At 72.6% G+C, this 57,671-nt stretch carries 49 protein-coding genes and 1 riboswitch (2 of these 50 only partly in view); of the genes, 36 read left to right on the top strand and 13 right to left on the bottom strand.

All coding sequences use genetic code 11. From position 1 onward, the window contains the following. The 7 genes from ACIRGB_RS28945 to ACIRGB_RS28915 form a co-directional block, all read left to right on the top strand. Positions 1-1,240, top strand: the 3' portion of a protein-coding gene (locus ACIRGB_RS28945; protein ID WP_403871200.1) for a DEAD/DEAH box helicase. The gene continues 920 nt to the left of window position 1, outside the view; the window shows 1,240 of its 2,160 coding nt (coding positions 921-2,160); its start codon lies beyond the left edge, outside the window; the stop codon is at positions 1,238-1,240. 107 nt (positions 1,241-1,347) lie between these two features. Next, entirely contained in the window at positions 1,348-2,901 is a 1,554-nt protein-coding gene (locus ACIRGB_RS28940; protein WP_403871198.1) for a DUF4192 domain-containing protein, read from the top strand. Positions 2,902-3,106: 205 nt separating this feature from the next. Further along, the gene (locus ACIRGB_RS28935; RefSeq protein WP_403871195.1) at positions 3,107-3,865 is read left to right on the top strand and encodes an NUDIX domain-containing protein; all 759 of its coding nucleotides are present in this window, start codon (positions 3,107-3,109) and stop codon (positions 3,863-3,865) included. A 55-nt stretch (positions 3,866-3,920) separates the two neighbouring features. After that, on the top strand, positions 3,921-5,933 hold the full coding sequence (locus ACIRGB_RS28930; RefSeq protein ID WP_403871192.1) for an ATP-binding cassette domain-containing protein: 2,013 nt from the start codon (positions 3,921-3,923) through the stop codon (positions 5,931-5,933). Positions 5,934-6,096: 163 nt separating this feature from the next. After that, a complete protein-coding gene (whiH, locus tag ACIRGB_RS28925; RefSeq protein WP_403871189.1) occupies positions 6,097-6,984 on the top strand; it encodes a sporulation transcriptional regulator WhiH in 888 nt (295 codons plus the stop codon). 424 nt (positions 6,985-7,408) lie between these two features. After that, complete coding sequence (locus ACIRGB_RS28920; protein ID WP_403871186.1) at positions 7,409-8,941, top strand: RNA polymerase sigma factor; 1,533 nt, start codon at positions 7,409-7,411, stop codon at positions 8,939-8,941. A 165-nt stretch (positions 8,942-9,106) separates the two neighbouring features. Then, positions 9,107-9,964, top strand: coding sequence for a S1 family peptidase (locus ACIRGB_RS28915; protein WP_403871183.1), 858 nt, complete (start codon positions 9,107-9,109; stop codon positions 9,962-9,964). A 112-nt stretch (positions 9,965-10,076) separates the two neighbouring features. Here the strand turns inward: ACIRGB_RS28915 and ACIRGB_RS28910 are convergent, their stop codons facing one another. After that, positions 10,077-10,307: a hypothetical protein gene (locus ACIRGB_RS28910; protein ID WP_403871181.1), complete on the bottom strand. Its 231-nt coding sequence runs from the start codon at positions 10,305-10,307 to the stop codon at positions 10,077-10,079. Positions 10,308-10,747: 440 nt separating this feature from the next. Between ACIRGB_RS28910 and ACIRGB_RS28905 the strand changes: the two genes are divergently transcribed. From ACIRGB_RS28905 to ACIRGB_RS28880, 6 genes are all read left to right on the top strand, one after another. Beyond that, positions 10,748-12,871, top strand: a complete 2,124-nt coding sequence (locus tag ACIRGB_RS28905) for a type IIA DNA topoisomerase subunit B (protein ID WP_403871178.1) — start codon at positions 10,748-10,750, stop codon at positions 12,869-12,871. A 246-nt stretch (positions 12,872-13,117) separates the two neighbouring features. After that, positions 13,118-13,642, top strand: a complete 525-nt coding sequence (locus tag ACIRGB_RS28900) for a DUF1453 domain-containing protein (protein ID WP_403871395.1) — start codon at positions 13,118-13,120, stop codon at positions 13,640-13,642. Next, positions 13,639-14,793, top strand: coding sequence for a sensor histidine kinase (locus tag ACIRGB_RS28895; protein ID WP_403871175.1), 1,155 nt, complete (start codon positions 13,639-13,641; stop codon positions 14,791-14,793). The genes ACIRGB_RS28900 and ACIRGB_RS28895 overlap by 4 nt, the downstream gene beginning before the upstream one ends. Next, positions 14,790-15,485: a response regulator gene (locus tag ACIRGB_RS28890; protein ID WP_403871173.1), complete on the top strand. Its 696-nt coding sequence runs from the start codon at positions 14,790-14,792 to the stop codon at positions 15,483-15,485. The genes ACIRGB_RS28895 and ACIRGB_RS28890 overlap by 4 nt, the downstream gene beginning before the upstream one ends. A 69-nt stretch (positions 15,486-15,554) precedes the next feature. Then, a complete protein-coding gene (locus tag ACIRGB_RS28885; protein WP_403871170.1) occupies positions 15,555-16,133 on the top strand; it encodes a DUF485 domain-containing protein in 579 nt (192 codons plus the stop codon). After that, a complete protein-coding gene (locus ACIRGB_RS28880; RefSeq protein ID WP_403871167.1) occupies positions 16,130-17,722 on the top strand; it encodes a cation acetate symporter in 1,593 nt (530 codons plus the stop codon). Before ACIRGB_RS28885 ends, ACIRGB_RS28880 begins: the two co-directional genes overlap by 4 nt. A gap of 53 nt (positions 17,723-17,775) precedes the next feature. Here ACIRGB_RS28880 and ACIRGB_RS28875 read toward each other — a convergent pair whose 3' ends face one another. From ACIRGB_RS28875 to ACIRGB_RS28860, 4 genes are all read right to left on the bottom strand, one after another. Then, positions 17,776-18,456, bottom strand: coding sequence for a response regulator (locus ACIRGB_RS28875; protein ID WP_403871165.1), 681 nt, complete (start codon positions 18,454-18,456; stop codon positions 17,776-17,778). Then, entirely contained in the window at positions 18,453-20,123 is a 1,671-nt protein-coding gene (locus ACIRGB_RS28870; protein ID WP_403871162.1) for an ATP-binding protein, read from the bottom strand. The genes ACIRGB_RS28875 and ACIRGB_RS28870 overlap by 4 nt, the downstream gene beginning before the upstream one ends. Positions 20,124-20,211: 88 nt before the next feature. Further along, positions 20,212-21,156, bottom strand: coding sequence for a sucrase ferredoxin (locus ACIRGB_RS28865; RefSeq protein WP_403871159.1), 945 nt, complete (start codon positions 21,154-21,156; stop codon positions 20,212-20,214). Positions 21,157-21,210: 54 nt separating this feature from the next. Next, positions 21,211-22,476, bottom strand: a complete 1,266-nt coding sequence (locus ACIRGB_RS28860) for a citrate synthase (RefSeq protein ID WP_403871156.1) — start codon at positions 22,474-22,476, stop codon at positions 21,211-21,213. Positions 22,477-22,600: 124 nt separating this feature from the next. Between ACIRGB_RS28860 and ACIRGB_RS28855 the strand changes: the two genes are divergently transcribed. Then, on the top strand, positions 22,601-23,773 hold the full coding sequence (locus ACIRGB_RS28855; RefSeq protein ID WP_403871153.1) for a citrate synthase/methylcitrate synthase: 1,173 nt from the start codon (positions 22,601-22,603) through the stop codon (positions 23,771-23,773). Positions 23,774-24,009: 236 nt separating this feature from the next. Then, entirely contained in the window at positions 24,010-25,131 is a 1,122-nt protein-coding gene (locus ACIRGB_RS28850) for a CobW family GTP-binding protein (protein ID WP_403871150.1), read from the top strand. On the opposite strand, the gene ACIRGB_RS28845 is transcribed toward ACIRGB_RS28850, so the two are convergent. Continuing rightward, positions 25,128-27,584: a DNA topoisomerase (ATP-hydrolyzing) subunit A gene (locus tag ACIRGB_RS28845; RefSeq protein ID WP_403871147.1), complete on the bottom strand. Its 2,457-nt coding sequence runs from the start codon at positions 27,582-27,584 to the stop codon at positions 25,128-25,130. The genes ACIRGB_RS28850 and ACIRGB_RS28845 overlap by 4 nt on opposite strands. A 335-nt stretch (positions 27,585-27,919) precedes the next feature. Between ACIRGB_RS28845 and ACIRGB_RS28840 the strand changes: the two genes are divergently transcribed. The 4 genes from ACIRGB_RS28840 to ACIRGB_RS28825 all read left to right on the top strand — a co-directional run bounded on the left by ACIRGB_RS28840 (position 27,920) and on the right by ACIRGB_RS28825 (position 32,630). Further along, the gene (locus ACIRGB_RS28840; RefSeq protein ID WP_403871144.1) at positions 27,920-29,287 is read left to right on the top strand and encodes a M16 family metallopeptidase; all 1,368 of its coding nucleotides are present in this window, start codon (positions 27,920-27,922) and stop codon (positions 29,285-29,287) included. Beyond that, on the top strand, positions 29,284-30,672 hold the full coding sequence (locus tag ACIRGB_RS28835; protein WP_403871141.1) for a M16 family metallopeptidase: 1,389 nt from the start codon (positions 29,284-29,286) through the stop codon (positions 30,670-30,672). Before ACIRGB_RS28840 ends, ACIRGB_RS28835 begins: the two co-directional genes overlap by 4 nt. Before the next feature lie 191 nt (positions 30,673-30,863). Continuing rightward, a riboswitch (cyclic di-AMP (ydaO/yuaA leader) is annotated at positions 30,864-31,028 on the top strand. Between the two features lie 12 nt (positions 31,029-31,040). Next, positions 31,041-31,805 (top strand): M23 family metallopeptidase, encoded by a 765-nt coding sequence (locus tag ACIRGB_RS28830; RefSeq protein ID WP_403871138.1) that lies wholly within the window; start codon positions 31,041-31,043, stop codon positions 31,803-31,805. 129 nt (positions 31,806-31,934) lie between these two features. Next, complete coding sequence (locus ACIRGB_RS28825; protein ID WP_403871136.1) at positions 31,935-32,630, top strand: GntR family transcriptional regulator; 696 nt, start codon at positions 31,935-31,937, stop codon at positions 32,628-32,630. 183 nt (positions 32,631-32,813) lie between these two features. On the opposite strand, the gene ACIRGB_RS28820 is transcribed toward ACIRGB_RS28825, so the two are convergent. After that, positions 32,814-33,095 carry an HPr family phosphocarrier protein gene (locus ACIRGB_RS28820; protein ID WP_007445064.1) on the bottom strand — a complete coding sequence of 94 codons (282 nt, stop codon included), beginning with the start codon at positions 33,093-33,095 and terminating at the stop codon, positions 32,814-32,816. Positions 33,096-33,294: 199 nt separating this feature from the next. Here ACIRGB_RS28820 and ACIRGB_RS28815 point away from each other — a divergent pair, with 199 nt between their 5' ends. From ACIRGB_RS28815 to ACIRGB_RS28775, 9 genes are all read left to right on the top strand, one after another. Next, positions 33,295-36,189, top strand: a complete 2,895-nt coding sequence (locus tag ACIRGB_RS28815) for a GNAT family N-acetyltransferase (RefSeq protein ID WP_403871133.1) — start codon at positions 33,295-33,297, stop codon at positions 36,187-36,189. 104 nt (positions 36,190-36,293) lie between these two features. Then, complete coding sequence (locus ACIRGB_RS28810) at positions 36,294-36,890, top strand: DUF5998 family protein (protein ID WP_403871392.1); 597 nt, start codon at positions 36,294-36,296, stop codon at positions 36,888-36,890. Beyond that, entirely contained in the window at positions 36,890-38,083 is a 1,194-nt protein-coding gene (locus ACIRGB_RS28805; protein WP_403871130.1) for an alkaline phosphatase family protein, read from the top strand. The genes ACIRGB_RS28810 and ACIRGB_RS28805 overlap by 1 nt, the downstream gene beginning before the upstream one ends. A gap of 43 nt (positions 38,084-38,126) precedes the next feature. Further along, a complete protein-coding gene (locus ACIRGB_RS28800) occupies positions 38,127-38,777 on the top strand; it encodes a thymidine kinase (RefSeq protein ID WP_403871127.1) in 651 nt (216 codons plus the stop codon). Between the two features lie 71 nt (positions 38,778-38,848). Continuing rightward, positions 38,849-39,637 (top strand): GntR family transcriptional regulator, encoded by a 789-nt coding sequence (locus ACIRGB_RS28795; protein WP_403871124.1) that lies wholly within the window; start codon positions 38,849-38,851, stop codon positions 39,635-39,637. Between the two features lie 189 nt (positions 39,638-39,826). Then, the gene (locus ACIRGB_RS28790) at positions 39,827-41,182 is read left to right on the top strand and encodes a D-tagatose-bisphosphate aldolase, class II, non-catalytic subunit (RefSeq protein WP_403871122.1); all 1,356 of its coding nucleotides are present in this window, start codon (positions 39,827-39,829) and stop codon (positions 41,180-41,182) included. Next, a complete protein-coding gene (locus ACIRGB_RS28785) occupies positions 41,179-42,336 on the top strand; it encodes an SIS domain-containing protein (protein ID WP_403871119.1) in 1,158 nt (385 codons plus the stop codon). The genes ACIRGB_RS28790 and ACIRGB_RS28785 overlap by 4 nt, the downstream gene beginning before the upstream one ends. Before the next feature lie 49 nt (positions 42,337-42,385). After that, positions 42,386-43,378: a BadF/BadG/BcrA/BcrD ATPase family protein gene (locus ACIRGB_RS28780; RefSeq protein ID WP_403871116.1), complete on the top strand. Its 993-nt coding sequence runs from the start codon at positions 42,386-42,388 to the stop codon at positions 43,376-43,378. 105 nt (positions 43,379-43,483) lie between these two features. Next, a complete protein-coding gene (locus tag ACIRGB_RS28775) occupies positions 43,484-44,332 on the top strand; it encodes a ketose-bisphosphate aldolase (protein WP_403871113.1) in 849 nt (282 codons plus the stop codon). A gap of 15 nt (positions 44,333-44,347) precedes the next feature. On the opposite strand, the gene ACIRGB_RS28770 is transcribed toward ACIRGB_RS28775, so the two are convergent. Continuing rightward, positions 44,348-45,151: a VOC family protein gene (locus ACIRGB_RS28770; RefSeq protein WP_403871110.1), complete on the bottom strand. Its 804-nt coding sequence runs from the start codon at positions 45,149-45,151 to the stop codon at positions 44,348-44,350. 242 nt (positions 45,152-45,393) lie between these two features. On the opposite strand from ACIRGB_RS28770, the gene ACIRGB_RS28765 reads away from it, so the two are divergent. Next, complete coding sequence (locus tag ACIRGB_RS28765; RefSeq protein WP_403871107.1) at positions 45,394-46,245, top strand: sulfurtransferase; 852 nt, start codon at positions 45,394-45,396, stop codon at positions 46,243-46,245. Positions 46,246-46,324: 79 nt separating this feature from the next. Here the strand turns inward: ACIRGB_RS28765 and sepH are convergent, their stop codons facing one another. Beyond that, entirely contained in the window at positions 46,325-47,377 is a 1,053-nt protein-coding gene (sepH, locus tag ACIRGB_RS28760) for a septation protein SepH (RefSeq protein ID WP_403871104.1), read from the bottom strand. 471 nt (positions 47,378-47,848) lie between these two features. On the opposite strand from sepH, the gene ACIRGB_RS28755 reads away from it, so the two are divergent. Further along, on the top strand, positions 47,849-48,724 hold the full coding sequence (locus tag ACIRGB_RS28755; RefSeq protein WP_403871101.1) for a hypothetical protein: 876 nt from the start codon (positions 47,849-47,851) through the stop codon (positions 48,722-48,724). Here ACIRGB_RS28755 and ACIRGB_RS28750 read toward each other — a convergent pair. Both ACIRGB_RS28750 and ACIRGB_RS28745 read right to left on the bottom strand, forming a co-directional pair. Then, positions 48,648-49,985, bottom strand: a complete 1,338-nt coding sequence (locus ACIRGB_RS28750; protein WP_403871099.1) for a D-arabinono-1,4-lactone oxidase — start codon at positions 49,983-49,985, stop codon at positions 48,648-48,650. The genes ACIRGB_RS28755 and ACIRGB_RS28750 overlap by 77 nt on opposite strands. Further along, complete coding sequence (locus tag ACIRGB_RS28745) at positions 49,927-51,183, bottom strand: MFS transporter (protein ID WP_403871390.1); 1,257 nt, start codon at positions 51,181-51,183, stop codon at positions 49,927-49,929. Before ACIRGB_RS28745 ends, ACIRGB_RS28750 begins: the two co-directional genes overlap by 59 nt. 163 nt (positions 51,184-51,346) lie before the next feature. Between ACIRGB_RS28745 and ACIRGB_RS28740 the strand changes: the two genes are divergently transcribed. Together ACIRGB_RS28740 and ACIRGB_RS28735 are read left to right on the top strand one after the other, a co-directional pair. After that, a complete protein-coding gene (locus tag ACIRGB_RS28740; RefSeq protein ID WP_403871096.1) occupies positions 51,347-52,474 on the top strand; it encodes a ferrochelatase in 1,128 nt (375 codons plus the stop codon). Between the two features lie 8 nt (positions 52,475-52,482). Further along, entirely contained in the window at positions 52,483-53,301 is an 819-nt protein-coding gene (locus tag ACIRGB_RS28735; RefSeq protein WP_403871093.1) for an inositol monophosphatase family protein, read from the top strand. A gap of 121 nt (positions 53,302-53,422) precedes the next feature. Here ACIRGB_RS28735 and ACIRGB_RS28730 read toward each other — a convergent pair whose 3' ends face one another. After that, positions 53,423-53,596 (bottom strand): hypothetical protein, encoded by a 174-nt coding sequence (locus ACIRGB_RS28730; RefSeq protein WP_403871090.1) that lies wholly within the window; start codon positions 53,594-53,596, stop codon positions 53,423-53,425. A gap of 427 nt (positions 53,597-54,023) precedes the next feature. Between ACIRGB_RS28730 and ACIRGB_RS28725 the strand changes: the two genes are divergently transcribed. The 4 genes from ACIRGB_RS28725 (at position 54,024) to ACIRGB_RS28710 (ending at position 57,597) form a co-directional block, all read left to right on the top strand. After that, on the top strand, positions 54,024-54,677 hold the full coding sequence (locus ACIRGB_RS28725; protein WP_003993508.1) for a response regulator transcription factor: 654 nt from the start codon (positions 54,024-54,026) through the stop codon (positions 54,675-54,677). A gap of 6 nt (positions 54,678-54,683) precedes the next feature. Then, positions 54,684-55,928 carry a sensor histidine kinase gene (locus ACIRGB_RS28720; RefSeq protein ID WP_403871086.1) on the top strand — a complete coding sequence of 415 codons (1,245 nt, stop codon included), beginning with the start codon at positions 54,684-54,686 and terminating at the stop codon, positions 55,926-55,928. A 405-nt stretch (positions 55,929-56,333) separates the two neighbouring features. After that, the gene (locus tag ACIRGB_RS28715; RefSeq protein ID WP_003993510.1) at positions 56,334-56,630 is read left to right on the top strand and encodes a DUF4193 domain-containing protein; all 297 of its coding nucleotides are present in this window, start codon (positions 56,334-56,336) and stop codon (positions 56,628-56,630) included. Between the two features lie 13 nt (positions 56,631-56,643). Beyond that, entirely contained in the window at positions 56,644-57,597 is a 954-nt protein-coding gene (locus ACIRGB_RS28710) for a hypothetical protein (RefSeq protein WP_403871083.1), read from the top strand. Between the two features lie 36 nt (positions 57,598-57,633). Here ACIRGB_RS28710 and ACIRGB_RS28705 read toward each other — a convergent pair whose 3' ends face one another. Further along, positions 57,634-57,671 carry the final stretch of a DUF3093 domain-containing protein gene (locus ACIRGB_RS28705; RefSeq protein ID WP_403871080.1) on the bottom strand. 427 nt of this gene lie beyond the right edge of the window, so 38 of the gene's 465 nt are visible here — the last part of the coding sequence; its start codon lies off the right edge, out of view — the gene reads right to left on this strand; its stop codon occupies positions 57,634-57,636.

Genomic DNA, 57,671 nt, shown 5'->3' with positions numbered 1-57,671 from the left:
GGCGCTGGGCATGGGCTTCGACAAGCCCGACCTGGGCTTCGTCGTGCACCTGGGGTCGCCCTCGTCCCCCATCGCGTACTACCAGCAGGTGGGGCGTGCGGGGCGCGGGGTGGACCACGCGGACGTCCTGTTGCTGCCGGGGCGGGAGGACGAGGCGATCTGGGCGTACTTCGCCTCGGTGGGCTTCCCGCCGGAGGAGCAGGTCCGGCGCACGCTGGCGGTGCTGGAGGAGGCCGGGCGGCCGATGTCGCTCCCGGCGCTCGAGCCGCTGGTGGACCTCCGCCGTTCGCGGCTGGAGACGATGCTCAAGGTCCTGGACGTGGACGGCGCGGTCAAGCGGGTCAAGGGCGGCTGGACGGCCACGGGACAGGCGTGGACCTACGACGCGGAGCGGTACGCGTGGGTGGCCCGGCAGCGGCAGGCGGAGCAGCAGGCCATGCGGGACTACGTGGCGACCACGGGGTGCCGGATGGAGTTCCTGCAGCGGCAGCTCGACGACGAGAAGGCGGCGCCCTGCGGTCGTTGCGACACCTGCGCCGGACCCTGGCTCGACCCGGCCGTGTCCTCCGCGGCGCTCGCGGCGGCGACGGGCGAGCTGGACCGGCCGGGCGTGGAGGTCGAGCCGCGCAAGATGTGGCCGACCGGCCTCGCCGCGGTGGGGATGGACCTCAAGGGCCGCATTCCCGCGGGCCAGCAGGCCCTCGCCGGCCGGGCGCTGGGGAGACTGTCGGACATCGGCTGGGGCAACCGTCTGCGGCCGCTCCTGTCGGCGCAGGCGGCGGACGCGCCGGTCCCGGACGACGTGCTCCGCGCCGTCGTGACGGTGCTGGCCGACTGGGCCCGCTCACCGGGTGGCTGGGCCACCGGCTCTCCCGACGCGGTGGCACGGCCCGTGGGCGTCGTCGCCATGCCCTCCCGCACCCGCCCCCAGCTGGTCGCCTCGCTGGCCGAGGGAGTGGCACGGGTCGGCAGGCTCCCGCTGCTGGGCAGCCTCGCCCACACCCCGCACGCCGACGAGTACGCCGCCCACCGCAGCAACTCCGCCCAGCGGCTGCGCGCCCTCGCCGAGTCGTTCACCGTGCCCGGCGAACTCGCCACGGCCCTGGCCGGTACTACCGGCCCGGTCCTGCTCGTCGACGACTACAGCGACACCGGCTGGACCCTGGCCGTGGGCGCCCGCCTCCTGCGCCAGGCCGGCGCCGACGAGGTGCTCCCGCTCGTCCTGGCCCTCGCCGGTTAGGGGTTCCGGTTCCCGGAGCCGGGCCGGGTCGCGCAAAGTGACGTGTTCCTGCGGACAGTTATCCACAGGGCAAAGCGGAACCTCCCGATCCGCGAGATCGTCGAGCCATGACGAACCACAGCGAAACGACTGGACCCGCCGAGAACGGTGACATCTCGCAGGCCGCACAGCCGGATCGGCCCCACCGCGACCCGCACGAGAGCCCCGGAGACGAACACCAGGTCACCCTGCGCACCCCCGCCGAACTCGCCGACGCCCTGCCGTACCTGCTCGGATACCGCCCCGAGGACAGCATCGTCCTGGCCGCCCTGCGCGACAGGGAAGGGAGGGGCCGGTTCGGCGGCCGCGCGCGGCTCGGCATCCCGGCCAGCCCGGCCGACTGGGCGGGCGCAGCCGGGCAACTGGTCCACGGCCTGGTGACCGGAAGCGAGCGGCGCGGGGCGCGGCCCGAACAGATGGTCGTCTACCTCTGCCAGGAACCGGCCCGGGGCGAGACCGGCCGGGACGTGATGGAGCGCCTGCGACCGCTGGCCCAGAAGCTGCGCGTCGAGTGCGGCGCCCTGGACATTCCCGTCGTCGAAGCACTGTGCATCTCGGACGGACGCTTCTGGTCGTACTGCTGCGACGAAGAGTCCTGCTGCCCGGCCGAAGGACTCCCCATGGGACCGCCCGGCACGTCGGTGCTGGCCGCGGCGGCCACCTACGCCGGTATCCAGGTGCGCGGCTCGCTCAGCGAGCTGCGGGCCAGGTTGCTGCCCAGGGAGGACGCGGTGGCGGCCGGGCAGGTGGCCGCCCTGGACGCGGCCGCCGCGACGCTGGTCTCCCGGATCCTCGACGCCGACGGCCGTGCGGAGGTGGCCGAAGAGACGCTGGGGGCGGCGGAGCGGATCATGCGACGGCTCGCCGAGGCCCCGCCCGTCTCCGGCGGGCCGGCCGAGGACCGGCGTGACGACCAGCTGCTGGGGCACGACGAGGCGGCGGCGTTGATCCTGGGCCTTCAGGACCGTACGACACGCGACCGCGCGGCCGCCTGGATGGAGGGCGACGAGGCGGCCCCCGCGATGCGCCTCTGGCGGGCCCTGGCCCGGCGCTGCGTCGGGCCGTACGGCGAACACGCGGCCGCGCCCCTCACCCTCGCGGGCTGGGTCGCCTGGTCCACCGGTGACGAACTGGAGGCGCGGGAGGCACTGGCCATGGCTCTCGGCGCGGACCCCGACTACCTCTTCGCCCGGCTCCTGCACCAGGCGTGCAACGAGGGTCTCGACCCCGAGTCGATCCGCCGCTGCCTGCGCGAGGGCAGGGACGGCGGCGAGGACGCGGGAGACGCCACCGCGGACGACGACACTCACGACGCTCCGTCCGCGGGGCGGCAGCCCGCCCGGTCCTCGGCGGCCTCACTGCCCGCGGCCCGGCGTCGCACCCGCTCCCTCTCCTCGTCGCCTCATGCCGTACGCCGCCGCGCGAGGGCACAGGGCCGCGAGCCCGGCACCGCGACCCCGCGTCCCCGTTCTGCCTCAGGGGCCGGGAGCCCCGGGACCGCACGGACGGACCGGACCCGCCCCGACGACTCGGGGGCGCCGGTCACAGGCCGGAAGGCGGCCCGTCCGGACGGGGCGGGCACGGCAGGACGCGGGGGGCGAGGGGACAGCGAGTGCACCTGAGACGAGTGGCCGCGGCCTCGGGGGACGTGCGCCGGTGCCACAGGTCGGCCGGCTCGCCGCCATCGCGTTCCTGACCTGGTGCGACGCGTCCCCGCGCAGCGTGCGGGAACGGGCGGTGAGGCACAGGTCGGAAGGAAGCGGATCAGTACCCGGAGCGGTGGGCGAAGGGAGTGTTTATCGTCAGGCAGACGACTATGATCGCCGCATGCCCTACGACCCGTCAGCCTTTCCGCCCTTCGCCGTCACTGTGGACCTGGTCGTGCTGACCGTGCGTCGTCACTCCCTGTGCGCGCTGGCGGTGCGCAGGGGGGAGCCTCCGTTCCAGGGCCGGTGGGCCCTGCCCGGCGGGTTCGTACGGGCCGACGAGGACCTGGCGCAGGCGGCGGCGCGGGAGCTGGCCGAGGAGACCGGGCTGTGTGTCCACGACCCGGCCGCACCCAACCAGGACCACGGCGCCCATCTGGAGCAGCTCGCGACCTACGGCGACCCCGAGCGCGACCCCCGCATGCGGGTGGTCAGCGTCGCCCACCTCGCACTCGCCCCCGACCTGCCCGCACCGCGAGCGGGCGGTGACGCCAGCAACGCCCGCTGGGCACCGGTCGAGGAAATGCTGGAACAGAGCGGCTACGGCCGGGCCGGTGAGGCGGTGGCGCCGCTCGCCTTCGACCACGCCCGGATCCTGGCGGACGGGGTGGAGCGGGCCCGCTCCAAGATCGAGTACTCGTCCCTTGCCACCGCCTTCTGCCCACCCGAATTCACCGTGGGCGAGCTGCGTCGTGTCTACGAGGCGGTGTGGAGCGTGGCACTCGACCCGCGCAACTTCCACCGCAAGGTGACGGGCACACCGGGCTTCCTCGTCCCCACCGGCGGGACGACCACCCGCCAGGGCGGCCGTCCCGCCCAGCTCTTCCGCGCGGGCGGCGCGACCCTCCTCAACCCCCCGATGCTCCGTCCCGAGGTGTGACGCCGGGCCTGGGTGATGCCCGAAAAACCGGATATCACACGCTATTCTGCTAAAGGTGATCCAGGCCTTCGGACTGACCAGCAACCCCCGCAAAGAGCTTCCGCCCGCCGTCGACGACGTCTCGTTCGAGGCGCGCGCGGGCCGCGTCACCGCACTGCTCGGAGCATCGGGCGCCGGCAAGACGACGGCACTCAGGCTCATGCTCGAGCTCCAACAGGGCCGTGGTCTCACCTACTTCAGAGGCCGCCCCCTGCACCGCATCGCCCACCCCTCACGCGAGGTGGGCGTGCTGCTGGGGGACGTCCCGGGCCATCCCGCCCGTACCGTGCGCGGCCATCTCCGCATGCTGTGCGCTGCGGCCGGCGTGCCCGTAAGCCGGGCGGACGAGGTCCTGGAGTCGGTCGACCTCCAGAACCTGCGCGACGAACGCCTCGGCACCCTCTCCCGCGGCATGGACCGACGCCTCGGACTGGCCTGCGCGCTGGTCCCCGACCCGCACACCCTGGTCTTCGACGACCCCGCCGGCGCACTCTCCGCCCAGGACGCCCGACGGCTGCACGGCGCACTGCGTGCCCACGCCGCCCAGGGCGGCACGGTCCTGTTCAGCACGGCGGACCCCAAGGAGGCGGCGCGCAACGCCGACCACGTCGTCACGCTGGAGCGGGGCAGAGTCGTCGCCGACCAGGAGGCGGCGGAGTTCTCCCGTACCCGGCTGCGCCCCCGCGTCGCCGTACGCAGCCCGCACGCCGCCCGCCTCGCCGCCCTGGTGACGAAGGAGGCACGCGCCGCACGCCGTTCCGTCGAGGTGGTCCGCGAGGGCGGCAACCGGCTCGCGGTCTACGGCAGTACATGCGCCGACATCGGTGAGACAGCCTTCCGGCACGGGATCCTCGTCCATCAACTGGCCGACGAGGTCGGTGACATGGGCCCCGGCGCGGGTGAGATCCCGGCAGCCCGGCAGCAGGAGCGACAGGAGGCGGACGCCGATCGCGCGCAGGAGGCCGAGACCTCCGCGACGGCGCGTCCGTCGCCCGTCACGGAGCAGGACGCAGTCGCGGACACCGCCGGAGACCCTGACGGCTCCGCACCCGGTGCCGTCCTGCACAGAACCCCTGGCCCCCGCCAAGCCCTCGTCCCCGGCCACCTTCCCGGTCCTCCGGGACCTCCCCGACCTCCCGGGCCCTCCGTACCCGACGCCGCCCCGCACCGCGTCCCGCGCCACTCCAGCGGTCTGACCCCCGGCAGAGCGACGGCCCGGGAAGCGGCCGCCACGCTTCCGCCCCCCATCACCGTCCGCTCCGCCCCCAGCCCGCTCCGGCCGCTGCGCTACGAACTCCGTCGGGCGGCGGGTGTCCGTACCGGGTTCGTCACCGGTGCGGTCGTGCTCCTCGTGTCCGCCGCCACCGCCGTGATCCTGGCCCGGGTCGGGCACACCCCGCAGCCGCGGCTCCTGGCCGCGTGGCCGCGCCAGCTCCCGCTGCCGCCCGCCGCACTCGGCGCGGGGCTACTCGGCGCCCTCGCCTTCGGTGACGAGTTCCGCCACCCCGCCCTGGCGGCGGACCGCGGCACCGTGCCCCGCCGCATGGGGCTGCTGACCGCCAAACTCGTCGTCTCCGCGGCGACCGCACTGCTGCTGGCCGCCCTGACGGTGGGGTGCGACGCCGAGCTGCTCCGTCTCTTCTACGGTCCGGAGCTCGCCGAGGTCCCCGCCGACTGGCCCGCGCTGAGCGCCGGTTGGCTCGGACTAGTGGTCGGGTGCGCCTGGTCCGGGGTGCTCGCCGCAGGTGTCTTCCGGTCCACCACCGCCGGGCTGGCGGCGGTGGTCGCCGTTCCGGTCGTCGTCGTCCCGCTCGTACACAAGGTCTGGGCGGGCCCGTCCGTACGGACGGCCGCCGGGTTCCCGATGCGGGTGCGCGAAGTCCTCCTGACCCAGTGGCCGTTCGGCGGTGAGCGGTACGTGGCCGAGGTCCTGCGCCTGATCGCCCAACCGGTGGGCGGCGCAATGACGTTGTCGCTGACCGCGCTGCTCTGCGCCTATCTGCTCATGACCTTGCGCAGAAGGGTTTGACGACCCTGTCCCACGCTTCCGTTCCGACCGTGTGCGCAACTCCCCGGGGAAAGCCCATTTCTTTCCGATAAGGCGTCAATTGCGACGGGGTGAGCGATCACCCTTTCGTGTGCTTTTCACCAAAGACCTCAAGGGAGTTGAGGTCAGCGCCGACAAAGGATGCGTGAGTACCCTTGCGCACACCATGATGACCGCCGCCCGTTCCGCCGACTCCGGCCTCGCGAACCCGGGCGAACTCGACCGCTACCCGTATGCGGAGACGCCCGCCGTCGACCGCGTCGGAGCGCCCTCCTGGGAAGGGGTGGAGCCCGAGCTGGGCCGCGTGGGCCGGCGCTCCGCGGGCAACCGTGGCCGCGGACTGCACGGGCAACTCGTCCAGCAGCTTGGCCAGATGATCGTTTCGGGCGACCTGGGGGCCGACCGCCCGCTGGTGCCCGAGGAGATCGGGCAGCGTTTCGAGGTCTCCCGCACCGTGGTGCGCGAGTCCCTGCGCGTGCTGGAGGCGAAGGGGCTGGTCAGCGCCCGCCCCAACGTCGGCACCCGGGTGCGCCCCGTCAGTGACTGGAACCTTTTGGATCCGGACATCATCGAATGGCGCGCATTCGGCCCGCAGCGCGACGACCAGCGCCGCGAGCTGAGCGAGCTGCGCTGGACGATCGAGCCGCTGGCCGCGCGCCTGGCCGCCGGGCACGGACGCGAGGAGGTCCAGCAGCGGCTCTCCGACATGGTCGGGATCATGGGCCACGCCATGGGGCAGGGCGACGCGCTCACCTTCTCGCGCGCCGACGCCGAGTTCCACAGCCTGCTCATCCAGGTCGCGGGCAACCGGATGCTGGACCACCTCTCCGGGATCGTCTCCGCCGCCCTCCATGTCTCCGGCGGTCCGGTCACGGGCTGTGACCGGCCGAACGACGTGTCGATCGCCCAGCACGGCCGGATCGTCGACGCCCTCGCCACCGGCGACGGCGCGGCGGCCGAGACCGCCATGCGTCAACTTCTGACCGTCCACCCCGAGGTGGAACGTGTGGTGCCCGCCCCTCGCGAGCACTGACCGCTTCCGCCGGAACGGCGCGGTCCGGGCACGCCAAACCCCTCCTGTGGCAGTGGCCGGCCGCCGCCGTCACCGTCGGACCCCGCGGAACCGATCACGGTTCCGCGGGGTCCGACGGTGTGATGAGCGGCTGAGCCTTCCCGATGTGGCCGGAACACACGAGTTGATGACCTTGTTCGTCCATATGTGACCGGTTTTGATCGCTTACGGGGTGTGACTCGGGCCACGCGGATTGGGCGTAACGCTCTTGGGAACAACACGATGACCTAAGAGGTGACAGCCGCGGAGGGAATACGGACGCCGTTCACGGCGCTGTGCATCTCCCCGGCCAGCCCGCACCGTCGGCCCATTCCCAAGCCGGTGGTCGGCCCCTCCGCCGTGGACGGGGCCGGAAGCCGTTTTTCAACGTTCCGAGAGGTTGTTCGTGTCGGCCAGCACATCCCGTACGCTCCCGCCGGAGATCGCCGAGTCCGTCTCTGTCATGGCGCTCATTGAGCGGGGAAAGGCTGAGGGGCAGATCGCCGGCGATGACGTGCGTCGGGCCTTCGAAGCTGACCAGATTCCGGCCACTCAGTGGAAGAACGTACTGCGCAGCCTCAACCAGATCCTCGAGGAAGAGGGTGTGACGCTGATGGTCAGTGCCGCAGAGCCCAAGCGCACCCGAAAGAGCGTCGCAGCGAAGAGTCCCGCCAAGCGCACCGCCACGAAGGCGGTCGCGGCCAAGACGGTGACCAGCAGGAAGGCGACCGCTCCCGCCGCCCCGGCGGCGCCCGCCGCAGAGCCCGCCGTCGAGGAAGAGGCGCCCGCCAAGAAGACGGCGGCCAAGAAGACGACCGCCAAGAAGGCGACGGCGAAGAAGACGACCGCCAAGAAGACGGCGGCCAAGAAGACCACCGCCAAGAAGGAAGACGGCGAGCTTCTCGAGGACGAGGCGACCGAGGAGCCGAAGGCCGCGACGGAGGAGCCCGAGGGCACCGAGAACGCGGGCTTCGTCCTGTCCGACGAGGACGAGGACGACGCTCCGGCCCAGCAGGTCGCCGCGGCCGGCGCCACCGCCGACCCGGTCAAGGACTACCTCAAGCAGATCGGCAAGGTCCCCCTGCTCAACGCCGAGCAGGAGGTCGAACTCGCCAAGCGCATCGAGGCCGGTCTGTTCGCCGAGGACAAGCTGGCGAACTCCGACAAGCTCGCGCCCAAGCTCAAGCGCGAGCTGGAGATCATCGCCGAGGACGGCCGCCGCGCCAAGAACCACTTGCTGGAGGCCAACCTCCGTCTGGTGGTCTCGCTGGCCAAGCGCTACACCGGCCGCGGCATGCTCTTCCTGGACCTCATCCAGGAGGGCAACCTCGGTCTGATCCGCGCCGTGGAGAAGTTCGACTACACCAAGGGCTATAAGTTCTCCACGTACGCCACCTGGTGGATCCGTCAGGCGATCACCCGCGCGATGGCCGACCAGGCCCGCACCATCCGTATCCCGGTGCACATGGTCGAGGTCATCAACAAGCTCGCGCGCGTGCAGCGCCAGATGCTCCAGGACCTGGGCCGCGAGCCCACCCCGGAGGAGCTGGCCAAGGAACTCGACATGACCCCGGAGAAGGTCATCGAGGTCCAGAAGTACGGCCGCGAGCCCATCTCGCTGCACACCCCGCTGGGCGAGGACGGCGACAGCGAGTTCGGCGACCTCATCGAGGACTCCGAGGCGGTCGTCCCGGCCGACGCGGTCAGCTTCACCCTCCTGCAGGAGCAGCTGCACTCCGTGCTTGACACCCTGTCCGAGCGCGAGGCGGGCGTCGTCTCCATGCGCTTCGGTCTCACCGACGGTCAGCCGAAGACCCTCGACGAGATCGGCAAGGTCTACGGCGTCACGCGTGAGCGCATCCGCCAGATCGAGTCGAAGACCATGTCGAAGCTGCGGCACCCGTCGCGCTCCCAGGTGCTGCGCGACTACCTCGACTAGGTCGCCGCAGGCGGTACGAGCGGACGGTCCGAGAAGACGGTCCGAGCGACGAAGGCCCGGTCCCGCCCAGTGCGGACCGGGCCTTCGCGCTGGGCAGCGGGTGCGCGACACGACGCACTGGATCACTCTGGGTGTCTCATGACCACCTAGGAGTGAGGAGCCCGCATGCGTCGTCTCTTTGCCCGGACACTGGCCCGGCCGCTGGTGCTGGCGGCCGCGGCGACCGCGATACCGCTGGGGGCCGCCGTCCCCGCGGCCGCCGACAGCATCGTCGTCGGAGGATTCCCGGTCGAAGTGTCCGACAGCCCGTGGACCGTCGCCCTGTCCAGTCGTGACCGGTTCGGGGGTACGCGGGCGGGACAGTTCTGCGGGGGAGTGGCCGTCGGCCGGACCACCGTGCTCACGGCGGCCCACTGCCTGGGGGAGGATGTGCTCGGGTCGCCGCCGGAGCAGGTGGACGACCTGAAGGTCATCGCCGGCCGGACCGACCTGCTGTCGGACCAGGGGCAGGAGATCCGCGTCCGCTCCGTGTGGGTGAATCCGGAGCACGACGACGGCAGCAACGCCGGCGACTTCGCGGTGCTCACCCTCTCCGCGGCCCTTCCCGCCGACTCGGTCATAGGGATGGCGGCGGAGGGCGACCCCGCGTACACGCCGGACACGGGGGCCCTCGTCTACGGCTGGGGGGACACCTCCGGCGCCGGCGACTACGCGAACGGCCTGCACGCGTCCCGGGTGCGCGTGCTTCCCGACGCGTCCTGCGAGCGGGCGTATCCGGGGAGCGACGACGGGAGGTACCTCCCGAGCACCATGCTCTGCGCCGGGGAGGAGGCCGGTGGCCGCGACGCCTGCCAGGGGGACAGCGGAGGACCGCTGGTCGGCCAGGGGCGGCTCATCGGTCTGGTGTCCTGGGGGAGTGGCTGCGGGCGCCCGGGCAGTCCCGGGGTGTACACGCGGGTCTCCTCTGTACTGCGGACGCTGGGCTGGGACGGCACCGCCCTCCGGCAGCGCGGGGGCGTCTGACGGCCGCTGGGAGCCTTTCGGGTACGAGCACGGGCGGTCGCCTCCGGAATCCGGAGGCGACCGCCCGTTCATCGGCCTGCGCCGATTCGGCTCGTCGTCGGGGCGCGTCGAGTCAGCGCTCTTCCTCGTCGGAAGATGTCGGAACGGCCGTCAGCCGCTCCGTCTCGTCCTGTATCTCAGCGGCGATCTTCTTGAGTTCCGGCTCGAACTTGCGACCGTGGTGGGCGCAGAAGAGCAGTTCTCCGCCGCTCAGCAGGACGACGCGCAGATATGCCTGGGCGCCGCAGCGGTCGCAGCGATCGGCGGCCGTCAGCGGGCTTGCGGAAGTCAGAACAGTAGTCACGTCGCCTCTTCTCTAGCTCGACGAGCTGTCGTACCAGGGTCAACATCCAACCAGCCCCAAAACGTTCCCGCTCGTGGCTTTTCCTCGAAAAAACTTTCCGAGGGGCCGGCTGTTGCCGATTGGCGGCGAATGTGCCGTATTGCGTGTCTCTGTGTCGTACGGGTTCGCGCGGTCGGTCAGTGTCGGTCCCGCCGGCTGGGTTGCCGGTTTGTTCATGAGGACGTGCCCGGAGCCTAAATGGTTCATGCCTCGAAGGGAACGTGATGTGTACTTCACCCCATCGAGGGATCGAACAGACATGCGAGCCTGGACTAGGGTGTGTACGCGACGAGGGTGGCGTTACAGCGGCTCTACCAGGGCTCGGTACCCTCTGACCGGTGAACCGAGCCACGCCCTTACCCAGCGGGGCCCCATCTGAAATTCAGCGAGGAGCGAACCGCGTGACCGCCGAGACATCCGTGCCGTCCACTGCGCTGCTGGCAGGAGCAGACCGGGACGGGTCCAACTACACCGCGCGGCACCTGCTCGTCCTCGAGGGCCTCGAGGCCGTGCGCAAGCGTCCGGGCATGTACATCGGATCCACCGACAGCCGCGGTCTGATGCACTGCCTGTGGGAGATCATCGACAACTCCGTCGACGAGGCCCTGGGTGGTTACTGCGACCACATCGAGGTGATCCTCCACGACGACGCCTCGGTGGAGGTCCGGGACAACGGCCGGGGCATCCCGGTCGACGTCGAGCCCAAGACCGGCCTGTCCGGCGTCGAGGTCGTCATGACCAAGCTGCACGCCGGCGGCAAGTTCGGCGGTGGCGCCTACGCCGCGTCCGGGGGTTTGCACGGTGTCGGCGCCTCCGTGGTGAACGCCCTGTCCGCCCGCCTGGACATCGAGGTCGACCTCGGGGGACACACCCACGCCATCAGTTTCCGCCGCGGGGTCCCGGGCGCGTTCGCGGGAGCGGGCCCGGACGCCAAGTTCGACGCCGGGAGCGGGCTGCGCAAGACCAAGAAGATCCCCAAGAGCCGCCGCGGTACGCGCGTGCGGTACTGGGCGGACCGGCAGATCTTCCTCCGGGACGCGAAGCTCTCCCTGGACACGCTGCACCAGCGGGCCCGCCAGACCGCGTTCCTGGTGCCCGGCCTGACCATCGTGGTGCGGGACGAGTTCGGTCTCGGCGACGGCGGCAGCAAGGGCGAGGAGTCGTTCCGCTTCGACGGCGGCATCAGTGAGTTCTGCGAGTACCTGGCCAGCGACCGGCCCGTCTGCGACACCCTCCGCTTCAGCGGACAGGGCAGCTTCAAGGAGACGGTCCCCGTGCTGGACGAGGACGGGCAGATGACCCCGACGGAGGTCACGCGTGACCTGGGCGTCGACGTCGCGATGCGCTGGGGCACCGGTTACGACACCACGATCAGGTCGTTCGTCAACATCATCGCCACGCCCAAGGGCGGCACCCATGTCGCCGGCTTCGAACAGGCGGTGGCGAAGACGATGAACGAGGTGCTGCGCACCAAGAAGATGCTGCGCGTCGCCGAGGACGACATCGTCAAGGACGACGCCCTGGAGGGCCTGACGGCCGTCGTCACCGTCCGGCTCGCCGAGCCGCAGTTCGAGGGCCAGACCAAGGAGGTCCTCGGCACCTCGGCGGCCCGCCGGATCGTGAACAACGTGATCACCAAGGAACTCAAGGCGTTCCTGACCTCGACCAAGCGTGACGCCGCCCAGCAGGCGCGCGTCGTCATGGAGAAGGCCGTCGCCGCGGCCCGTACCCGTATCGCCGCGCGCCAGCACAAGGACGCCCAGCGCCGCAAGACGGCCCTGGAGTCGTCGTCCCTGCCCGCTAAGCTCGCGGACTGCCGCAGCGACGACGTCGACCGCAGCGAGCTGTTCATCGTCGAGGGCGACTCCGCGCTGGGCACGGCCAAGCTCGCCCGCAACTCCGAGTTCCAGGCGCTGCTGCCGATCCGGGGCAAGATCCTCAACGTCCAGAAGTCGTCCGTCACGGACATGCTGAAGAACGCCGAGTGCGGAGCGATCATCCAGGTCATAGGGGCGGGTTCGGGCCGTACCTTCGACATCGACGCGGCCCGCTACGGCAAGATCATCATGATGACCGACGCCGATGTGGACGGCTCCCACATCCGCACCCTGCTGCTGACCCTCTTCCACCGCTACATGCGGCCCATGGTCGAGGCCGGCCGGGTGTTCGCCGCGGTGCCGCCGCTGCACCGCATCGAGCTGGTCCAGCCGAAGAAGGGCCAGGACAAGTACGTCTACACGTACTCGGACCGGGAGCTGCGCGACAAGCTCATGGAGTTCCAGAGCAAGAACATCCGCTACAAGGACTCCATCCAGCGCTACAAGGGCCTCGGTGAGATGGACGCCGACCAGCTGGCGGAGACCACCATGGACCCGCGCCGCCGCACCCTGCGCCGGATCAACCTGACCGACCTGGACTCCGCCGAGCAGGTCTTCGACCTGCTGATGGGCAACGACGTCGCACCCCGCAAGGAGTTCATCTCCAGCTCGGCTGCCACGCTGGACCGGTCGCGCATCGACGCCTGACCCGCTCAAGACGTCGGACCGGGCCCGGGAGCGAGAACCGGGCCCGGTCCGGCGTATGCGCGGTTCGCCTTCCATGCCGCCGTCCCGGCCCGTCGCCGTCTCCACCCCTGGGTGGAGCGCCGGGGCGGGCGCGGCTCCACCCTTGATCCACCCTGGCTCCGATCCCGTGACCTCGTACTTTCCGTAACGTCGAAGGCGTCGGCGGGACCCCGTCGGCATCACCCTTCTTCCGCCCACGGAGGCATGGTGTCCGGGCTCCTCGACGCATTGGCCGTCACGGCGGTATTCGGCCTGGTGATCACCCGGCAGTTCCGCGCCGGCCGGATCGACACCGGCCGACGCCAGTGGGTGCTGCCCGTGGTGCTGGGCATCCTCGCGCTGCGCGAACCGGGCATGATCGACGCCCATCACCAGACGGCCGCCGTGCTCCTGCTCGCCGCCGAGGTGATCGTCGGCCTGGTCACCGGGGCCGGCTGGGCCTGGACCACCCGGATATGGGTCGAGACCGACGGCGCCGTGTGGAGCCGGGGCACCCGCGCCGGCGTCGCGGTGTGGGGCGTCGGCATCACGCTGCGCGTCGGCCTCTACGGGGTCGGTGCGGCCCTGGGGGTGCACCAGGACGGCTCCGCCCTGCTGCTCGCCCTCGCGGCGACCCTGCTGGTCCGGTCCGGCGTCCTGGCCTGGCGCGTTCAGGTCGCCCGCCCTTCCGGAGCACCCGGTGCCGCGTACCGTGACGCCGTGGCCCGGCCCGCCTGGAAGGAGCCCGCGTGACGGAGAACGTGTGGACGAGGTGGCCTTCCAGGGAGGCGCTGCTGCCCGAGAGCGTCTCGCGGCCCCGCCGGCTGCTCGCCCTGGCCGTGCGGCTGGTGGTCTTCGGGATGCTGCTGTGGGGAGCGTTCACCAGCAGCCGTCTGCACGGGTGGGGCTCACTCGCGGCGGCTGTCGGCCTGGTGGGCGCCGTGTGCGCGGCATGGGGCTTCTTCCGGACCACACTCGCGCACCGGTTGTGGCCGTCGCTGGCACTCGTGGCCGTGCTGCTCGCCATCGCGGTCGCCGCCCGGTCCGTCGGCTTCGGGGTCCCTGCACTGGTCATCTGGTGCGGCTGCGCCGTGGTGGCCCTGGAGCGGCTGCCCATCGCCGCCGCACTGCCCGTGACCTCGGTCGCGCTGGCCTCCTACGCCGTCGTCAGCGACGACGACTGGCTGACCGCGGTGGCGACGGCGGGCGGACTGGCTCTGGCCGGATACGTTCTGCGACTCGACGCCGAGGCGCGGGGGAGCGCGCAGCGGCTGCTGGCCCAGGAGCGGGCCGCCCGGGCGGCCGAGGCGGAGTCCGCGGCACTCGCGGAGCGGGCCCGTATCGCCCGGGAGATCCACGACGTGCTGGCGCACAGCCTCTCGGCGCAGATGGTGCACCTGGAGGCGGCCCGGTTGCTGATCGAGCGGGGCGCGGACCGGCAGCAGATCCTGGACCGGGTGGTGGCGGCACGGGGGATGGCCCGCGACGGACTCGCCGAGACCCGGCAGGCACTGTCCGCGCTGCGGGGTGACCTGACGCCGCTGGAGGACTTCCTGGCTCAGCTCGTCGAGACGGCACAGGGCGCCGCGGAGGTCACCATTACGGGGGAACGCAGACCGCTGCCGGCCGAGGCGTCGCAGGCGGTGCGCAGGGTGGCCCAGGAGGCCCTGACGAACGCCCGCAGACACGCTCCCGGCGCCGGCGTGCGGGTGCGGCTGGACTACGGCGCCGACGAAGTGACGCTGGACGTACGGGACTCGGGAGGCCCGCCCGGCGACGTCACCGGCGGCGGAGGTGGGTACGGTCTGCTGGGCATGCGGGAGCGTGCCGAGTTGCTGGGCGGCTCGTTGCGGGCGGGTCCGGGCGAGGAAGGGTTCGTGGTGACGTTGAAGGTGCCCGTATGACGCAGGAGTCCGAGGAGACGTCCGCGCGGGTGGTGGTCGTCGACGATCAGACCGTTGTGCGGGAGGGGATCGTGATGCTGCTCGGACTCCTGCCCGGCGTCGAGGTCGTGGGCGCCGCCGGTGACGGCGAGGAGGCGGTCCGGCTCGTCGCCGAACTCGCGCCGGACGTGGTGCTGATGGACCTGCGCATGCCCAGATGCGACGGGGTCGAGGCCACCCGCCGGATCCGGTCCGAACACCCCGGGACGCAGGTCGTCGTGCTCACGACGTACGCGGACGACGCGTCGGTGTTCCCCGCGTTGCGGGCGGGGGCGCGCGGCTACCTCACCAAGGACGCGGACGGGGACGAGATCGTCCGGGCGGTGCACGGCGTCCTGTCCGGAGACGCCGGGCTGGCGCCCAGCATCCAGCGGCGGCTGCTGGAGCGCCTGTCCGAGTCCGAGTCCGAGTCCGGGCCGCGGCGCGCGGGACCGCCCGAGCCACCGGACGGGCTCACCGCCCGGGAGACCGAGGTGCTGGTGCTCATCGCCGAGGGGCTCAGCAACCACCAGATCGCGAGCCGGTTGCAGGTCTCCACGGCCACGGTGAAGACCCACATCAACAACCTGTTCGCCAAGACGGGCATCAAGGACCGTGCGCAGGCGGTGCGTTACGCCTATGGGAAGGGGCTGGTGCGGCCACCAGCGGGATGAATCACCTGATGGGGTGAAGTGCCCGGGGAAGAAGAGCCGGGGATCCACCCGTTCTGTCCATCCTTGGGCATGCAGTCAAGCAACGATCGGTCCCGCGGTGCCGGGGGCGGTCCCGAGAGCGCGGCCGACCACCGCGCGGTGCCGGGCAGGGCCTACGTCGAGACGGCCCCCGGCGCGCCGTACGACGATCCGCGGTACGACGACCCGTGGTACGACGCCCTTGCCTCCGGCTGGGGCGAGTCGGCCGGCCCCTCGGCTCCCGAGCCGGTGGTGCCGCCGATGCGTCGGGACGCCCCGGCGGAGCCGCCCCGGGACGCGGCCGACGTGTATCTGGAGGTCCAGCGCAGCGCGGCCTTCCAGGAGGTCCGCAGCCGGTACCGGAGGTTCGTGGTGCCGGCCGTCGCCGGCTTCCTCCTCTGGTACGTGGCCTACGTGGTGACCGCCACGACGGCACCCTCCCTGATGGCCCGGCCGGTGGCCGGCGCGGTGAACGTGGCGATGGTCGCCGGGCTCGGGCAGTTCCTCACCACGTTCCTGCTCACCTGGGCCTATGCCCGGCACGCCCGGCTGCGCAGGGACCGGGCCGCGCTCGAACTGCGCTGGGACACCCAGGAGCTGACCCGCGGGGCGCGGGGCGGTGCGTCGTGACGGGAGACCACCAGACGCTGGCCCTGCTGCTGTTCAGCACGTTCGTCGCCGTCACGCTCGGGATCACCACCTGGGTGGGCCGTCACCGGCAGGGATCCGCCGAGGAGTTCTACGCGGGAGGCCGCCTCTTCTCACCGATGGAGAATGGTTTTGCCATCTCCGGCGACTACATGTCGGCCGCGTCCTTCCTCGGCATCTCGGGGCTCATCGCGCTCTACGGCTACGACGGCATGCTCTACTCGGTGGGCTTCCTGGTGGCGTGGCTCGTGGTCCTGTTCCTCGTCGCCGAACTGGTGCGCAACTGCGGGCGGTTCACCCTAGCCGACGTCGTCGCCGCCCGGATGAGGGAGCGGCCGGTGAGGATCGCGGCGGGGACCTCCTCGGTCACCGTCTCCGTGCTGTACCTGGTGGCGCAGATGGTGGGTGCGGGCAGCCTGGTCGCGCTGCTGCTGGGCGGGACGAGCGAGGCGGCGCGGACGTGGACCGTCATCGGCGTCGGCGCCCTCATGGTGATCTACGTGTCGCTGGGCGGGATGCGCGCCACCACCTGGATCCAGATCGTGAAGGCGGTCCTGCTGCTCGGTGGCACCGTGGCGCTGACCACGCTCGTCCTGGTGCGCTTCCACGGCGACGTCGACCGGCTGCTGCGCACGGCGGCGGAGCGCAGCGGCCACGGTGAGGCGTTCCTCGCGCCGGGCCTGGCGTACGGCGCGGACTGGGTCTCTCGCTTCGACTTCATCAGCCTGGGGCTCGCCCTGGTGCTGGGCACGGCCGGGCTGCCGCACATCCTGTCCCGCTTCTACACCGTGCCCACCGCCCGGGCGGCGAGGCGGTCCGTGGTCTGGTCGATCGGTCTCATCGGCGGCTTCTACCTGATGACGATCGTGCTCGGGTTCGGTGCCGCCGCCCTGGTCGGGCCGGACGCCGTACGCGCGTCCAACGCCGCCGGGAACACGGCGGTGCCGCTGCTCGCCCTCGACCTGGGCGGCGGCGCCCAGTCCACCGGCGGGACGGTCCTGTTCGCGGTCGTCGCCGCCGTCGCGTTCGCCACCATCCTCGCGGTGGTGGCCGGCATCACCCTTGCGTCCTCGGCGTCCGTGGCCCACGACCTGTACGCGTCCTTGCGGCGCCGCCGCTCCGAGCCGCGCAGCGAGGTCGCCGTGGCACGGATTGCCGCCGTCGGCATCGGCGCCGTCGCGATCGGGCTCGGCCTGCTCGCCCGCGACCTCAACGTCGCCTTCCTGGTGGGCCTCGCCTTCGCCGTGGCCGCCTCCGCCAACCTGCCGGTGCTGCTCTACTCGCTGTTCTGGCGCGGCTTCACCACGCGCGGCGCGGTGTGGGCCGTGTACGGCGGTCTGGTGCCGTCCGTGGTGCTGGTGCTGCTGTCCCCGGTGGTCTCCGGCAGCCCGCAGGCGCTCTTCCCGGGCCTCGACTTCCAGTACTTCCCGCTGCAGAATCCGGGGCTCGTGTCGATCCCGCTCGGCTTCGTCGCCGGCTGGCTGGGCACGGTCACCTCGCCGGAGGAGCCCGACGAGGCCAAGCACGCCGAGACCGAGGTGCGGTCGCTGACCGGGGCGGGGGCCGTGTAGGAACGGTCCAGCGGCCACGTGGGCCCGCGCGGCCTCGGTGTCCAGCGGTCGTCTCAGGTGCGGGTCGCCCACGCGTAACGGTGTTCGGGGCGGCCCGCGTCGCCGTACTTGAGGGTCAGGACGGCCCGTCCGGTGCGTTCCAGCAGCTTCAGATAGCGCTGCGCGGTCTGGCGGCTCACGCCGGTCCGTTCGGCGATCTCCTGGGCGGAGAGCGGCCCGTCGGCCGTCAGCAGGCACTGGCGTACCAGCTCGGCGGTGGTGGGGGAGTGGCCCTTGGGCAGCCCGGGTTCGGAGGGTGCCGACAGGGCGCCGAAGATCCGGTCGACCTCGGCCTGTTCCGCCTCGCCGCCCCCGTCGAGGGTGCGGCGGAGTTCGGCGTACGCCTCCAGTTTGGCCCGCAGACCGGCGAAGGCGAACGGTTTCACCAGGTACTGGAGAGCCCCCTGCCGCATCGCCGCCTGCACGGTCGACACGTCCCGGGCGGCCGTCACCATGATCACGTCGGTCTGGCGGCCCCGCCGCCGCATCTCCCGGACGACCTCCAGGCCGGTCCGGTCGGGCAGGTAGTGGTCGAGCAGGATCAGGTCGAGGCGGGGCAGCCGCTCCACCGCGTCCAGCGCCTCCACCGCGCTGTGCGCCTCGCCGGCGACGTGGAAGCCCGGCACCTTCTCGACGTACGCGGCATTGACGCGCGCGACCCGCGTGTCGTCGTCCACGACCAGGACCTCGATCATCGGGACTCCTCCTCGGCGGCGGTGGGCACAGGCGCGGTCAGGGCGGGCTGCGGGGAGGGTTCGGCCAGCGCCTCCGGGAGTACGACGACGAACTTCGCGCCGCCGCCGTACGCCTCCCCGACGGTCGCGCCGCCACCCTGCCGTTCGGCCAGGCGGCGCACCAGCGACAGCCCGATGCCGCGCCCGCGGTGTGCCGGTGACTCCTTGGTGGACCAGCCCGCGGTGAACACCAGCTCCCGGTGGTCCGCCGGAATCCCGGGCCCCGTGTCGCGCACCGTGAGCGTGGCGGCGCGCCCCTCGGCACGGAGTTCGACCTCCACGCGCGCGTGCGGTGTCCCCGCGGCGGCGTCGAGGGCGTTGTCGACCAGGTTGCCGACGATCGTCACGAGCCCTCGGGGATCGACCAGACGGTCCGGCAGCCGCGTCCGGTCCGAGACCCACAGGGCGACTCCGCGTTCGGCCGCGACGGTGGCCTTGCCGACCAGCAGGGCGGCGAGAAGCGGGTCCTGGATCCGCTCCGTGATCTGTTCCGCGGTGACCCGGTGGTCGCCGACCACCTCGCCGACGAACTCCACGGCGTCGTCGTACATCTCCAGTTCGAGCAGCCCCAGCAGGGTGTGCATCCGGTTGGCGTGCTCGTGGTCCTGCGCGCGCAGCGCGTCGATGAGGCCGCGCGTGGAGTCCAGTTCCCGGCCGAGCTGCTCCAGCTCGGTGCGGTCGCGCAGCGTGGCGACGGCCCCGCCGTCGTCGGTGGGCATCCGGTTGGCGACCAGGACCCGCTGGCCGCGCACGGTCAGCAGGTCGGTGCCGGACACCCGGCCGGCCAGGACGTCGGCCGTGCGCCCCGCCCCGAGGGCCTCGTCGGGCAAGCGGCCGACGGCCTCGCCGCCGATGCCCAGCAGGCGCTGCGCCTCGTCGTTGAGCAGCCGCACCCGGCCGCCGCGGTCGAGCGCGACGACGCCCTCCCGGATGCCGTGCAGCATGGCCTCGCGCTCGGCCAGCAGCCCCGCGATGTCCGAGAAGGCGAGGTCCTGGGTCTGCCGCTGCACCCGGCGCGAGATGATCCAGGACGCCAGGGCGCCGACGGCCAGCGCGCCACCGGCGTACGCGAACAGGCCGGGGATGGCGTGGATCAGCCGCGCCCGGACGCTGTCGTACGCGATGCCCACCGAGACCGCCCCGACGATCTCGCCGTCGCCGTCGCGCAGCGGCACCTTCCCGCGGGCGGAGCGGCCCAGGGTGCCGTTGTCGATCTCCATGACCTCGCGGCCGGACAGGGCCTGGCCGGGGTCGGTGGAGACGACCTGGCCGATCCGCCGGGCGTCGGTGTGCGACCAGCGCACGCCCTTGCGGTCCATCACGACGACGTACTCCGCCTTGGTGGCCTCGCGGACCCGTTCCGCCTCCCGCTGCACCGGGCCGTTCGCCGTCGGCCGGGTGGTCCGCAGGTCCCGTACGACCTGCGGCTGCTGCGCGGTGGTCTGCGCGATCGCCAGCGCCCGGCGCATCGCCTGGTCGTCCAGCTGGTCGCCGAGCGGCGCCAGGAACAGCCCGGTCGCGAGCACGGCGACGCCCGCGGCGATCGCCAGCTGCATCAGCAGCACCTGTGAGAACACCCGCCGCGGCAGGCCCAGGCGCAGTCGGCGTACGGGGGGAGTGGAGCTCATGGGCATGACGGTACGTGGGGCCGGTGGCCGACCGTAGGGGGGTGTGGCGTGTATCTCCCGGGGGCCGGCGCGTCTCTCGGGTGGGGGGTCAGCTCGCCAGTGCCCCCGTCAGCGACAGGGCGCGCACCGCGGTGACCTCCATCCGCGCCGGCGAGCCCAGCACCGACGCCCCGCAGCTCTCCGCTCGCGGTGGCGCCGACGCCCCCTGTACGACGGTGACCCGCCAGTGCCGGCCGTCGCGGTGGGCCAGGGTCACCTCCCAGCGCGGTGCGGCACCGTCCGTCCGTACCACGGTCAGGGCCTGGGCCGAGTCCTCGCCGACGGCCGATCGCAGGGCCAGCTCGGCCGCCTGGCCCGGGCGCTCCCATGCGGAGTTCCCGCGGCAGCCGTCGACGACGATCCGGTCCTCCCGCGCGCTGTGCAGGATCTGCTTGACGCCGGGCGCTTGGACCCGGCCGTACACGTAGCCGTGAGGGAGGACGAGCACGGTCGGTGAGAAGCGGTGACCGCCCAGGTGGGTGACCTCCCAGACGCCGTCGGCTCCGGAGGCGGCGAGTTCGGCCGCGAGGGGTCTGCCGAGCAGGGCGCAGCACCGGTCGCGCTTTCCGTTGGTGCAGACGAGGGCGAGCGGATCACCCGTGTGGGGGCGGCCGTCCAGCACCGAGTCGAAGGTGTGGTGGTCGCCCCGGCCGAGTGCCGCGAAGTCGAGGCCGAGCAGCCGGCCGGGGTCCTTGAGCGTGGTGCCGTGCAGCCACACGTTCCCCGGCACGGTGTGGGCCGCGTACACCCTGCGTTCGGCGGGTGTGCCCCGGTCCGCGTGGCGGCCGGGGCGGCGCACGAGCGCGACGCGTACGCCCGTCCCCTTCGCCGCCGCGTCGAGGGCGCGCCCCAGCGCGGTGTCCAGGTGGCTCGAGGTGAGCGCCTTGGCGCCCCACGGGCCGGGCTGTTCGAGCAGCAACCAGGTCCTCGCGACGGGTGCGGTGCCCGCAACGGGCTCGTCGAGGTCCCGGGAGACGGCTGAGCACGTACTCACAGAGGTGAGCCTAACCTGACTTGCCCCGTGGCGACTTCCAGCCGCGCCTGAGCACTACTCCGGCAGTGGTCGCGGCGGCTTCGGACCCGAGTACAGCCCACTCGGTCGCATCCGCAGCGGGCGCTCTCCATACTCCTCCAGCGCGTGCGCGATCCAGCCCGCCGTACGGGCCACCGCGAAGATCGTCTCGGCCGCGGTGGGGGCCATGCCGGACGACACGGTGAGCACGGCGAGCGCGAGGTCGACGTTGGCGTGCAGCGGGGTGTGGCGGGCGGCGGTGGCCTGGACGTCCCGGGCCGCCGCGAGTGCGGGCGCCGCCCGGGGGATGTCCTCCAGGAGTGCGAATAGGGCACGCGCGCGTGGGTCCTCGCCGGGGTAGAGCCGGTGGCCGAGCCCCGGGATGCGCCGGCCGGCCCGCAACTCCTCCGCGACCACCGGCGCCGCACTGCCCAGATCGAGCACCTCCAGCAGCATCCGGTGCGCGAGTCCTCCGGCGGCGCCGTGCAGCGGCCCCTCGATCACGCCGAGTCCGGCGGACACGGCCGCGTAGGCGTGCGCCCGCGCCGACGCGGCGACGCGCACGGCGAGCGTGGAGGCCGCCAGGTCGTGGTCGACGAGGAGGCAGAGCGCCGTGTCGAGGGCGCGCAGGGTCGGTTCGTCGGCCTCCTGCCCGCTGAGCCGGGTCCACAGCCGGCGGGCGATCGGGTCCTGGTCCCGTCCGTCGCGCAGTACCGGCGGCAGCGCGGCGACCAGGGTGGGGATGAGGGCGCGCGCCGTGCCCAGGACGGCGTCCTCGGTCAGGTCGAAGCGGAGCGGGTCCGTGACCGCAGCGGCGATCGCCGCGACGCGCAGCCGGTCGACGGGGCCGGCGTGTTCGGGCAGGGCGTCGACGGCACGGCGGGCGACGGCCACGGCGGATGCGGGGACCGGGAAGGCGGCGCCGGGACGCAACTGCCCGGTCCACAGCCACTCGGCCACCTCCTCGTAGGTGTGGCGGGCGGCGAGTTCGACCGCGTCGACGCCCCGGTAGGAGAACCGGTCGCTCTCGATGAGCGTGAGGCGGGTGCGCACGGTCAGCTCCTGCCCGGCGGCTGAGGCCGCGGTCGTGCCGCCGTCGCGCCGGTTGCGCCGGGCGAGGGCCCGCACCTCGTCGGCGTCGAAGGTGCTCCCCCGGGAGCCGGGCGCGCGGCGGCTGCCGAGCTGGCCGCGGCTGACGTACGCGTACACGGTCTCGGGCTTCACCCCGAGCAGTTCGGCCGCCTCCCTGGTGGTCAGGCGCCGCTCGCTGTCGGCGGTGTGGTCGGGCTCTTGATCGCGCATGAGGTCACCGTATCGATCGGAGGCGGTTCGTGTTGAGTCCTTGGGTGATTATGTATTGACTCAATCAATATTGACAGACTTACAGTCAACTATGGACAGTGGAGTCACGTTCGAGGAGGTAATCATGTCTGTCAACAGAACCGCAGCGGCCGCGACGCTCGTCGAGGTGCCGCGCGGGCTCGCCGGTGTCGTGGTGGCCGACACCGAGGTCGGCGACGTGCGCGGGCTGGAGGGCTTCTACCACTACCGCCAGTACTCGGCCGTCGAACTCGCGCAGAGCCGCGGCTTCGAGGACGTCTGGCATCTCCTGGTGCAGGGGGAGCTTCCCGACGCGCGGCGCGGGGCCGCCTTCGCCGCCGAGACCGCGGCGCTGCGGCGACTCCCCGACGCGGTGCGCGCCGCCCTGCCCGCCATCGCCGAGGCCGGTGGACGCTCCGGTCCCCTCGCCGGGATGCGCACGGGCCTGTCCCTGCTGGGCGCCGCCCTCGGCTTCGGGCCGGTGTACGACCTGTCGGTCGACCAGCGCCGCCAGGACACCCTGGTGGCCGCCGCGGCCGTACCGACGCTGCTGACCGCGCTGCACCGACTGGGGCGGGGCCTGGAGCCGGTGGAGCCCCGCGAGGACCTGTCGTACGCCGCGAACTACCTCTACATGCTGACCGGCGAGGAGCCGGACCCGGCCCGTACCCGGGCGATCGAGCAGTACCTGATCTCCACCATCGACCACGGGTTCAACGCGTCGACCTTCACCGCGCGGGTCATCGCGTCGACGGGTGCGGATGTCGCGGCCTGCCTGACCGGTGCCGTGTCGGCGTTGTCCGGCCCGCTGCACGGCGGCGCGCCCAGCCGGGCCCTGGACACCCTGGACGCGATCGGCACCCCCGACCGCATCGACGCCTGGATCCGCGAACGGGTGCTCGCCGGTGACCGCATCATGGGCTTCGGCCACGCGGTCTACCGCACCGAGGACCCGCGCTCACGGATGCTGCGTGAGGTGGCGCAGCGGTTCGGCGGCCCGCGCGTGGAGTTCGCGGTCGAGGTGGAGCGGCAGGTCGAGGCGATCCTCGCGGAGCTGAAGCCGGGGCGCGAACTGCACACCAACGTCGAGTTCTACGCGGGCGTGGTCATGGAACTGTGCGGCCTGCCCCGCGAGATGTTCACGCCCACGTTCGCGGCGGCGCGGGTGGTGGGCTGGAGCGCGAACATCCTGGAACAGGCGCGCGACTCGAAGATCATCCGGCCGGCGGCACGGTACGTGGGTCCAGGGGCCCCGGTGGGCGTGCCGGCGCCGGCCTGAGGAGCACGAGCGGCGGTCTCGGTACCGATGAAGGCGAAATTCCCGCGGCGCCGATCGACGGGGAGGCGGAGCGGAGACGCACGGAGGGAGGAGGGAAGCGAGGGGCGCACAGTCCGGCGCCCTGGAAAACGTCTGCCTCGCGTACGCTGCTGACCATCGTTCACTCCGTGCCGACCGCGGCGGACCGTATCCTGAGCAGGCCATTCCGCACGCGTGGGTGAGAGAGAGGTCGCACGGTGGGGCAGCGCCCGACTCCGCAGCAGATCCCGGTCGTCGTACTCGCCGGGTTCCTCGGCTCCGGAAAGACCACCCTGCTCAACCACCTCCTCCACCGCAGCGGAGGCAGCCGTATCGGCGCCGTCGTCAACGACTTCGGATCGATCGAGATCGACGCGATGGCCGTCGCGGGCGCCCTCGGCGACTCCACCGTGTCCCTCGGCAACGGCTGCCTGTGCTGTGCCGTGGACGCGAGTGAACTCGACGGATACCTGGAGCGGCTCGCCCGTCCCGAGGCCGGCATCGACGTGATCGTCATCGAGGCCAGCGGCCTGGCCGAACCGCAGGAACTGGTGCGCATGCTGCTCGCCAGCGAGCGACCGGAGGTCGTGTACGGCGGGCTCGTCGAGGTCGTCGACGCCGCCGAGTTCGACGACACCCGCGCCAAGCACCCCGAGATCGACCGGCATCTGGCCCTCGCCGACCTGGTCGTGGTCAACAAGACCGACCGCGCCCCGGACGCCGAGCGCGTGCTCGCCCTCGTACACTCGCTCACCGACGGCGCCGCCGTCGTGCCCGCGACTTACGGCCGCATCGACCCCGAGTTCCTCTACGACTGCCGGTCCAGCGAGGAGCGGGTGGGCCAGCTGTCCTTCGACGACCTGCACGACCACTCCGAGGACGGCGCCCACCCCGGGCACCCGCACGCCGCCTACGACACGCTGTCGTTCGTCTCCGACCTCCCGCTCGACCCGCGCCGGCTGATGCGCTTCCTCGACAGCCGGCCCGAGGGCCTCTACCGGATCAAGGGGTACGTCGACTTCGGCCCGTACGACCCGCACAACCGGTACGGAGTCCACGCCGTCGGACGCTTCCTGCGTTTCTACCCGGAGCCGTGGACGTCCGCCGACGCCCGCCGTACCCAGCTCGTCCTCATCGGCTCCGGCATCGACGCGGCGGCCCTCGGCGCGGAACTCGACGCGTGCCGCCGGGACGCCGACGCCCCGCACGCCGACGAGCACGGCATGTGGGGCGTCCTGCGCTACGTACCGGACGGCGAGGACCCCGACGCCGAGGAGCCCGACGGCGATGACCCCGAGGGCCAAGGCCCTGACGGCGAGGAGTCCCGGCCCGCCCGCTAGGCCGGGCCGGCCACCACCGATACCGTCTTCGGCAGCGACACGCCCGAGCCGTCGCGGCGCGGGTCGACCTCCGGGAGCTGCGCCGGCGTGCCGTTCCGCTGCGCGGCGAGTGCCGGAGTGGCGCCCGCCCAGGCGAAGGCCAGGCAGTCCTCGCCCTTCAGGAACCGCTGGCAGCGCACCCCGCCCGTGGCGCGGCCCTTGCGCGGGTACTGGTCGAACGGCGTGAGCTTGGCCGTGGTCTGCACCGAGTCGTCCAGCGTGCCGCGCGATCCGGCCACCGTGAAGACCACCGCGTCCGCCGCCGGGTCCACCGCCGTGAAGGAGATGACCTTCGCGCCGTCGGCGAGCTTGATGCCCGCCACACCGCCCGCGGGACGGCCCTGCGGACGGACCTGCGAGGCCTGGTAGCGCAGGAGCTGGGCGTCGTCCGTGATGAAGACCAGGTCCTCGTCACCGGTGCGCAGCTCGGCCCCGCCGACGATGCGGTCGCCCTCCTTGAGGGTGATGACCTCCAACTCGTCCTTGTTGGAGGGGTAGTCGGGCACCACCCGCTTGACGACGCCCTGCTCCGTGCCGATCGCGAGCCCCGGCGAGGACTCGTCCAGCGTGGTCAGGCAGACCACGTCCTCGTCGTCCTCCAGGGACACGAACTCCGCCAGCGGCGCACCGCCCGCGAGGTTCGGCGTCGGCATGGACTCCGGGAGCTGGGGCAGGTCCACCACGTTCACCCGCAGCAGCCGCCCCGCGGACGTCACCACACCGACCTCGCCGCGTGCCGTGGCCGGCACCGCGGAGACGATCAGGTCGTGCTTGACCCGCTTGGCGCCCGCCTCCGTGACGAGGGGCTCGTCGCCCGCGGTGCGGGCCAGCAGGCCCGTCGACGACAGCAGCACCCGGCAGGGGTCGTCCGCCACCTGGAGCGGCACGGCGGCGACCGGGGCGCCGCCGGACTCCAGCAGCGTCGTACGGCGGTCGGTGCCGAACTTCTTCGCCACCGCCGCCAGTTCGGTCGAGACCAGCTTGCGCAGCTCCGCGTCCGAGTCGAGGATCCGGGTCAGCTCCTCGATCTCCGCGTTCAGCCGGTCCTTCTCGGACTCCAGCTCGATGCGGTCGTACTTGGTGAGCCGGCGCAGCGGCGTGTCCAGGATGTACTGCGTCTGGACGTCGCTCAGCGAGAAGCGGGCCATCAGGCGCTGCTTGGCCTGCGCCGAGTTCTCGCTGGAGCGGATGAGCCGGATCACCTCGTCGATGTCGACCAGGGCGGTGAGCAGGCCCTCCACCAGGTGCAGCCGGTCCCGCTTCTTGCTGCGGCGGAACTCGCTGCGGCGCCGGACGACGGTGAAGCGGTGGTCGAGATAGACCTCCAGCAGCTCCTTGAGGCCCAGGGTGAGGGGCTGGCCGTCCACCAGGGCGACGTTGTTGATGCCGAAGGACTCCTCCATGGCCGTCAGCTTGTAGAGCTGCTCCAGGACCGCCTCCGGCACGAAGCCGTTCTTGATCTCGATGACCAGGCGCAGTCCGTGCGCGCGGTCGGTGAGGTCCTTGACGTCCGCGATGCCCTGGATCTTCTTCGAGCCGACCAGGTCCTTGATCTTCGAGATGACCTTCTCCGGGCCGACCGCGAAGGGCAGCTCGGTGACGACGAGGCCCTTGCGGCGGGCCGTCACCGTCTCCACGGACACCGTCGCGCGGATCTTGAACGTGCCGCGGCCCGTCTCGTACGCGTCCCGGATGCCGGGCAGGCCGACGATCCGGCCGCCGGTGGGCAGGTCGGGGCCCGGCACGTGCTTCATCAGCGCGTCCAGGTCCGCGTTCGGGTGCCGGATCAGGTGCCGGGCCGCCGCGATCACCTCGCGCAGGTTGTGCGGCGGCATGTTCGTGGCCATGCCGACCGCGATGCCCGAGGCGCCGTTGACCAGCAGGTTCGGGAAGGCGGCGGGCAGCGCCACCGGCTCCTGCTCCTGGCCGTCGTAGTTGGGGGCGAAGTCGACGGTGTCCTCGTCGATGGACTCCGTCATCAGCCCGGCGGCCTCGGCCATCCGGCACTCCGTGTACCGCATGGCGGCCGGCGGGTCGTCGTTGCCCAGCGAGCCGAAGTTGCCGTGGCCGTCCACCAGGGGCACGCGCATCGAGAACGGCTGGGCCATGCGCACCAGCGCGTCGTAGATCGACGCGTCGCCGTGCGGGTGCAGCTTGCCCATCACCTCGCCGACGACACGGGCGCACTTCACATAGCCGCGCTCGGGCCGCAGGCCCATCTCGTTCATCTGGTAGACGATGCGGCGGTGCACCGGCTTGAGGCCGTCGCGGGCGTCCGGCAGCGCACGGGAGTAGATGACCGAGTACGCGTACTCGAGGAAGGAACCCTGCATCTCGTCGACGACGTCGATGTCGAGGATCTTCTCCTCGTACGAGTCGTCGGGCGGCGGGGTCTTCGTACTACGGCGGGCCATCGCTGCCGGCTCCTTGCTGAAGCTTGAACGGTGATCTGACGCGGTCCATTGTGGACTGCGGCACTGACAGCGACCGACCAGGACCCGTCACGGGCTGCCGGCCCGGCGCTGCCCGCAGAGTACGCCCTCGTCCCGGGGTGCCGTCCGCGCCGCCGTCCCCGGCGGCCCGCCCACCGCGTTCTCGCTCTCGGCGTACGAGGTCCGGGAACTCCACCGGCGGCCCGCACGCTTGCATACAGTGGCAGGATCGGCGGAATTCCGCAGTTCCGCCCACTGATTCCACCCGGTGGTTCACCCCGTGACTCCACCAGGAACTCGCGATCGAAGGGACGTACATGCCCATGGGTCACACGGCCACAGCCCCGGCAGGCTCCGGCGGCCTGACAGCGACCGAACACCGCCTGGCCAACGGCCTGCGCGTGGTGCTCTCCGAGGACCACCTGACCCCGGTCGCGGCGGTGTGCCTCTGGTACGACGTCGGCTCGCGCCACGAGGTCAAGGGGCGTACCGGCCTGGCTCACCTTTTCGAGCACCTCATGTTCCAGGGCTCCGCACAGGTCAAGGGCAACGGCCACTTCGAGCTGGTGCAGGGCGCCGGCGGCTCGCTCAACGGCACCACCAGCTTCGAGCGGACCAACTACTTCGAGACCATGCCCGCCCACCAGCTGGAGCTCGCCCTCTGGCTGGAGGCCGACCGCATGGGCTCCCTGCTGGCCGCCCTGGACGAGGAGTCGATGGAGAACCAGCGGGACGTCGTCAAGAACGAACGGCGCCAGCGCTACGACAACGTCCCCTACGGCACGGCCTTCGAGAAGCTGACCGCCCTGGCCTACCCGGAGGGGCACCCCTACCACCACACGCCGATCGGTTCGATGGCGGACCTGGACGCGGCGACCCTGGAGGACGCGCGCGCGTTCTTCCGCACCTACTACGCGCCCAACAACGCGGTGCTGTCGGTCGTCGGCGACATCGACCCGGAGCAGACGCTCGCCTGGATCGAGAAGTACTTCGGCTCCATCGCCTCGCACGACGGCAAGCAGCCTCCCCGCGACGGTTCGCTGCCCGACGTCATGGGCGGGCAGCTGCGCGAGATCGTCGAGGAGGAGGTCCCGGCCCGTGCCCTGATGGCGGCCTACCGCCTGCCGGAGGACGGCACGCGCGCGTGCGACGCGGCCGACCTGGCCCTGACCGTCCTGGGCGGCGGCGAGTCGTCCCGCCTGTACAACCGGCTCGTACGCCGCGACCGCACCGCCGTCGCCGCCGGGTTCGGCCTGCTGCGGCTCGCCGGGGCGCCCTCCCTGGGGTGGCTGGACGTGAAGACGTCCGGTGACGTGGAGGTCCCGGTCATCGAGACGGCCATCGACGAGGAGCTGGCCCGGTTCGCCGAGGAGGGCCCCACGGCCGAGGAGATGGAGCGCGCCCAGGCCCAGCTCGAGCGCGAGTGGCTGGACCGCCTGGGCACGGTCGCGGGCCGCGCGGACGAACTGTGCCGGTACGCCGTCCTGTTCGGCGACCCGCAACTCGCCCTCACCGCCGTGCAGCGGGTCCTCGAGGTGACCGCACAGGAGGTCCAGGAGGTCGCCAAGGCCCGCCTGCGCCCCGACAACCGCGCGGTGCTCGTCTACGAGCCCACCGCCCCCGCCGACGAGACCGGCGCCGACCCGACCGACGCCACCGACGAGAACGAGGAGGCGGCCAAGTGACCGAGCTCGCCACCATGGAATTCCACGCCCAGCCGCAGGCCGGCGAGCCCAAGCCGTGGGCGTTCCCCGCCCCCGAGCGCGGCCGCCTCGACAACGGCCTCACCGTGCTGCGCTGCCACCGCCCCGGCCAGCAGGTCGTCGCAGTCGAGGTGCTCCTCGACGCCCCCCTGGAGGCCGAGCCCGCCGGTCTCGACGGTGTCGCCACGATCATGGCGCGCGCCTTCTCGGAGGGCACCGACAAGCACTCGGCGGAGGAGTTCGCCGCCGAGCTGGAGCGCTGCGGCGCCACCCTCGACGCGCATGCCGACCACCCCGGCGTCCGGCTGAGCCTGGAGGTGCCCGCCTCGCGCCTGGCCAAGGCCCTCGGCCTGGTCGCCGACGCCCTCAGGGCGCCCGCCTTCGCGGACGGCGAGGTCGAACGGCTGGTGCGCAACCGGCTCGACGAGATCCCGCACGAGCTGGCCAACCCCTCCCGGCGCGCCGCGAAGGAACTCTCCAAGGAGCTGTTCCCGGCCGACTCGCGCATGTCGCGCCCGCGCCAGGGCACCGAGGAGACGGTCGCGGCCATCGACTCGGCCGCCGTACGCGCCTTCTACGAGCGGCACGTCCGCCCCGCCACGGCCACCGCGGTGGTCGTCGGCGACCTCACCGGTGTCGACCTGGACGCGCTGCTCGGCGACACCCTGGGCGCGTGGACCGGCTCGGCCGCCGAGCCGCGCCCCGTCCCCCCGGTGACCGCCGACGACCGGGGCCGGGTCGTCATCGTGGACCGTCCCGGCGCCGTCCAGACGCAGCTGCTGATCGGCCGCACCGGCGCCGACCGGCACGACCGCGTGTGGCCCGCGCAGGTGCTCGGCACCTACTGCCTCGGCGGCACCCTCACCTCGCGCCTGGACCGCGTCCTGCGCGAGGAGAAGGGCTACACCTACGGCGTACGGGCGTTCGGCCAGGTCCTGCGCTCCGCGCCGGACGGTACGGGCGCCGCGATGCTCGCCATCAGCGGGTCCGTCGACACCCCCAACACCGGTCCCGCCCTGGAGGACCTGTGGACGGTGCTGCGCAAGCTCGCCGCGGAGGGGCTCACCGACGCCGAGCGCGACGTGGCCGTGCAGAACCTGGTGGGCGTGGCGCCGCTGAAGTACGAGACGGCGGCGGCCGTGGCGAGCACGCTGGCCGACCAGGTCGAGCAGCACCTGTCCGACGACTTCCAGGCCACGCTCTACCGTCAACTGGCCGCCACGGGCACCGTGGAGGCCACCGCGGCGGTCGTGAACGCCTTCCCGGTGGACCGCCTCGTGACGGTCCTCGTCGGCGACGCGGCGCAGATCAAGGAGCCCGTCGAGGCCCTCGGTATCGGCGAAGTCACCGTGGTGGCCGCCGAGTAGCGACCCGCGCGCGGAGTGGCCCTGGTGACCGGAGTGTCACCAGGGCCGCCGTTTGTCCGGATTGGGGGAATGGCTGCCCGTCTGCCCTGTGGCGTGCGCTACAAAAAGCCTGTTGCGTTTGAGAATTGAACGCAGCCGCGTTTAGCGTCTTCCGGGCTGTTCGTCAGGCAGTGCGCCGCACCCGCGGCACCGGACAGTCATCGCCGAGTCCCCGTACGGCGCGAGCCAGGGGAGCCGGGGACCCAACGCAGTCCCTGGGGTGAATCGGACGCCCGCGCGCAGCGCGAGGGGGTCCGTAGGAGACCTTCCACCTCCGAACCCGTCAGCTAACCCGGTAGGCGAGAGGGAAGGAAAGGACAAGCCTCTACATGGCGTTCACGCGCGCCACCGGGAAGCACCGGCGCACCGGCCGGGTGCACCGCACCACCGCCCGCGCGGCGGGAGTCGCGGCCCTCGCCACCACCGGCGTCGTCGGCACCCTCGCGGCTCCCGCGCTCGCCGCCGAGCCCGCGGTGGAGCAGAGCGGACTCACCCCGGTCGTCACCATCGGCGACTCCGTCGCCGACGAGATAGACGCCCAGGCCCTCGCCCAGCAGCAGGCGGCCGCGGACGCCGCCGCCCGCGAGGCGGCCCGGGAAGCGGCCCGCGAGCGGGCGGCCGAGGCGGCCAAGCAGGCGCGCGAGGCCAAGGAGCGCGCCGCGCGGGAGGCGGAGCGCAAGCGCCTCAACACCTTCGTCGCGCCGATCACCGCCTCCTACGTCTCCACCGCCTACCAGGCCGGCAGTTCCCTGTGGTCCTCCGGCAGCCACACCGGCATCGACTTCCACGCCTCCAGCGGCACGACCGTGCACGCCGTGGGCGTCGGCACCGTCGTCGAGGCCGGCTGGGGCGGGGCGTACGGCAACCAGGTCGTGATCAAGATGCACGACGGCACGTACACGCAGTACGGGCACCTGTCGTCCATCGGCGTCTCGGTCGGCCAGTCGGTCGAGCCGGGCCAGCAGATCGGCCTCTCCGGCGCCACCGGCAACGTCACCGGACCGCACCTGCACTTCGAGGCCCGTACGAGCCCCGAGTACGGCTCGGACATGGACCCCGTCGCCTACCTCCGCTCCCACGGCGTGAACGTCTGACAGAGACGACGTCCGAAAGCCCCGGCTTCCCGAGCCGGGGCTTTTCGCATTTAATATCGCTTGATTGGCCTGGGTTCGTGCGGCACACGTCAATCACCGGGTTTCACGGGGGTCAAGGGGAGGTCGCTCATGCGTATTCCGGCGCATTCGGTGTGCACGGCGATCCGGGACGACATCGTCTCCGGTGTACACGGCCGCGGGAGCCGGCTCACCGAGGAACTCCTCGCCCGCCGCTACGGCGTCTCCCGCGTCCCCGTCCGCGAGGCCCTGCGCACGCTGGAGGCCGAGGGTTTCGTGGTGACCCGGCGGCACGCGGGCGCGTGCGTGGCGGAGCCGACCGAGCGGGAGGCCGCCGACCTCCTGGAGACGCGCACGCTCCTGGAGCCGCTCGGGGCCTCCCGGGCCGCCCGGCGGCGCACCGAGGCCCACCTCAAGGTGTTGCGCGGCCTGGTCAGACTGGGGCAGGAACGGGCCAGGCAGGGCACCGGCGAGGAACTGCGCTCACTGGGCGGCTGGTTCCACGAGACCCTCGCCCGGGCGGCGGACAGCCCCTCCCTGACGGCGCTGCTGACCCAGCTCCGCCACAAGATCGCCTGGATGTACGTGGTGGAGGCGCCGGTCGGCCCGGTGGAGTACTGGGCGGAGCACGGCGCGATCACCGACGCCGTGGCCCGGGGCGACGGCGAACGCGCGCGGGCGCTCATGACCCTGCACATCGAGCGGTCGGCGTCCGCGCACCGGCTGCGCTTCGCCTCCGGCGGCGGGCGGACGGAGAGTGTGAGGAATGCGCAACATCCCGTAAACACGGCGGGCCCGCGTCGGTAACGCGGGTGCCGTATACAAAGGGCGGGGAATTCCGTCCGGTGTTTTCCGCTGCCCCGTAAAGAGGATGAACAACGGGCGGGCGAGCCGAAGGAGCGGAGAAACGGACGCGAAAAGAAACGAAAGGCCCGTCCGGTGTCCCGGAGGGCCTTTCGGTGCTGCTGTCCGCAGGGCTCGGACGGTCGCTCAGACGGTCTCGGGAAGCTCCTCGAGCCCCTCGGCGACCAGCTTCGCCAGCCGGTCCAGGGCGGCCTCCGCGCCCTCGGCGTCGGAGGCGAGGACGATCTCCTCGCCCCCCTGGGCGCCGAGGCCGAGGACGGCCAGCATGGAGGCCGCGTTGACGGGCGACCCGTCGGCCTTGGCGATCGTCACCGGGACGCCTGTGGCCGTGGCGGCTCGGACGAAGATGGAGGCGGGGCGGGCGTGGAGACCCTCGGCCCAGCCGACGTTGACGCGGCGCTCAGCCATGTGATGCTGCCCTTCAGGTGTTCAGGGGGTTGAAGTTGTCTAGACCAGGTTGTCTAGACCAGTTTCCCACATCGTGAAGCAAGCCGGGACGACCGCGTGCGCCGTCCCGTGCGGTGCTCGGACCGCGGCCTCGGTCCGAGCTCGTGCCCCCACAGACTGCCCCGCGCCGTTGTCGGACGCGAGCCGTACTCTGGGGCCCATGCAGACCTCGTCGGACCGGCACGAGTACCCCGCCCACTGGGAAGCCGACGTGGTGCTGCGCGACGGCGGCACCGCGCGCGTCCGCCCCATCACCGTTGATGACGCCGAGCGCCTGGTCAGCTTCTACGAGCAGGTGTCCGACGAGTCGAAGTACTACCGCTTCTTCGCGCCGTACCCTCGCCTGTCCGCGAAGGACGTCCACCGCTTCACGCACCACGACTTTGTGGACCGGGTGGGACTCGCGGCCACCATCGGCGGCGAGTTCATCGCCACCGTACGCTACGACCGGATCGGGGCCGGCGGAACACCCGCCACCTCCCCGGCCGACGAGGCCGAGGTCGCCTTCCTCGTCCAGGACGCCCACCAGGGGCGCGGCGTCGCCTCGGCCCTCCTGGAGCACATCGCCGCCGTCGCCCGCGAGCGGGGCATCCGCCGCTTCGCCGCCGAGGTGCTGCCCGCCAACAACAAGATGATCAAAGTCTTCATGGACGCCGGGTACACCCAGAAGCGGAGCTTCGAGGACGGAGTGGTCCGCCTGGAGTTCGATCTCGAACCCACCGACCGCTCGCTCGCCGTGCAGTACGCGCGCGAGCACCGCGCGGAGGCCCGTTCCGTCCAGCGGCTGCTGCAGCCCGGCTCGGTCGCCGTCGTCGGCACCGGCCGCACCCCGGGCGGCGTCGGCCGCAGCATCCTCGGCAACATCCGGGACGCGGGGTACACGGGCCGCCTGTACGCCGTGAACAGGGCCTTCCCCGAGGACCAGAAGCACCTCGACGGGGTCCCCGCGTGCCGCTCCGTGCGCGACATCGACGGGCCGGTCGACCTCGCCGTCGTCACCGTGCCCGCCGAGCACGTCCCCGACGTCGTCACCGAGTGCGGTGAGCACGGCGTGCAGGGGCTGGTGGTGATCTCCGCCGGATACGCCGACAGCGGCCCCGACGGACGCGAACGCCAGCGCGCCCTCGTGCGGCACGCGCGCACGTACGGCATGCGCATCATCGGGCCCAACGCCTTCGGGATCATCAACACCTCCCCGGACGTGCGGCTCAACGCCTCCCTCGCCCCCGAGATGCCGCGCCCCGGCCGGATCGGCCTGTTCGCCCAGTCCGGCGCCATCGGCATCGCCCTGCTCTCCCGGCTGCACCGGCGCGGCGGCGGGGTCACCGGCCACACCGGCGTGTCCACCTTCGTCTCCTCCGGCAACCGCGCCGACGTCTCCGGCAACGACGTCCTCCAGTACTGGTACGACGACCCGGAGACCGACGTCGCACTGATGTACCTGGAGTCCATCGGCAACCCGCGCAAGTTCACCCGCCTGGCCCGGCGCACCGCGGCCGCCAAACCCCTGGTCGTGGTGCAGGGAGCCCGGCACGGCGGCGTGGCACCCCAGGGGCACGCCGTACGGGCGACCCGGCTGCCGCACGCGACGGTCTCCGCGCTGCTGCGGCAGGCCGGCGTGATCCGCGTCGACACCATCACCGACCTGGTCGACACCGGGCTGCTCCTCGCCCGCCAGCCGCTGCCCGCCGGACCGCGGGTCGCCATCCTGGGCAACTCGGAGTCCCTCGGACTGCTCACCTACGACGCGTGCCTCTCCGAGGGCCTGCGCCCGCAGCCCCCGCTGGACCTGACGACCGCCGCCTCGGCCGACGACTTCCACGCGGCCCTGGCCAGGGCCCTGGCCGACGACACGTGCGACGCGGTCGTGGTGACCGCCATCCCGACGGTGGGGGAGGGGGCGGCCGGGGACGCCGCGCTGGCGGAGGCGCTGCGCTCGGCGGCGGCAGCGGTCCCCACCAAGCCGGTCCTCGTGGTCCACGTCGAGCTGGGCGGCCTGGCGGAGGCCCTGTCCGCGGCGGCGAGCACCGCCCCGCAAGCAACCCCGGACACCGCCTCCCAGGCCACCCCCGGCCCGGCAGGGGAGCGCGCGCCCGGCCCCGCCGAGGAGCCCGCGTCCGGTTCGTCCGGCCCGCCCCGCCCGACCGCCGCCCCGCCCCAGCCGCCGTCCGCCGTCCGCGCCCCGGAGGGCGCCCGCCTCATCCCCGCCTACCCCGCCGCCGAGCGTGCCGTCCGCGCCCTCGGCGAGGCCGTCGCCTACGCCCAGTGGCGGCGCGACGCCGCCGACCCCGGCAAGGTGCCGGAGTACGACGACATCGACGAGAAGGGCGCCGCCGAGCAGATCGCGGGGTACCTCGCACGCGGTCAGGGGCTCACCCTCGGCGCCCAGGAGACCTGCGAGCTGCTGGGCAGGTACGGCGTCCACGTCCACCGCGCCCTGCCCGCCCCCACCCCCGACGACGCCGCGGCCGCCGCGCGGACCATCGGCTACCCCGTGGCCCTCAAGGCCACCGCCCCGCACCTGCGGCACCGCGCCGACCTGGGCGGCGTACGCCTCGACCTCGCGGACGAGGAGCAACTGCGCCGGGCCTACGCCGAATTGACCGAGCTGTTCGGCGCCCCCGCGGAGCTGCGCCCGGTGGTGCAGGGCATGGCCCCGCGCGGCGTCGACACCGTCGTACGGGCGGTCATCGACCCGGCGGCCGGCGCGGTGCTCTCCTTCGGCCTCGCCGGCGCCGCCACCCAGCTGCTCGGCGACATGGCGCACCGGCTGATCCCGGTCACCGACCGGGACGCCACCTCGCTCATCCGCTCCATCCGCACCGCGCCCCTCCTCTTCGGCTGGCGCGGCTCCGCCCCCGTCGACGCCGCCGCCCTGGAGGAGCTGCTGCTGCGGGTCTCCCGGCTGGTCGACGACCACCCGGAGGTCGTCGCCGTCACCCTGGAACCGGTCGTGGTCGCCCCGCACGGCCTGAGCGTCCTCGGCGCCTCCGTCCGCCTCGCGCCCCCTCCCGCCCGCGACGACCTGGGCCCGCGGACCCTGCCGGCGTACTGACCCGCCCCGCCCGCCACGCCCCGCACCTGCCCGGTGCCCGCGCCGGGCACGGTCCGGGACGGGTACCGCGGGAGCGTCCCTCGCAGTCAGTGGGTCACCGTAGGATGGGCGGCATGGCCAAGACCAGTACGACGACCCAGGGGCTGCGAGCGGCGATCGAGCGCAGCGGCTACTACCCGGCCCTCGTGGCCGAGGCGGTGGAAGCCGCCGTGGGCGGCGAGCCCGTGCGGTCGTACCTGGTCCATCAGGAGACGACGTTCGACCAGAACGAGGTGCGCCGGCACGTGACCGTGCTGGTCCTCACCGGCAACCGCTTCATCGTCAGCCACACCGACGAGCAGGCCGCCGACGACACCTCCCCGACGCCGTACGCCACCACGTCCACGGAGTCCGTCAAGCTCGGCCGGATCTCGTCCATCGTGGTCAGCCGCGTCGTCGCCAACCCGGAGCAGTACAAGCCGGGCACCCTGCCCCGCGAGATCGTGCTGACCATCGGCTGGGGCGCCGTCTCCCGCCTCGACCTGGAGCCCGCCGCCTGCGGCGACCCCAACTGCGAGGCCGACCACGGCTACACGGGCAGCTCCACGGCCGACGACCTCAGCCTGCGCGTCAGCGAGGCCGGGGACGGCCCCGAGACGGTGCGCCAGGCGCTCGCCTTCGCCCAGTCCCTCTCCGAGGCGACCGCGGACTCCGCCCGCTGATGGCGCAGCACACCGCCTGGGACACCCACCCGGAACCGCTCCCCGTCGACTCCGCCCCGGTACCCGAGTACGGGACGGGCTCCCTCGCCGATCTGCTGCCCACCCTGGCCGCCGGCCTCGGCGTCCCCGGCATGACCGCGGGGATCACCGAACTGACCCCCGCCGACCGCAACTGCGTCTTCCTGATCGACGGCCTCGGCTGGGAGCAGCTGCGCGCGCACCCGGACGACGCCCCCTTCCTCAGCTCGCTGCTGGACAGCTCGCGCGGCGGCACCGGACGCCCGATCACCGCCGGTTACCCGGCGACCACGGCGACCTCCCTCGCCTCCGTCGGCACCGGTCTGCCACCGGGCGCCCACGGCCTGCCCGGGTACACGGTGCGCGATCCCGGCACCGGCGCCCTGATGAACCAGCTGCGCTGGCAGCCCTGGACCGCGCCGGGACCCTGGCAGCCGTACCCGACCGTCTTCGGCCTCGCCCACGAGGCCGGTGTGCACGCCGCCCAGGTCTCCTCGCCCACCTTCGCCAACACCCCGCTGACCAAGGTCGCGCTCAGCGGCGGCCAGTTCCACGGGCGGCTGTCCGGCGAGGACCGGATGGACTGCGCCGCCGAGCAGCTGGCCGGTGCCGACCGCGCGCTCGTCTACACGTACTACGCCGAGGTCGACGGCGCGGGCCACCGCTTCGGCGTCGACTCCGACACCTGGCGCGGCCAGCTCGGGCACGTCGACCGCCTCGTCCAGCGCCTCGCCGAGCAGCTGCCGGCGCGCAGCGCCCTGTACGTCACCGCCGACCACGGCATGGTGGACGTGCCCTTCGACGAGGACCACCGCATCGACTTTGACGAGGACTGGGAGCTGAAGGCGGGCGTCGCCCTGCTCGGCGGCGAGGGCCGTGCCCGCCACGTCTACGCCGTCCCCGGCGCCCACAACGACGTGCTGACCTGCTGGCGCGAGGTGCTCGGCGAGCAGTTCTGGGTGGCCTCGCGGGACGAGGCGATCGCGGCGGGCTGGTTCGGGCCCCGCGTCGACGACCGGGTGTACGACCGCATCGGCGACGTGGTCGCCGCCGCCCGCGACGACGTCCTGCTCATCGCCTCCGAGCGCGAGCCCAAGGAGTCGGCGATGGTCGGCAACCACGGCTCGATGACCCCCGCCGAGCAGCTGGTCCCGCTGCTCGAAGTACGCTCCTGACGCCCCGCACTCCCCTCCTCCGCCGAAAGGTGCCCAACCCCTCATGCCCGAGCTGGTGTTCTTCTCCGGAACGATGGACTGCGGGAAGTCGACACTGGCTCTCCAGATCGAGCACAACCGCTCGGCCCGCGGACTGGCCGGCATGATCTTCACCCGTGACGACCGCGCGGGCGAGGGCAAGCTCTCCTCCCGCCTCGGTCTCGTCACCGACGCGGTCGAGGTCGGGGACGGGCAGGACCTGTACGCCCACGTCGTCGACCACCTCTCGCAGGGCGGCCGGGTCGACTACGTCATCGCGGACGAGGCGCAGTTCCTCGCCCCGGACCAGATCGACCAGCTCGCGCGGATCGTCGACGACCTCGACGTCGACGTGTACGCCTTCGGCATCACCACCGACTTCCGTTCCAAGCTCTTCCCGGGCTCCCAGCGGCTGGTGGAACTCGCCGACCGCGTCGAGGTGCTCCAGGTCGAGGCCCTGTGCTGGTGCGGCGCCCGCGCCACGCACAACGCCCGCACCGTCGGCGGCGTCATGGTCGTCGAGGGCGCCCAGGTGGTCGTCGGCGACGTCGCCCAGTCCCCGGACGAGATCGGCTACGAGGTGCTGTGCCGCCGCCACCACCGCAGGCGGATGACGAGCGCGACGGCGCGGGCGGCGGCGCTGTCACCGGACGTGCTGCCGGTCACCGCCACCTGAGTCGAGCACGGGGCCGGCGACCGCACGGCGTTGTGGGTCTGCCCGGGCGGTCGAACCGGTATGGTTCTGGTATGACCGCAGAGAGTTCGCCGATGCCCCGGGGCCTCTTCGCCGACGACGCCCTCCCGCTGTACGAGCGCACGGCCGCGCGGCTCCTCGACGACCTGCGCGCCGCCGCCGCCCGCCCCGGTGACCGGCTGCCCTCCGAGCGGGCGCTGGTCACCCGGTACGCCGTTTCGCGCGTGACACTGCGGGCCGCCCTCGCCCAGTTGGAGGCGCGGGGCATCGTGCGGCCGTCGTCGTCACGCGGCTGGTTCGTCGCCGAACCCGGTCTGTTCCCGGATGCGGCGACGGCGCCCGCCTCGGCCGTTCCCCAGGTCCAGGGGTTCGCCGACTACGCCGAGGCCAACGGCTTGACGACGGCCGGCAAGGTGCTCTCCGCCACCGTCCGCCCGGCCACGGTGGCGGAGGGCGAACAGCTCCGCATCGCCCCGGGCGCCGACCTCTTCGACCTCCACCGGCTGCGGTTCCTGGACGGACTGCTGGTCGTGCTGGAGCACAACCGGCTGCCGTTGTCGGCCTGCCCGGCCCTGGCCGACACCGACTTCACCACCGCCTCGCTGTACGCCACCCTGCGCGCCGCCGACCCGCCGCAACTTCCCCGCGTCGCCGACTACTCGGTCGAAGCCCGCCACCCCACGGCGCGGGAGATGGAGCTGTTCGAGATCGGCGCCACCATGCCGATGCTGGTCGCGACCACGCTGACCTCCAACCAGGCCGCCCGCCCGATCGAGCTGACCGTCCAGGTCTACCGGGGGGACCGCTACCGCTTCCGGGCCTCCATCACCAACCAGCACTGACCATCCCCTGCCCGGGCCGGGCGTCGGAGCGACCGATGCCCGGCTCGTCGTGGACCCAGTCGGTAGACCAAATGCATACCAAAAGAGGTCTATTGACGGCCGAAAATAAGACCAGTAGCGTTCCGCATGAGCTCGGGTCGGGTCAGCACGGCGAACGTACGCAGACTGCTCTTCAGTAAGGGGTTGGCGATGCAGAGCCCGTTGGACGAGGTCGTCCGGCGCCAGAAGGCCGGACGGCCACAGGGCATCACCTCGGTGTGCTCGGCCCATCCGCTGGTCATCGAAGCGGCCGTGGCGCAAGCGCGAGAGACCGGTGGTCCCGTACTGGTGGAGGCGACCTCGAACCAGGTCGACCAGTACGGCGGCTACACGGGCCTGCGGCCCGCGGACTTCCGCGACCTCGTGCACGGCATCGCGACGGAACGTGGTCTGCCACTGGACCGCGTGCTTCTCGGCGGCGACCATCTCGGCCCGAACCGGTGGCGGTCCCTGACGCCCGACGAGGCGATGGAGCGGGCCGAAGCCCTGGTCTCGGCCTACGTCGAGGCGGGCTTCACCAAGATCCACCTGGATTGCAGCTTCCCCTGCGCCGGTGACCCCGTACCGCTGACCGACGACGTGGTCGCCGCACGCGCCGCGCGCCTGATCCGGGCGGCCGAGGACACGGTGGGCCCGGAGCGGGCGGAGCGGGTCCGGTATGTGATCGGCACGGAGGTGCCCACGCCCGGCGGCGCGCACGAGACGCTCGGCGCCCTGGTGCCCACCACGCCCGAGGCGGCGCGCACCACCCTGGAGCAGCACCGGAAGGCGTTCGCCCGGCACGGCATCGAAGGGGTGTGGCCGCGCGTCATGGCCTTGGTGGTGCAGCCCGCCGTGGAGTTCGACCACCTGCGGGTCGTCGACTACCGGCGGGAAGCGACCGAGGAGCTGCGCAAGGTCCTCGACGACGAGCCCACCATGGTCTTCGAGGCGCACTCGACCGACTACCAGAGCGCCGAGGCGCTCACCGCGCTGGTCGCGGACCACTGGGCGGTCCTCAAGGTGGGCCCCGGGCTGACCTTCGCCCTGCGGGAGGCGCTGTTCGCCCTCGCCGCGATCGAGGACGAGCTGGTGCCGGCCGGTGAGCGGTCACGGCTCGCCGAGGTCGTCGAGCGGCGGATGCTCGCCGAGCCCGCCGAGTGGGAGGGCTACTACCCGGGCAGCGACGCCGAGCAGCGCCTCGCCCGCCGCTACAGCTACAGCGACCGGATGCGCTACTACTGGAGCGACCCCGAGATCGAAGAGGCCCGGGCCCGGCTGCTGGCCAACCTCTCGGCCACGGGCGTCCCGCTGCCGCTGCTCAGCGCGCATCTTCCGCTCCAGTACGCCCGCGTGCGCCGCGGTGAGCTCGCCGCCCGCCCGCGCGACCTGGCCGTGGACCACGTCCGCGACGTCCTGCGCGACTACGACCGCGCCGCCCATCAGGACCAGAACCAGAACCAAGACCAGAACCAAGACCAGAACCAGGGCCGGGACCAGAAGCCCGGCCAGAAGGAGTACGTGTGACCACGTCCCCCGGCACGCTGCCCTTCGACGACAGCGCCGTCCACACCGTTCGCGAGATCGCCCAGCAGCCCGTCCTGTGGCGGGAGGTCGACCGGATCGTCGCGGCCTCCCGGGAACCGCTGGACGCGTTCCTGAGTCCGCTCTTGGCCCGCCGCGACCTGCGCGTGGTGCTCACCGGCGCCGGGACCTCCGCGTTCGCCGGGCGGGTGCTCCAACCGGCCCTGGCCCGGCGCCTGGGCCGACGTGTCGACGCGGTCCCCACCACGGACCTCGTCGCCGACCCCCGCGGGTGCCTCGCCGAGGACCTGCCCACGCTGCTGGTCTCCTTCGCGCGGTCGGGCGACAGCCCCGAGTCCGTCGCCGCCACCGCCCTGGCCGACCAGGTCCTCACCGAGGCGCACCACCTCGTGATCACCTGCAACGCCCAGGGCCGCCTGGCGCGTGAGCACGCCGACCGGCCGGAGTCCCACGTCCTGCTGATGCCGCCCGCGTCCAACGACCGCGGCTTCGCCATGACGTCGAGCTTCACCTGCATGACGCTCGCGGCCCTGCTCGCCCTGGGCGGGGACGCCTACGACGGGGTCGCCGAACGCCTGGCACGGGCAGCGGAGTCGATCATCGATGCCGGCGCCGCCGACCGCACCGCCGGCGCCCTGGTGGACCGCGCGCCCGAGCGCATCGTCTTCCTCGGCAGCGGCCCGCTGAAGGGTCTCGCCGAGGAGTCGGCGCTGAAGGTGCTGGAGCTCACCGGCGGGACGCTCATGGCCGTCGCCGAATCCTCGCTGGGATTCCGGCACGGTCCCAAGGCGGTGCTCAATGAACGTTCGGTCGCGGTGGTGTACGTGTCGAACGACCCGTACACCCGCCGGTACGACCACGACATCGTCGCGGAGCTGCGAGGAAACCTCCCCGCCGGCAGCGTCGTCGCGGTCTCCGCGGACCCCGGCGCGGGAACGGAGGGCGCCGATGCCTGGCCGCTGCCGGGCCTCGACGACGTCGAGGACGTCGCCCTGGCGCTGCCCGCCGTGGTGTACGCCCAGCTCATCGCCCTGCGTGCCTCCCAGGCCCGGGGTCTGCGGCCCGACAACCCGTTCCCCTCGGGTGAGGTCAACCGCGTGGTGCAGGGCGTGACCCTGCACTCCTTGAACAACTGACCGAAGGCGGCGACGGCGCGCACCGAGGGCGCCGGACGGAGGTACGACGATGTTCCTGGGTGTCGACGGCGGCGGGACGAAAACCGCGTTCTGCCTGGTCGATCGGTCCGGGCAGATGGTGGCGCGAGCACAGGCGGCAAGCTCGTACTACTTCTCCCACGGCATCGGACTCGTCGAGCGGGTGCTGAAGGAAGGGGTCGACACCGTCTGCGCGGCGGCCGGACTGGCCCCCGCCGACATCGAGTACGCCTTCTTCGGCCTGCCCGGTTACGGGGAGGTGGCCCGCGACCTGCCCGTCCTCGACGCGACCCCGCGGGCGGTGCTCGGGCACGACCGCTACGCCTGCGACAACGACATGGTCTGCGGCTGGGCGGGTTCGCTGGGCGCGGTCGACGGCGTCAACGTCATCAGCGGCACCGGCTCGATGACCTACGGCGAACGGCTGGGCCGAGGCGTACGCGTCGGCGGCTGGAGCGAGACCTTCGGCGACGAGGGATCGGCGTACTGGATCGCCGTCCGCGGCCTCAACGCCTTCTCCCGGATGAGCGACGGACGGCTCCCCGAAGGCCCCCTGGCCGCGGTGTTCCGCGACGGGCTCGGTCTGGAGTCCGACCTCGACGTCATCGACGTCGTCCACAACCGGTGGCAGGGCGACCGGGGCCGGATCGCCGCACTGAGCCGCTCGGTGGCCGAGGCGGCCGCGTCGGGCGACGAGGCCGCCGCGGCGATCCTCGCGGAGGCCGGCCGCGAACTCGCCCTGCTCGTGGACGTCACCCGCGAACGCCTCGGGTTCGGCCCGGACGAGACCGTACCCGTCTCCTACTCCGGCGGTACCTTCGGCGCCGCCCCGGTCCTGGAGGCGTTCACCACCGGACTGCGGAGTCGCTTCGCCGGCTACGAACTGCGGCACCCCCGGTACGAGCCCGTCGTGGGCGCCGCCCTGTACGCCGCGAAACTCGCCGGAACCCCGCTCGGCCGGCCGGCGCTCGACGCGCTGCGCGGCACCTCCGGGTCCTCTGCCCCAGGCGAGGCCGCGCAATGAAGAACGCCGCAACCCATCCGTACCGCCCGGCGCGGACGGCGACCGCCCCGCACCGGCCGCACCGGCCGACCGTCGAAGCCACACGAAAGCGAGGGGAACACCCCCATGCCGCTGGTTCCCACCCGAGAACTCGTCTCGCGGGCCGCTGCCGCCGGCCGGGCCGTCGCGGCGTTCAACGTGATCACGCTGGAACACGCCGAGGCGATCACCTCCGGCGCGACAGCCGCGGGCGCCCCCGTGATCCTTCAGATCAGTGAGAACGCCGTGCTGTTCCACGGCGGCCGCGTCGAGCCGATCGCGCGGGCCGCGGCCGAGGTCGCCAAGGCCTGTGACGTCGACGTCGCCCTGCACCTGGACCACGTGACGGACCTGCGGCTGCTGCGCAGAGCGGCCGACGCGGGGTTCTCCTCCGCGATGTTCGACGCCGGGGCACAGCCCTACGCCGAGAACCTCGCCGCCACCCGCGCCGCGGCCCGGTGGGCCCACGGGGCGGGCCTGTGGCTGGAGGCCGAACTCGGGTACGTGGGCGGCAAACCCGACGCCCCGGCGAGCGCCCACGCGGCCGGGGTGCGCACCGACCCGCAGGAGGCGGCGCGCTATGTGGCGGACACCGGCGTGGACGCCCTGGCCGTCGCCGTCGGCAGCAGCCACGCCATGACCGAACGGTCCGCCTCCCTGGACCACGCGCTGATCGGACGACTGCGGGAGGCCGTGCCCGTGCCCCTGGTACTGCACGGTTCCTCGGGGGTCGGGGACGACGAACTGCGGCGAGCCGTCCGGGCGGGCATCGTGAAGATCAACGTCGGTACCGCCCTCAACGTCGCCTTCACGGGCGCGGTCCGCGAGACGCTGGCGGCGCGCCCCGACCTGACCGACCCCCGCCCCTACGTCGCCCGCGGCCGGGAGACGATGGCGGAGACGGTACGGGACCTGCTCGGCGTGCTGGCCGGCTGAGCGTCGCCGCCGCCCTCACCGCTCCGCGTGCAGCAGCGTGAACCGCGCCCCCTCCGGGTCCGCCACCGTCGCCACCCGGCCGTGCGGCGTGTCGCGGGCCGGGGCGAGGACGTGCCCGCCCAGGCCGACGAGGCGGGCCACGGACTCGTCCGTGTCGGCCACTTCGAAGTACGTCATCCAGTGCGGCCCCCGGTCGCGCGGCAGGGCGTCGCCGACGCCGTGGATGCCGGCGACGGGGCGGCCGTCGAGGCGCAGGGTGACGTGGTCGCCGTCGGAGGAGGGCTCCGGGAGGAGTTCGAAGCCGAAGACCCTCTCGTAGAACTTGGCGACGCTCGCCGTCTCGTAGGTCAGCAGCTCGTTCCACGCCGGTGTGCCGGGGACCCCGGCGACGGCCGTGCCGAGGTGTGCGGCCGCCTGCCAGATGCCGAAGACGGCGCCGGCCGGGTCGGAGCCGAGGGCCAGGCGGCCCGCCTCGCCCGCGTCCAGGGGGCCGACGCCGACCGTGCCACCGCACATGCGCACCGTCTCGGCCGTCCGGTCGACGTCGTCGGAGGCGAAGTAGGGCGTCCAGGCGGTGGGCAGTTGCCGGTCCGGGGGCAGCTGCCCGATGCCGGCCACCTCCCGCCCGTCGAGCAGGGCCCGCGCGTACGGGCCCAGTTGCTGGGGGCCGGGCCGGAACTCCCAGCCGAACAGGGCGCCGTAGAAGTCGTGGGTGGCGGCCGGCCCGTGCACCATCAGACTCACCCAGCAGGGTGTGCCGGGCGCGCGCCGGGCGTTCGTCTCGCCGATCCGGCTGTCCGATCCCCGTGCGTCGGTCATCGTCACCCTCTTCTCGGCCCTCCGCGGGCCGTGCGTCCGCTTCCGCTCCGACGGGCCTCGGCACCGATACCGGCACCGGGTTCGGGTGCGTGGTTCGGGCGAGCTCGCGCTCGTGGGGGCAGCCCGCCTGCCCGGGCAGTACAGCATGTGCCCGAACCCGTACGCCTCGTGATCGGTACTGTCCGGCGGGCAGAGTAGCCCGACATCGACGCCTCGGCCACTCGGTACGTCAGGATGGGGCCATGAACGCCATCATCTCCGCATCCGAACTCGCCGACGAACTGGCGGGCGCCCATCCGCCCGTCCTGCTCGACGTCCGCTGGCAGCTGAGCACGGCGAAGGCGGCCGGTGCCCCGCCGTTCGACGGCCGGGCCGAGTACGCGGCCGGGCATCTTCCCGGTGCCGTCTTCGTCGACCTGGACCGGGAGCTGGCCTCCGCGCCCGGCGCGCACGGCCGGCACCCGCTGCCCGACATCGGGGAGTTCGGCGCGGCGATGCGCCGGGCGGGCGTGTCGCGGGGGCGGCCGGTCGTGGTCTACGACGGCGGGCAGGGGTGGGCGGCGGCCCGCGCCTGGTGGCTGCTGCGCTGGACGGGTCACCCGAACGTGCGGGTCCTCGACGGCGGGTTGCCGGCCTGGAAGGCGCCGTTGTCGACGGACGTCCCGGCGCCCGCGGAGGGCGACTTCACGCCGGTGCCGGACGCGCCGGGGCTGCTGGACGCGGACGGGGCCGCCGCGCTGGCCCGCTCCGGGGTGCTGTTCGACGCCCGCGCGGGGGAGCGCTACCGGGGCGAGGTCGAGCCGATCGATCCGGTCGGCGGCCACATCCCGGGCGCCGTGTCCGCGCCGACGGCCGAGAACGTGGCCCCGGACGGGCGCTTGCGGCCCGCCGAGGAACTCCGGGCACGCTTCAAGGCCCTGGGCGCCACGGAGGACGGCGCGGTCGGCGTGTACTGCGGCTCGGGCGTGTCGGGTGCCCACGAGGTGCTCGCGCTGGCGGTGGCGGGGATCCCGGCGGCGCTGTACGTGGGCTCGTGGTCCGAGTGGTCCGCGGACCCGGCCCGGCCGGTCGCGGTGGGGCCCGACCCGCAGTAGGGCCCGTGCACGAAGGCCGGGGCCGCACCCACGTGGGTGCGGCCCCGGCCTTCGTGCACGTCGTCCGGCGAGGACTCGGTCACTCCTGCTTCTTGCGCCGCGTGCCGAACACGATCTCGTCCCAGCTCGGCACCGCCGCGCGGCGGCCCGGCCGGACGCCGTCGGCTTCGGCCTGGCGGTCGGTGGAGCCGGTCAGGCGGTCGCGGTGGCTGGCCACCGAGCGCGGCATGAGCACGTCGGCGTAGGCGGACCCGGCCGACGCCGCGGGGGCGGGGGGCTCCTCCACCTCGGGTTCCTCGACGGGCTCCTCCACCGGTTCCGGAGCGCGCTCGGGCACCACCAGGTCGCCGCGGAAGCTCGGTACGGCCTCCAGCAGGCTGGTGAGCGAGTCGCGCTCGGCCGAGGCGGTGGCCGCGGTGTCGTCGGCCGGCTCGGCCGGCGCCGGGGGCAGGCTGGGCCGCTCCCGCTGCTCCCGGTCGAGGGTGCGGTCCAGCGGCCGGTCGCGCGGCAGCCGGGCGATGCGCGGCACGAACGGGAAGCTGGGCTCGGGCGCGGCGAGGTCGTCGGACTCGCCGATCAGCGCGCGCGCCTCCGCGTCGACGGCCTGGACGAGCCGCCGGGGCGGGTCGTACGTCCAGCTCGCCGAGTGCGGTTCGCCCGCGACCAGGTAGACCAGCAGCACTTCCCAGGTGCCGTCGTCGCGGCGCCAGGAGTCCCACTGGACGGTGTCCTTGTCGGCGCCGCGCAGCAGCAGCCGTTCCTGGACGGCCTCGCCGAGGGGCGGACCGGAGTTCTCGCCGGGCCGGCGGACGGGGGTCTTGCGGGCCCGCTCCGCCATGAAGGCGCGCTCGGCCAGCACAGGACCCTCGAAGCGCCGTACGCGGTCGACGGGGATGCCGGCCATCTGGGCGACCTCTTCCGCGGTCGCGCCGGCACGTATACGCGCCTGGATGTCGCGGGGGCGGAGATGGCTCTCCACCTCGATCTCGATCTGGCCGAGGCGGGGACGGTCTCCGCGTACGGCGGCCCGGAGCCGCTCGTCGATCGGAAGCGTGTACTCCGTGCTGTCCGCAGCCTTCAGCACCAGCCGTGTGCCGTCATTCGAGACGGCCACGACACGCAGTTCGGGCATGGGGACCTCCCGGGTGGTGCCTGCCGACGTCACGTGCGTCGCTGCTTCCGCTCTGTCGAGTGTGGCCTGCCCGGGTGCAGCCTGCCACAACCTTGCCGAGTTGCCCGGCGTGTCGGGCGCGAGCCCGGGATCGCCGTTATGGCACGGTTACCTGTTCGCAACGCTAAGTGACCAACTCCGTCACCCTGTGCAACTTGCCCCTCCTGGCGGTCCTTCATGGTTCCGAGACCCCTCGCGGGAGACCGGCTCCAGGGCTCGCAACAGTACTCCATTCGGGCCACGTGCGTGGATTGGCACGCCGCCCAACTTCTGGCAAGAGGTGGCGCCCGGCCGTCCCCGGCGCGCTTCCCGTGATCTTGGACGTGGCGTACTTCACGCAATCACCAGAAACGGAACTAATGGTTTCGGCCGCACGTCCCTTTCTCGTGCAGTTGATCGCTCCCGTACGGGAAAGGCAGGCAAGGTCCGACCATGCGTGAAAGGTCCGATGACGCGGCTGAGGTGGACGTGGGTTCGAAGGGGGAGTCCAGGCGGATCGACCTGAGCGTGCCCCAGGTCGCGGGCAGCGCCCTGGCCGCGGTGGTGGCCGCCAAACTCGCCTCCTCCTTCGGCGTCTACGGCACGATCGCCGGTGCCGGTCTGATCAGTGTCGTCGCCACCTGCGGGGGCTCGGTGCTCCAGCACTTCTTCAAGCGCACCGGGGAGCAGATCCGGGTGAAGCGCACCGTCGCTTCCGCGCCCGCTTCGGCTCCCGCTTCTGGTTCTGCTTCGGCTTCGGCTTCGGCTTCGGGCGAGTTCACCGAGGGCACCGTCTACCGCGCGCGGGCCAAGGGCTGGCGCCGCCCGTTGCTCGCGGCGGCCCTCGTCTTCGGTGTCACCATGGCCGGGATCACCGTCTTCGAGGTCGCCTCCGGCCAGAACCTGAGCGGCGGCCACAGCACCACCGTCGGCAGCGCCTTCACGGGGCACAACAAGTCCGGGGCCGATTCGGGGAAGCCCGGCGATTCCGACTCCGGCGACCCCGGGGGAGCGCGGGACGGCCGGGACCCGGGCGGCTCCGGTGACTCGGGCGACGCGAAGGACCCCGGGTCCGGGGACGACGCCCCCTCCGCTACCCCTTCCGGCAGCCCGGGGGCAACCGGCGACGGCACTTCGCCCGACGACGGTGCCACCGAGGACGGCGGTACGGACCCCAGCCCGACGCCCACCCGGGACGCCACCGGTGACGAGGGGGCCGGTGACACCGGGACCCCCGAGCCGGGCGCCTCGGCTACGACCCCAGAACCCGGCGCAAGTAGTCGTTCTGGAACAGACGGTCCGGGTCAAGACGGTCCCGCAGCGCCGTGAACTCCCCGAAGCGCGGGTACACCCGGGAGAAGTACGCGGCGTCCCGGGTGTGCACCTTGCCCCAGTGCGGCCGGCCCTCGTGCGCCGTGAAGATGCGCTCGGCGGCGGTGAAGTACGCCTGGTAGGGCGTGCCCCGGAACATGTGCACGGCGATGTACGCGCTGTCGCGGCCCGATGCGGTGGACAGTGTGATGTCGTCGGCCGGGGCCGTACGCACCTCGACCGGGAAGCTGATCCGCAGCCGTGACCGCTCCACCATCGCCCTCAGCTCGCGCAGCACCTCGACGACGGCCCCGCGCGGGACGGCGTACTCCATCTCCACGAACCGCACCCGGCGCGGGGAGGTGAAGACCTTGTAGGGAGTGTCCGTGTACGTCCGCGCGGAGAGTGCCCTGCTGGAGATCCGGGCGATCGCCGGGATGGTGGCGGGCGCCGCGCGGCCGACCCAGTTGACCGCCTGGAAGAGGCCGTTGGAGAGGAACTCGTCGTCCAGCCAGCCCTGGAACCGGCCCAGCGGCCGCTCCGGACCGGCGCTGCGGTTGTTGCGCTTGGTGTTGGTGCTGCCGGTGTGCGGGAACCAGTAGAACTCGAAGTGCTCGTTCTCCGCCCACAGTTCGTCGAAGTCGGCCAGGACCCGGTCGAACGGCATCGGCTCCTCGCGGGCCGTGAGCAGGAAGACCGGCTCCACGGCGAAGGTGATCGCGGTGACGACGCCCAGTGCTCCGAGGCCGATCCGGGCGGCGGCGAACACGTCGGGGTTCTCGTCCTCGGAGCAGGTCAGTACCGAACCGTCCGCCGTGACCAGCTCCAGGCCCCGGATCTGGGCGGCGATCGAGGCCGATTCGCGGCCCGTGCCGTGGGTGCCGGTGCTGGTGGCCCCGGAGACGGTCTGCTCCATGATGTCGCCCATGTTGGTCAGCGACAGGCCCTCCCGCGCGAGCGCCATGTTGAGTCTCTTGAGCGGGGTGCCGGCCTCGACCGTGACCGTCATGGCGTCCCGGTCGATGCCGCGGATGCCCGTCAACAGTTGAGGGCGGATCAACACACCGTCCGTCGCGGCTATCGACGTGAACGAGTGCCCGGTGCCGACCGCCTTGACCCGCTGCCCGTCCTCGGCCGCCCGGCGGACGACCTCGGCCAGTTCGTCGACGGAGGCGGGAGTGACCTCCCGCGCGGGACGCGCCGAGACGTTGCCGCCCCAGTTACGCCATGTGCCGTTCCGGCCGCTCGTCCTGCCGCTCGCCGTGCGTGTGCTGCTCAACGGTCCCTCCCCGACGCGGTTCCGGCCGCTTGAGCCGGCGGTACCCGAGGAAACCGACCGCGACCGCGACGGCCCCGGCCACCGCCGGAACCCCGTACCCGGCACGCGCCCCGGAAGCGTCGATCACCCAGCCGCCCGCGGAGGAGCCGAGCGCGACCCCGACCGCGAGTCCGGTACTCACCCAGGTCATGCCCTCGGTGAGCTGTGTGCGTGGTACGTGCTCTTCGATGAGGGACATCGTCGTGATCATCGTGGGAGCGATGGACAGACCCGCAACGAACAGCGCCGCGGCCAGAAACGGCAAGTTTCCGACCAGTAGGAGGGGGATCATACTCACGGCCATCGCACACACGCCCAGGAGCCAGCGGCGTTCCGGCGGTCCGGCGAAGCGCAGCAGCCCGAAAATCATGGCCGCCGTGCACGATCCCGCCGCGTAGAGGGCGAGGACGAGGCTGGCGGCGGCCTTGTGCCCCTCCTCCTCGGCGAACGCCACGGTGACGACGTCGATGGCCCCGAAGATCGTCCCCGTGGCCGCGAACGTGCCGACCAGGACCTGCAAGCCCCGGGAGCGCAGCGCCGTGCCGCCGCCCTTGTGCTCGCGCGGGTGCGGTTCCGGCTCGGTGGCGCGCTGCGAGGTCAGCCAGAAGACGCCGGCCGCCAGGAAGCAGGCGGCGAGCAGCGGCCCGGCCTCCGGGAACCAGGCCGTGGACAGGCCGATGGAGATGATCGGGCCGAAGATGAAGCAGACCTCGTCCACCACGGACTCGAAGGAGTACGCGGTGTGCAGCTGCGGTGTGCCCCGGTACAGGGCCGCCCAGCGGGCCCGGACCATCGCCCCGAGGCTCGGCACGCAGCCGATGCCGACGCAGGCCACGAACAGCACCCAGTCCGGCCACCCGTAGTGCGCGGCGGGCAGCAGCACGGCCGCCGCGGTCAGCGACACCAGGGTCGCCGGGCGCAGGACCCGGCGCTGCCCGTACCGGTCCACCAGCCGGGAGACCTGCGGACCGGCCACGGCGGCGGCCAGCGCGATGGTGGCCGACAGGGCCCCGGCCAGTCCGTACCGCCCGGTGAGCTGCGAGATCATCGTCACCACGCCGATGCCCATCATCGACAGCGGCATCCGGCCGAGGAAGCCCGCGGCGGAGAAGCCCTTGGTGCCGGGGAGGGCGAACAGGGCGCGGTAAGGACTGGCCAAGGAGGTCTCCGGAAGCGGCTCGGTCACGGCTCGGTAAGGTGCGAACGCAGTCGATACAGGTTACTCGTCCCCCCGTTCGGAAACACCCCCTCGGACCTGGTGGAACGCGCGGCCGGTACCCCACCGTTTCCCCGCTGTCCGTGCCGGGTGGCAGGATCGGGGCATGCCAGACGTGCTCGATGCCAGCCCCTACGACGCCCTGCTCCTGCTCTCGTTCGGCGGCCCGGAGGGCCCGGACGACGTGGTCCCGTTCCTGGAGAACGTGACCCGGGGGCGCGGCATCCCCAAGGAACGCCTCAAGGAAGTCGGACAGCACTACTTCCTCTTCGGCGGCGTCAGCCCCATCAACGACCAGAACCGCGCCCTGCTGGACGCCCTGCGCAAGGACTTCGCCGAGCACGGCCTGGACCTGCCGGTCTACTGGGGCAACCGCAACTGGGCGCCGTACCTGACGGACACCCTGCGCGAGATGGCCGGCGACGGCCGCCGCCGCGTCCTGGTCCTCGCCACCAGCGCCTACGCCTCCTACTCGGGCTGCCGCCAGTACCGCGAGAACCTCGCGGACGCCCTGGCCGCCCTGGAGTCCGAGGGGCTGGAGCCGCCCAAGGTCGACAAGCTCCGGCACTACTTCAACCACCCGGGCTTCGTCGAGCCCATGGTCGACGGTGTCCTCCGGTCCCTCGCCGAGCTGCCCGAGGAGGTCCGGGACGGCGCGCACCTCGCGTTCTGCACCCACTCGATCCCCACCTCCGCCGCCGACACCTCCGGTCCGGTCGAGGAACACGGCGACGGCGGGGCGTACGTGCGCCAGCACCTGGACGTGGCGCAGCTGATCGCCGACGCCGTGCGCGAGCGCACCGGCGTCGACCACCCCTGGCAGCTCGTCTACCAGTCCCGCTCCGGCGCCCCCCACATCCCGTGGCTCGAGCCCGACATCTGCGACCACCTGGAGGAGCGGCGGGCGGCCGGCGCCCCCGCCGTGGTGATGGCCCCCATCGGGTTCGTCTCCGACCACATGGAGGTCCTGTACGACCTCGACACGGAGGCCACCGCCAAGGCCGAGGAGCTGGGGTTGCCGGTGCGCCGCTCGGCCACCGTGGGCGCCGACCCGCGCTTCGCCGCCGCCGTCCGCGACCTGGTCCTGGAGCGGGCGGCCGACGAGCGCGGGCAGGAAGCCACGCCCTGCGCCCTCGGCAGGCTCGGCGCGAGCCACAACCTGTGCCCGGTCGGCTGCTGCCCCGCCCGTTCCCCCCGGCCCGCCGCCGCGGGCGCCGACAGTCCCTACGCGTGAGGAGCCCCGTGACCGACGTGACGCCCGACCCGCTCCATGCCGAGCTGCTGAAGATCGCCCAGGAGGCCGCCCACCGCGCGGGGGAGCTGCTGCGGGACGGACGCCCGGCCGACCTCGCGGTCGCCGCCACCAAGTCCAGCCCGATCGACGTGGTCACCGAGATGGACATCGCGGCGGAGAAGCTGATCACCGGGCTGATCGCCGACCACCGCCCCGACGACGGCTTCCTCGGCGAGGAGGGCGCCGCCACGGAGGGCAGCAGCGGCGTCCGCTGGGTCATCGACCCGCTCGACGGCACCGTCAACTACCTCTACGGCCTGCCCACCTGGGCGGTCTCCATCGCCGCCGAGCAGGACGGCGAGCGGGTGGCCGGCGTGGTCGTGGCCCCGATGCGGGGCGAGTCCTACCACGCGGTGCTGGGCGGCGGCGCCTGGGCGACGGGCGCCTGGGAGGGCGAACGCAGGCTCGCCTGCCGGTCCGCGGCACCGCTGGACCAGGCGCTGGTCTCCACCGGCTTCAACTACGTCGCCGACGTCCGCGCGGAGCAGGCCGAGATCGCGCGGCGGCTCATCCCGCTGGTGCGGGACATCCGGCGCGGCGGCTCGGCCGCGATCGACCTGTGCGACGTGGCCGCGGGGCGCCTCGACGGCTACTACGAGCGCGGGCTGCATCCCTGGGACCTCGCGGCCGGTGACCTGATCGCCCGCGAGGCGGGCGCCGTGACCGGTGGACGCCCCGGTGAGCGCCCCACCGGCGACCTCGCCATCGCTGCCACCCCGGCCGTCTTCGAACCCCTCCAGCGGCTCCTGACGGACTTCGGCGCGTAGTCCATGGGCGGTCGGGCGAAAGGTGGGGTGCCGCTCCGCCGCCGGCCCACCGCCGGACGCGGAGCGCGCACGACGAGGCCCCGGTGCTGGATCCCACCGGGGCCTCGTCCTCACGGGCCGATCAGGCGTTGGTCGCGCTGACCTCCACGCCGTGCTCGGCAGCGAGACGGCGCAGATCGTCCAGCTCGCCCAGCTCCACGTCGACAAGGTAGTCGTCGCCCTCGTCGCGGGCCCGGGACAGGTCGGACTCCGTCGTCTTTATGCGCTGCAGAAGTCCTGCGGTGAAAGCGTCCATGCTGCGCCCCCTCGTCCTGGGTCGTGGGTCGTTGGCACGGGGGTGTGCCGGTCGGAAGGGGCGATCACGCCTCCGGTGGAGTGCCCAGCGCTGCCGGGCCGGGCGGCGGCGGTGCCGGACACCCACGCCCGCTCTGCGGAAGCGGACCGCGGCGTACCGCGCGGTGACGCGGTACAGGCAGAGCGTGATCGCGGGGTGTAAAGCCGTCCTCCCCCAGCTCCCCTTCGCGGAAACCTCAACCGCGCGAGAAAATCTCGCATTCCCGCTTCCGCGGCCTTTCCGCACCCTTCTCCGTCACCGGCCCCTCACCCGGCTTACCGCCGACTTATGGCCGAAAAGGGCAGGATGGAGGCAACACACCCACCAGCCCCCTGCCCTCGTGCGTGCCAGAAGCGCTACGCGGGTGGACACAGGAAGGACAAGCGACGTGCGCGTACTCGTCGTCGAGGACGAGCAGCTGCTCGCCGATGCGGTGGCCACCGGACTGCGCCGGGAGGCCATGGCCGTCGACGTCGTGTACGACGGTGCGGCCGCCCTCGAACGCATCGGCGTCAACGACTACGACGTGGTCGTCCTCGACCGCGACCTCCCCCTCGTGCACGGCGACGACGTCTGCCGCAAGATCGTCGAGCTGGGCATGCCCACGCGCGTGCTCATGCTCACCGCCTCCGGCGACGTCAGCGACCGGGTCGAGGGCCTGGAGATCGGCGCCGACGACTACCTGCCCAAGCCCTTCGCGTTCAGCGAGCTGATCGCCCGCGTGCGCGCCCTGGGCCGGCGGACCAGCGTGCCCCTGCCGCCCGTCCTGGAGCGGGCCGGGATCAAGCTCGACCCCAACCGCCGCGAGGTCTTCCGGGACGGCAAGGAGGTGCAGCTCGCCCCCAAGGAGTTCGCCGTGCTCGAGGTCCTCATGCGCAGCGAGGGCGCGGTGGTCTCCGCGGAGCAGCTCCTCGAGAAGGCGTGGGACGAGAACACCGACCCGTTCACCAACGTCGTGCGCGTGACCGTGATGACCCTGCGCCGCAAGCTGGGCGAGCCGCCGGTCATCGTCACCGTGCCCGGCTCCGGCTACCGGATCTGAGCGGCCGTGGCGACGACACCCGCGCCCCCCGGGGCGCCCCCCAAGCCCACCTGGGACCCCCGCTCGGCCACGCCCCTGCCGTGGCTGCGCCCCACCATCCGGATAAGGCTCACGCTGCTGTACGGCGGCATGTTCCTGATCGCCGGCATCCTGCTGCTGTCGATCATCTACCTGCTGGCCGCCCAGGCGGTGCGCACCGGCAACGAACCGCTGTACAAGATCGTCGACTTCGCCGACCTCAAGGTCTCCAGCAGCGACTGTCCCGTCGTGGACAACGGCAATCTGTCGCTGTCCGACTTCAACGCGGCGATCAGCGACTGCATGGACCACCAGCGCAAGGTCGCCCTGGACAACCTGCTCAGCCGCTCGCTGATGGCGCTGCTCGGCCTCGCCGTGATCGCCTTCGCCTTCGGCTACGCCATGGCCGGACGCGTCCTGTCGCCGCTGGGCCGGATCACCCGCACCGCGCGCGCGGTGGCCGGCTCCGACCTCTCCCGCCGGATCGAGCTGGACGGCCCGGACGACGAGCTGAAGGAGCTGGCCGACACCTTCGACGACATGCTGGAGCGGCTTCAGCGGGCCTTCACCGCCCAGCAGCGCTTCGTCGGCAACGCCTCCCACGAGCTGCGCACGCCGCTGGCGATCAACCGCACCCTCCTGGAAGTGCATCTGTCCGATCCGAACGCGCCGGTGGAGCTCCAGCAGCTCGGCAAGACGCTGCTGGCGACCAACGAACGCAGTGAGCAACTGGTCGAGGGCCTGCTGCTGCTGGCCCGCAGCGACAACCAGATCGTCGAGCGCAAACCGGTGGACCTCGCCGAGGTGGCCGGCCAGGCCATCGACCAGGTGCACGCCGAGGCCGAGGGCAAGGGCGTGGAGCTCCGCGGCACCCGCGAGGCCGCGGTGGTCCAGGGCAACGGCGTCCTGCTGGAGCGGATCGCCCTGAACCTCGTCCAGAACGCCGTGCGCTACAACGTGGCCGAACAGGGCTGGGTGGAGGTCACCACCGCCGTGGAGAACGGCCAGGCGGTCCTGGTGGTCACCAACACGGGCCCGGTGGTGCCGGCGTACGAGGTGGACAACCTCTTCGAGCCGTTCCGGCGGCTGCGCACCGAGCGGACGGGCAGCGACAAGGGCGTCGGGCTCGGGCTGTCCATCGCGCGGTCCGTGGCCCGGGCGCACGGCGGGCACATCTACGCCCAGCCGCGCGAGGGCGGAGGGCTCGTGATGCGGGTGACCCTGCCCGTCTGAGATCATGACCCCGACATCGCACCGAGACCCGAGGGTGTTCGCTTTGAGCGGAATTTCCAGGCCACCGGCCTCGGAGTCGCCTGTGTGATCGATCACAGCGGAGGCTTTCCCGCCCTCTACTCTCCGTGATCATGCACCCTGTCGGAAAGCCGGGAAAATCCCGGTTTTCAGGGGCCCTGATCACGGGAAGTACACGGTGAGACGCCTTTGAAGTGCGGCATTCGGACCGTGTACGGTCCCCATCGCCATCCAAGCCGATCACTCATGAGGAGTCCGGTTGGGTGTCGATTGAGTAACAGACCTTGATGTGAGGCAAAATCTCCGCCTCAGGTCGGGCACAAGTCCGGCCTCTCACGCGTTACGTGCGCTGAAGACACCGCAGACACCCAGAGGGGGAGAGCGACCATGGCAACCGATTACGACACTCCACGCAAGACCGACGACGACGTCGACTCGGACAGCCTCGAAGAGCTGAAGGCCAGGCGGAACGACAAGTCCGCCTCGGCCGTCGACGTCGACGAGTTCGAGGCCGCGGAAGGGCTCGAACTTCCCGGCGCCGACCTCTCGAACGAGGAACTGGCCGTCCGTGTACTGCCGAAGCAGCAGGACGAGTTCACCTGCATGAGCTGCTTCCTGGTCCACCACCGCAGCCAGCTGGCCCGGGAGAAGAACGGCCAGCCCATCTGCCGCGACTGCGACTGAGGCGGGGTCGGCCGTGACTGGCTCGACCCCTCCCTGGAAGCGCCGTTTCTCCCGACGGGGAGCGGACCAAGGGCCGTCCGACGGCCCGTACAGCGCGCGTGACGACGAGCGGGGCCCGACCGATACAGGGAAGGCCCCGCTCGAACCGGTGGCCGACCGGAGTGACCTCCCGGCGACCACACGACCGCCGGCGCCCGCTGCCCGGCGCCGGGCAGCGGCGTTCCGGCAGAAGGCGGGACAGGGGGTCCGCAACGGCGGTGCCCGCGCCAGGGCGGCCCTGGGGCACCTCGCCGACCGGATCATCGACCTGGCCCCACGGGTGCCCGTACGGGACCTGGCGACGCTGCGCAGGCAGTTCCCGGGCCTCGGGCCCGAAGAGCTGGCCGACCGGCTCGTGGCCGGCGCGGCCAAGGGCACGGCGACCGTGGGAGCGGGCATCGGAGCGGCGGCGATGCTGCCCGTGCCGCCCGCGATGCCCACCGAACTGGCCGCGGAGATCACCGGCGTAGCGGCGATCGAGCTCAAGCTGATCGCCGAACTCCACGAGGTCTACGGCGTACGCCCGCCCGGCAGCCTCGCGCAGCGCAGCACCGCGTACCTGAACTCGTGGTCGGACGAACGCGGCGTCGACGTGTCCCAGCCGTCGACCCTCGGCTCGGCGATGAACGGCCACATGAAGCGCCAGCTGCGCCAGCAGATCATGAAGCGGATGGTGCGCGACCTGCCGAACCTGATGCCGTTCATGGTGGGCGCGGCCGTGGGCGCCGTCATGAACCGCCGCGACACCAGAAAGCTGGCCGCCAGGATCCGGACCGACCTGCGCAAGCACCAGGTCGCCTGGAGCGCCCTGGACGACCTCCCCGCCCTGGAACGCCCGCAGGACGCCCTGGACCTGGGCGAGATCACCAAGGGCATCGGACCCGGCGCCGCCGGCCGCGGGGAAAACTTCGGCAAAGACGGCCGCTGACCGCGGTCCGCGCTCGCGCGTCCCGCGGGACCGGCGCTACGCGGCCGCGGCCTTCGCCGCCGTCAGGGCCTCGA

This window comes from Streptomyces sp. NPDC102490, from assembly GCF_044765285.1.
Lineage (GTDB): Bacteria > Actinomycetota > Actinomycetes > Streptomycetales > Streptomycetaceae > Streptomyces.
This window is presented reverse-complemented; position numbering and strand designations above follow the sequence as displayed.

Excerpts from the sequence above, each read along its gene's own strand:
- ACIRGB_RS28940 (WP_403871198.1), top strand. The coding sequence starts at position 1,348 with ATGACGAACCACAGCGAAACGACTGGACCCGCCGAGAACGGTGACATC.
- ACIRGB_RS28935 (WP_403871195.1), top strand. The coding sequence starts at position 3,107 with ATGCCCTACGACCCGTCAGCCTTTCCGCCCTTCGCCGTCACTGTGGAC.
- ACIRGB_RS28915 (WP_403871183.1), top strand. The coding sequence starts at position 9,107 with ATGCGTCGTCTCTTTGCCCGGACACTGGCCCGGCCGCTGGTGCTGGCG.
- ACIRGB_RS28890 (WP_403871173.1), top strand. The coding sequence starts at position 14,790 with ATGACGCAGGAGTCCGAGGAGACGTCCGCGCGGGTGGTGGTCGTCGAC.
- ACIRGB_RS28885 (WP_403871170.1), top strand. The coding sequence starts at position 15,555 with ATGCAGTCAAGCAACGATCGGTCCCGCGGTGCCGGGGGCGGTCCCGAG.
- ACIRGB_RS28875 (WP_403871165.1), bottom strand. The coding sequence starts at position 18,456 with ATGATCGAGGTCCTGGTCGTGGACGACGACACGCGGGTCGCGCGCGTC.
- ACIRGB_RS28870 (WP_403871162.1), bottom strand. The coding sequence starts at position 20,123 with ATGAGCTCCACTCCCCCCGTACGCCGACTGCGCCTGGGCCTGCCGCGG.
- ACIRGB_RS28860 (WP_403871156.1), bottom strand. The coding sequence starts at position 22,476 with ATGCGCGATCAAGAGCCCGACCACACCGCCGACAGCGAGCGGCGCCTG.
- ACIRGB_RS28855 (WP_403871153.1), top strand. The coding sequence starts at position 22,601 with ATGTCTGTCAACAGAACCGCAGCGGCCGCGACGCTCGTCGAGGTGCCG.
- ACIRGB_RS28845 (WP_403871147.1), bottom strand. The coding sequence starts at position 27,584 with ATGGCCCGCCGTAGTACGAAGACCCCGCCGCCCGACGACTCGTACGAG.
- ACIRGB_RS28840 (WP_403871144.1), top strand. The coding sequence starts at position 27,920 with ATGCCCATGGGTCACACGGCCACAGCCCCGGCAGGCTCCGGCGGCCTG.
- ACIRGB_RS28830 (WP_403871138.1), top strand. The coding sequence starts at position 31,041 with ATGGCGTTCACGCGCGCCACCGGGAAGCACCGGCGCACCGGCCGGGTG.
- ACIRGB_RS28825 (WP_403871136.1), top strand. The coding sequence starts at position 31,935 with ATGCGTATTCCGGCGCATTCGGTGTGCACGGCGATCCGGGACGACATC.
- ACIRGB_RS28820 (WP_007445064.1), bottom strand. The coding sequence starts at position 33,095 with ATGGCTGAGCGCCGCGTCAACGTCGGCTGGGCCGAGGGTCTCCACGCC.
- ACIRGB_RS28815 (WP_403871133.1), top strand. The coding sequence starts at position 33,295 with ATGCAGACCTCGTCGGACCGGCACGAGTACCCCGCCCACTGGGAAGCC.
- ACIRGB_RS28810 (WP_403871392.1), top strand. The coding sequence starts at position 36,294 with ATGGGCGGCATGGCCAAGACCAGTACGACGACCCAGGGGCTGCGAGCG.
- ACIRGB_RS28805 (WP_403871130.1), top strand. The coding sequence starts at position 36,890 with ATGGCGCAGCACACCGCCTGGGACACCCACCCGGAACCGCTCCCCGTC.
- ACIRGB_RS28800 (WP_403871127.1), top strand. The coding sequence starts at position 38,127 with ATGCCCGAGCTGGTGTTCTTCTCCGGAACGATGGACTGCGGGAAGTCG.
- ACIRGB_RS28795 (WP_403871124.1), top strand. The coding sequence starts at position 38,849 with ATGACCGCAGAGAGTTCGCCGATGCCCCGGGGCCTCTTCGCCGACGAC.
- ACIRGB_RS28790 (WP_403871122.1), top strand. The coding sequence starts at position 39,827 with ATGCAGAGCCCGTTGGACGAGGTCGTCCGGCGCCAGAAGGCCGGACGG.
- ACIRGB_RS28780 (WP_403871116.1), top strand. The coding sequence starts at position 42,386 with ATGTTCCTGGGTGTCGACGGCGGCGGGACGAAAACCGCGTTCTGCCTG.
- ACIRGB_RS28775 (WP_403871113.1), top strand. The coding sequence starts at position 43,484 with ATGCCGCTGGTTCCCACCCGAGAACTCGTCTCGCGGGCCGCTGCCGCC.
- ACIRGB_RS28770 (WP_403871110.1), bottom strand. The coding sequence starts at position 45,151 with ATGACCGACGCACGGGGATCGGACAGCCGGATCGGCGAGACGAACGCC.
- ACIRGB_RS28765 (WP_403871107.1), top strand. The coding sequence starts at position 45,394 with ATGAACGCCATCATCTCCGCATCCGAACTCGCCGACGAACTGGCGGGC.
- sepH (WP_403871104.1), bottom strand. The coding sequence starts at position 47,377 with ATGCCCGAACTGCGTGTCGTGGCCGTCTCGAATGACGGCACACGGCTG.
- ACIRGB_RS28755 (WP_403871101.1), top strand. The coding sequence starts at position 47,849 with ATGCGTGAAAGGTCCGATGACGCGGCTGAGGTGGACGTGGGTTCGAAG.
- ACIRGB_RS28740 (WP_403871096.1), top strand. The coding sequence starts at position 51,347 with ATGCCAGACGTGCTCGATGCCAGCCCCTACGACGCCCTGCTCCTGCTC.
- ACIRGB_RS28730 (WP_403871090.1), bottom strand. The coding sequence starts at position 53,596 with ATGGACGCTTTCACCGCAGGACTTCTGCAGCGCATAAAGACGACGGAG.
- ACIRGB_RS28715 (WP_003993510.1), top strand. The coding sequence starts at position 56,334 with ATGGCAACCGATTACGACACTCCACGCAAGACCGACGACGACGTCGAC.